This window comes from Streptomyces avidinii, assembly GCF_045161815.1.
Taxonomy (GTDB): Bacteria; Actinomycetota; Actinomycetes; order Streptomycetales; family Streptomycetaceae; genus Streptomyces; species Streptomyces avidinii.
Genome location: NZ_CP108863.1, coordinates 1,437,031 through 1,492,124, shown reverse-complemented (window position 1 = coordinate 1,492,124; position 55,094 = coordinate 1,437,031). Strand labels below are relative to the sequence as shown.

The window sequence follows — 55,094 nt, the reverse complement described above, 5'->3', positions numbered from 1 at the left end:
ACCCGCCGCGGTCGCCGCGGCACAGGACAGGAGCAGGAACATGACCGACCGAAACGACCCCAACTACTGGTCCGAAGAAGCCATGGAAGCCCGGCAGCAAGCACGCCTGCGGCTCCTCGATCGCTCCATGCCGCTGCCGCTGCGGCCGCGGCGGGATCCGGAACCGCCCACGAGGCGACAGGAGCTGCTGGCCGCCGGCCTCGTCTTCACCGTTCAGGGCGAGGACCAGGAGCGGGCCCGCCTTGAGCACCGGGCCCGTCGGCGCCGCGCCGAGCGGGAACTCGCCGCCCAGCAGCGCCTGCATGACCACAGTCGCGCCAGCATGCGCGACGCGCTCACCCCGCCGGACGATGCGGCATGACGGGCGGAGTCTCCCGCGTGCTGGCCGAGCACGAGGCCGCGCACGCCGTCGTGGCACGGCACTTCGGCCTCACCGTCACCGAGGTCGTCATCGGCGCCCGGAGCGGTCGGACCCTGTACCGCGGCCTCGCTGAGCCTTGGCAGGAGGCGGCCGTGATCGCGGCCGGCGACCTCTTCAACCGCGAGCAGGGCACCGTGCCCTACCTCGACTACGGGTGCAGCGACCTCCGGGACCTCGAACGGGAGCATGGTCTCGACCGGCTGTGGGACGCCAACCGTGCCGCGCGGAGCATCCTCACCCAGCGCCGCCGGGCGATCCTCCTCCTCGCCGACCGCATCCAGCGCGAGCGTCACATCCAGTTCGTATAGACCCGACCGCACGCGCAGGCCCGTGCCGGGCACACGACTACACAGTGTGCCCGGCACAGCCATGCCCGGGCAGCGCGACGCTGGCCAGGATCACCCGGGGCCCGCGCCACACCTCACCCACGACCGTGCGAGCTGCTGCGCACGCGAATCACGCTCGCGATCACGCCAGCCGTCACGCTGAACGAGCAGGTCAGGCCCAAGGGGGTGGCACCATGCCACGCGAGGAATCCGGACCGCCGGGCGACCCAAACGCCCTTCTCGCCCTGTTTTTTGCGCGGCCGATTTGAAAGCCGCTAATCACCGGGAACCTCGAACTCGGTAAATAGCGACGCTCCGTGACGGTCACTCTGTGTCAGGCAAACCCGAGATCGGGTCCGCCGTAGGCCCTCTTGACCTTGAGGAGGAGCCGCTGGATCTGCTGGGCCGTGGCCACCGGATCGATGGCGCCCTCGATGGTGATGTTCACGACCTGCTGCGCGGGCACAGCCGCCCTCACCGCGGCCCGAGCAGCGGCCGCCGCGGACCCGCCACCCGCCTCCGCCGCCGGGAGCGCCCTGCCCTCGTTGAGCGCGTCGAGGGTCCCCTGCCCGAGCCGGGCCACCGCAGCGGCCCGCAGCACGTACTCGCCGTTGGAGAGCATGGCGGGGATGCTGTCCGAGGTGGACGTGCCGGGGCCGCGGATGATGCCGCCTGCGGCCTTGGTGAGCCCCTCATGGCGCATCGTGGTGTTGTTCATAGACCCGCGAGTGACGTAGGTGAGCGAGACCGTGACCGCCCTGTCGCGGATGGCTGCGAGCTCGGCTCGGGCCTGCGCTGCCTTCCGCTCCAGGTCGGCGATGTGCGCGGTGAGCCTGGACTTCCCTTCCGGGGGCACCGACTCCAGCTGCCCCTTGGCCACCTTGATCTGCGATTCCCATGCGGAGATGTTCATCTGCAGCTTGTTCTGACTCAGGCGGGGGAGGGTCGCGTTCGCGAAGTCCTGTGTTTTGCCCTTTGCCGTTTCGAGGCCGTTGATGAAGCCGTCTCGGAATTTGTCGAATTCGGTGTTCGCCTGGCGGAACTTGTCGCCGAATCCGGGAATCTTTCCGATGGTCATGGCGAGGCCGGAGACGATGACATCGAGGGAACTCAACGCGCCCATCGCCAGCAGTCGGAAGGCGCCGACCGCATCCGGCAGGTATCGGATGACACCCTCAGCCAGGGTGATCATAAAGTTCCCGCCGATACGGGCGAACTCCATCAACCCCAGCTTGTTCTCCTGGATGGTGGCGTGCAGCCGCTGCAGCGGCCCGCGGACCTTCTCGACACTGTCACCGGCGGGTGACAGGGCCCCCACGATGGCCTTGCCTGCCTCCTTGAACGCGGTGGCGAAGGGCTGCGCCAGGAGCCACACCGCCTTGAGGCCGTACGTCAGGTCGTCCAGGACGGGCTTCAGCAGGCGCACCCCGTACCCGATCATGTCGAGCGCCCGGCTGACGATGTGCCCCGTCAAGGTCAGCTGCTCGCCGAGCGCGGGGCCGAAGGTGCGGGCCACCTCGCCCGCGAAACGGCCGAGCGCCGGCAAGGCTTCGTTGATCGATCCGAACAGGCCGTCGAAGAACTTCGAGCTCCCCTCGACGCCGCGCTCCAGCCCGTCGAACATCCCGGGCAGACCCTGGCCGAGTAGGTTGCCGATTCCGCTGGAGAGAGAGCGGAGTGTCGGCTCGCTTGCCGCACCGAATTCGAGGAACCCGCGAGTCAGGCCGCCGAGCCCATGCGTCAAGTCGTCAACGAACACCCGCCCCAGGCGAAGGGTGGTGGAGAAATCCTTCTGGAATCCGGAGTCCTTCATGAGGCGGCCGACACCGGCCGCGGCATTCCCGAACCCGCGGCCCATCTCGGTTGCCGAGTCCCCGACAATCTTGATGATCGGGCTGGACTCCTTCAAGGCCTGGGTAAATCCGGGCAGCATGGCCGCCTGGATTTTGTCCGAGAGGCCGGAGAATTCCTTTTTCGTGGAGACGAGTTCCTTGGTGAACGTTTGCGCTTCCGGTGTCAGCTCCTTGAGGGCAGCGGCGTACTCCTTCTTGCCCTTGCCCGCGGCCTCCATGGCGGCGCCGATGCCGGAGAAGCCGAGCTTCATGGTGAGCGCGGCGACGCCCATGCCGGCGAGCATGGGGACCAGGGCGCCGATCGCCGGGAGCACGGACAGCCCGGCGATCGCAGCCACCGCTGTCAGGCCGCCGCTCAGGCCGCCGCCCTTCGTGCCGAGTTCGGCCGAGGCTTCGCCGGAGGCGCTGGCCAGGCGGGAGATGCTGGGGACTAGGGAGCCCACGCTGATCCCGAACCGGTCGGACGCCTCGCGCGCGGAGACGAACCGGCCGCCCAGCCCGCGGAGACGGCCGCCCGAGTCGCGCGTGAGGCGTTCGAGCTGGGTGTTGGTGTCGCGTGCCGAGGTGCCGAGGGAACGGATCCCGTCCGTTGCCGAGTCGGTGTCGTCGCCCAGCCCGGTCGCCGACCGGCCGGCTTGGTCCATGGTGCGGCCGAGCTCCTGCAGCTGGCCGCCGGCGCCGCGGGTGAACGCCCGCAGCTCGCCGCCGGACTCGTCGACCGACTCATTGATCCGCCGGTGGAAATCCTCCGCGTTCTCGCCGATGCGGCGGAACACAGTGCTGAGGTTGTCCCGGCCGTCGAGGATGAACGCCATACGCTCTGCCATCGCTGTCGCCCCTACTGCATAGAACTATTCGTGGCCCTTCCATAAGAATAGTTCGATTCAGTACGCTGGGATATGCCTCCAGGCAGCAGAAAGGGCCCTCGCAAGTCGCCTGCGAGGGCCCTTCTGTATGACGCTGGATCGGCCTAGCTTGCTCGGTGAGCCCGTACGGCGTCCGTGTACAGCTCCCGGGTCAAGTCGCCCTTGTCGATGCCCAGCTCGGCGAGGACGGCCCGCACATCGTCCAGCGCGGCCGCCAGGTCCTTCTCCTCGGCGATCGTCTCCAGCTCCAGGAACGTCCCGTCGACCTCGGGCACCCGCACGAGCGTGGCGAGCATCTGCCGGCCCCGGGCCTCGAAGTCGTAGTTCCTGCACCGCTTCTCGAACGCGATGGCCGGGACGTAGCCGAGGCCGCGGAGCATGGCGTGCACGGCCTCGGCGTCCTCGACGCGGGTCTCGTGCTCCGGCTTCGATCCGGACTCCTCGTCCACCCTGGCGCCCTTGTACGTCAGCACGGTGCGGGTCTCCTCGGCGCCGTGCACGGTCCGTACCCGCAGCTCCTCGTCGCGGGCCTCCAACGCCCCGTCCGGGGTGTCGTAGTAGGTGTCCCGGTACACCTCGGCCCGGCCGCCGGCGCGTGCGTCCAGCTGCCGGAGCGTCTCCTCGGGCGCGTGAACGCGTGCCTTCAGCTCTGCCTCGATCATCTGCTCATCCCTTCTCAGACCGTGCGCTCAGCCCCGTCGATGACCGCCTCGAACATGCGCCGGAAACCCCGGTACAGCGGGCCGTGCGGCGTCTCCATCACCTTGTACGTAGCCGACTCGTGCCCCTCCCATCCCGCGTCGAACGCCCCGACGAACAGGGTGGAGTCGGTCCGGATCAGCCGCCACGTGGGCAGCATGCCGTAGCGGTACACCTCGATGTCGCAGATCCCCGACAGTTCCCGGAGCCGGGCCTCGGCCAGCCGCACGCCGCTGGCCAGGGACTCGGCCGACTCACCGATCTCCGCCGCCCGTTGCGCGAGGGCGGGCGACTCCGGGTCCAGGAGCAGCACGCGCACCCGGAGCCCGCCATCGGGCCGGCCGAGGTGGGCGCGGAGCATCGAGTCGTTGAGGCCGATCAGTCCGAGGCCGCGGACGGCGAGGATGTCCAGCTCCTTCGCCGCCCGGGCCTGCTGCTGGATCTCCTCCCGGGCGGATGCCTGCGCCGAGTAGACGCGCACCACCTCGGGGAACGCGGCCAGGTCGAACGCAGCCCCGCCGGAGCGCTTCTCACGGCTGGCCGCCAGGCCGAGTAAGTGCCGGGCGTCGTCCGGCATGTTCAGCCCGTCGGCGATCCGCTCGTACACGTCGAGGCGGGACACCTCTCGCCGCCGGTTGATGATCTCGTTGACGCGGGCCTGCGTCATGCCGACGGCGGCCGCGATGCGGGCCTGACTGGCGCCGCTGTACTGCTGCACGTGCCGGAACACGGCGCCCACGTCCCGGGCGCGGAGGGCCTGGCGTACGTCGGCACGCTCCCATGCCCAGTCCGGGAGGGTCGTTGGTACGAGCGGTGTGGTCACGGCCGGCCCCTGCTCATCCGTACGAGACGGGAAGTCATCCCACGGTGAGATTACCGTCCGGGTATCGAGCGTGTGCGCCGCGTCACAAGATCCTGACGGCATGACCGAGCAAGCCGCCGCAAGCCCCGTCAACTGGTGCCACTACCACGTGGGATCGTCCGAGACTGCCCGCCCCGTCCAGTTCGCTGGCCGTACGTGCGGGCCGCCCGTGGTGCTGTACGCGTGCGCCCCGTGCCGTGAGCAGCGTGGTCTGCTGCCGCGGTGGCGGTTCGCCGCCCTCCCGCCGCAGGCCCTCTCATGACAGCCCGGTCGTGCGTGGCAGCGCCGCTACCCGAGGTGTACGGGCTCGCGTGGGAGCAGACCGCAGGCCGGGCCTGCGTGGTCTGCGGCAAGCGGCTCACGACCGGCGCAGTGTCCCGCGGCTGGCTGTTCGGCCGACACGGCGCCCACCGCCTCGACGTCGAGGTGTGGTGCTGCCCCAAACCGGAGGTGGACTGATGCGTATCTGCGGGCTGTGCGACAGGGCGATTCGGAGCGAGGAGTACCGGACGTTCCCCGTCGACTCGGCGTCCGGGGCCCGCCCCGACCAACACGTCCACGAGGACGGCGACCCGAAGTGCCGGCCGATCACCGACAGGGATCCGGCCGACCTCCACTAGGCCCCCGGCCGCCCGTGGTTCGGCGGAACACGGTAGGCCGGGCAGCACTGGACCCCCGAGCGCTCCATGCTCGGGGGTCCTTTGTGCAACCAGTTGCAGAAGGGTGGGTCAGTGGCCGCAGAACGGCTTCGACCACCAGCCGCAGGCCTCGCAGTACTCCGCGCGGAGGTAGGTCAACAGGGTCCGAATCACTGTCCGTTCACCTCCGTCCGGACTGGGTAGATGATCGTCAACCCCTCCCCCGGGCCCCTCTCGATGCGGTCGACTTCGACGCTCTCATCTGCGTAAACGTCGCCGAGAGGGGCCGCCGGTAGCGGTGGGGGAGTGGCGGACGTATCGGACATCGCCCATGCGGTCCACAGCCACGCGACCGGCACCGCGTAGATCAGGTGCGGGGCCCGCTCCAGCACCCGTCCCGCGAACGCCAGGCCGCCCACGGGCACGGCCAGGCGGACGAGCAGGGCGCCTGCTGTGGGCACGTCGAACCATCGGGCGGGCGACTCCAGCAGCAGCCCCGTACCGTGCGCCAGGCGCCGGCCGAGCGCGGCCACCCGGGCGGTGGCGGTCACAGCAGGCCCACCACGGCGTCACCGGCGGCTGAGACGACCGGGGAGAGCACCCACCCGGCCAACCCGGCGATCCCGGAGGACAGGCCGAGGCTGATCCCGCACATCACCGCGCCGAACAGGTCCCAGCGGAAGCCTTTGCGGACCGTCCACACCGCGATCAGGACCACCGTGGCGATGACTACGACCGCATGCCCGCCGTCGGTGAGGACGAGGTTCGACGTGCGGGTGACGTCCGGGGTGCCGCCGCCGACGCCGTACGCGAGCGCGGCGTTCCCGATCGCGGACGAGCCCCACAGCGACCAGTCGGCGCCGCCGCCGAGCAGGCCGCCGGCGGACAGGATCAGCAGCATCCCGTACAGGGCGCAGAGGGTGAAGGGGAGCAGGGCCAGGGCGGCCTTCAGGTTCTTCTTCTTGTGGCTGACCCACCAGCGGGCGAGGGTCCAGCCGAGGAGGGACAGGCCGACGGTGACGCCGCCGAGGGAGACGACGGAGTAGGTAGGCAGGTTCACGGGGTCCTCTATCGGACGAGGGCCGCGCCGAGCGCGGCGAGCAGCAGAATGAAGGTGGCGGTGCCGAGGGCGGGCAGCGCGTACAGGGAGCGGGCGCGGGGCGGGCCCGCGAGGCAGAGCCCCGCGAACCCTCCGGCGGCCGCCGCGGCGAAGAGCACGGCGAGCAGCACGAGGTGCGCCGGTCAGCCGGTGGCGCAGGGGTAGTACTCGGCGAATGCGTCGGCCTGCGCCGCGAGCGCGTCGGCCGCAGCACGGAGTGCGCCACACCAGCGACGGGCTGTCGCATCGTCGGTGATCTGATGCGACGGCCGTGCGTCAATCACCGCCTGAGCTGCGGCGCTTGCCTGGCGCACCGCTTCCTCGGCGTGCGCCAGCTTCTCCGCCCGCAGTGCGGTACGCGCCGCGACGGCGGGGTCGGGCTGGGCGAGGTCGCGGAGCACGGTGTCCTTCGACACGCCGACCTGCTCGGCGATCTGCCGGGAGGATGCGCCACCCTGCGCCAGCTGGCGCACCCTGACGCGCCGCTCTGCGACAGCCGTAGGAGTCGTCACCACGCACCCCCTGCGCGGAGCACGGCCAGGCGCTGCGCCAGCCGGCGCAGCTCGGCCGCCTGCTCGACGAGAACCGCGGCCAGGGCATCGAGGCCGGGCGGGTCGAGGGTCACGTCCGGCACGTGCAGCTCGACGTGGACGCTCGCGGGTACCGGGGTGTCGCCGTACGGGAACGCGACGAGCTCGGCGCGCAGGGCGGTCCCGCCGCCGTACTGGACGAGGTGCTCGGGCCCGGTGTGGTGGACGTCGACGAGGACGTCCGGCGGCCCGTCGTGGCCGAGGCACCAGTCCGGTTCGGGGATCGTGACCGGGCCGTGATCGAGGGTCTGCACCGTGACGGTGCGGGCCCCGGTCATCGGCCGGCCTCGGCGTCGAGGGCGACGATGAGGGTGCGCAGCGCGTACTGGAGGTCGTTGGCCGCGAAGTACATGGCGATCTGGTCGCGGATGTTGGCGTTCTCGTGCTTGACGAGCGCCTCGCGGGCGAGCTGGAGAGCGATGTCGGGCGAGAGCGTGCCCGGGGGAAGTTCGTGTGCCGGGTCGCGGAGCGGGCTGGTGGTCATCGGGCACCGCCCGCGGCCTCGCGGAGGGCCTCGGCGTACCGGGCGCGGGTCCAGCCCTTCTCGACACCGGGCGCGCAGGCGAGGAGGAGCTCCTCGGCGCGCGCGGCCCGGTCGGTGCCGTACCCGTGGCGGCGGGTCGCGAACGTGAGGGCGAGCGCCTGGCGGAGGCTCTCCCGCATGGGGTGCTGCGGCCGCTCCGCGGTGAGACGAGCAGCGATCTGCTGCAGCAGCGCGCGGGTGTCCGCGTCGGGGCGGCTCACAGTGCGGCCTCGGTGCGGACGCGGCTGATGAGGGCGGCGACCTCGGCCAGGACGGCCTTGCTGTCGCCCGCGTGCCAGATCAGGTTGGCGAGGTAGGACAGGAACCTGTCGTAGTTCTCGTCCTGGTTCTCTGCCCGCATCACGGCGATCTCGGCGAGGACGGCGATCGCTCGCGTGGTGAGCGGCGGCAGCTCGGCGCGGCGGCAGGCCGCGATCGACTCGCGCATGATGGCGGCGGTCTGCGTCCGGTCGATCTTCGCTGCGAGCGTCGGGACCTCGACAGCGATGCGGTCGGCGATCCGCTCCTCGACCGGCGCGAGCGCCGCCTCGGTGAGGAAGTAGGGCAGGTGGCCGGTAGGCGCCGTAGCGGATGCCGGGATGGTGAGTACGGTGTGCTTCATGGTTCGACTCCCTGGAACGAGGGGTTCGGATCAAGGCCTCGGCGGGGTGTTGCTGCACCACGCCGGGGCCGCCGTCATCTCACGCATGTCTCACAGACCACACGTACAGTGACGGGATATGAGCCCCTGACCGGGATTCCTGCGGGTCCTGGTGGACCTCTTGGAACCCTTGGAAGGTGTCTATGTCGGAAGCGGTGGAGTACGACGTAGTGGTCCTCGGCGGGGGCCCGGCCGGCGAGAACATCGTCGACCGGACCCGTGCCGCCGGACTGAGCACGGCGCTCGTCGAGAGCGAACTGGTGGGCGGCGAGTGCTCGTACTGGGCCTGCGTCCCGAGCAAGGCGTTGCTGCGCCCCGCCCTGGCCCGGGCCGATGCCCGCCGGGTACCGGGGCTGGCCGGGGCCGTCCAGGGCCCCCTGGACACGGCGGCGGTGTTCGCGCACCGGGACTACTGGACCGGTGACTGGAAGGACCAGGGCCAGATCGACTGGATCGATTCGACCGGGGCCCACGTGTACCGGGGCCATGGCCGGCTCTACGGCGTCCGCAAGGTCGCCGTCACCAGTCCCGAGGGCGAGCACCACATCCTGTCCGCCCGGCACGCGGTGGTCGTGGCCACCGGCACCCGGGCCGTGATCCCCGACCTGCCCGGCATCGCCGGCGCCCGCCCCTGGACCAGCCGTGAGGCGACCTCGGCGAAGGAGGTCCCCGGGCGGCTGCTGATCGTGGGCGGCTCGGTGGTGGCCGTCGAGATGGCCACCGCCTGGCAGGCTCTCGGCTCGCAGGTCACCGTCCTGGCGCGCGGCTCCGGGCTGCTGCCGCGGATGGAGCCCTTCGCGGGGGAGCTGGTGGCCGACGCGCTGCGCGAGGCCGGGGCGGAGGTCCGTATCGGGGTGTCCGTCGAGGCGGTGGTACGGGACGGCTCGACCGGGCCCGTCAGCGTGGTCCTGGAGGGCGGCGAGACGCTGGAGGGTGACGAGCTGCTGATGGCGACGGGCCGCGCGCCGCGGACCGAGGACATCGGGTTGGACACCGTCGGGCTCCCGGCCGGGAAGTGGATCGACGTCGACGACACCTGCAGGGTGCCCGGGCACGACTGGCTGTACGCCGTCGGGGACGTCAACCACCGCGCGCTCCTGACCCACCAGGGCAAGTACCAGGCCCGCATCGTCGGCGGCGTGATCGCCGCCCGCGCGGCCGGCACCCCGCTGGACACCGAGCCCTGGGGCGAGCACACCCCGACCGCCGACGTCCGCGCCCTCCCGCAGTCGGTCTTCACCGATCCGGAGGCCGCAGCCGTGGGCCTGACCCTGGCCGAGGCGGAACGGGCCGGGCACCGGGTGCGGGCGGTCGACTACGACATGTCCAAGGTCTCCGGCGCCGGGCTGTACGCCGACGGCTACCGCGGCCGGGCGCGGATGATCGTCGACCTCGACCGCGAGGTCCTCCTCGGGGTCACCTTCGTCGGTCCGGGCGCCGCCGAGCTGATCCACGCGGCCACTGTCGCGGTCGCGGGCGAGGTCCCGATCCGGCGGCTGTGGCACGCGGTACCGGCCTTCCCGACCATCAGCGAGATCTGGCTGCGGCTGCTGGAGACCTACCGGGGGTGAGGACGGCACCCCCGGAGTGCGACAAGCTCTTCGGGGTGGGACAAGCCCTTCGGGGTGGGACAACGACACGGCCCGGCTGCGCCGCACGGCGCAGCCGGGCCGTGTCGTTGCCGGCCGCCGCCGGACCGGCTTGTGCGGGAGGTGAGTCGACCGGCTGTCACGGGGCGGGAGATGGCGCGAAGCAGCCGTGCAACCTTGATCGATATTAGGTTAGCCTTACCTCAGTTCTTGCGACTTCCTGTGCCTGAAAGGTGTTCCAGTGATGCGTGCTGCCTCCCTGCCCCGTACCGCCGCCCGCGCGGCCGTCGCCGCCTCCGCCGCCGTGGCAATCGCCGTCGGCGCGGCCGGCTCCGCGTCGGCCGCGACCTCGACGCGTACGGTCACCGACGGCGCCACCACCTTCAACCTCGGCCTCACCGCGCCCTCCACCGCCGCCGCGGCCGGCCAGAACGTCACGGTCACCGGCAGCGGCTACAACACCGCCAAGGGCATATACGTGAGCCTCTGCGCCGTGAGCGGCGCACCGGGCGCGAACAAGCCCACCCCCTGCCTGGGCGGTTCGGACCAGTCGGGCACCACCGGCGCCTCGCACTGGGTCAACAACGTCTTCGGCGGGACCTTGGCCAACACCTCCAAGTTCGGCTCCGGCGGCACCTTCAGCGTCACCATCCACGTCAAGGCCGACCTGGGCGGCGGCCAGATCTGCGGAGAGACGGTGGAGTGCGCCATCGTCACGCGCGCCGACCACTTCAACTCCTCGAACCGCAAGTACGACGTCCACGTCCCGGTGACCTTCAACTAGGCCGTCCCTTCCGGATCGCCCCCGACCCGCCGACGAGGAAGCCATGACACCCCGACACCCCCTCACCCCCGGTCGCGCGGGCGCCGCATCCGCCGCGCTCGCGCTCGTACTGGCCTCGGCCGCCACCGGAAGTCCCGTATCGGCAGCCGGGGGTGAGGGGGCCGACATACCCCGGGGCGCCGTCGCGTACCGGTCGGTGGCGCAGTTCGGCACGGCGGGCAGGCCCCGTGACCTGCTGCTGCACCCGGACTCGAAAAAGCTGTACGTCGGTTCGGACGATCTGCCCGAGACCGCCGACGTCAACGAGAGCGGGTTGCACGTACTGGACCCCGCCGACGGCAAGGTGCGCAGCACCGTCGGGCAGGCCCCCGGACCCACCGGGACCCTCGGCCGGCGGGCGGTGCGGCAGCTCCTCGCGCCGCTGCCCGGCGACGGGGCGGTCTTCTTCTATCCGCTGCGCGGCATCGGCACCGCCAAGGACGGTGACGCCGCCGCGGCGGGGGCGTGGGTGCCGGGTGCGGCCGTCACCCACGCGACCGCGGGGCTCACGCCCTTGACGGTGCTGGTCGCGCAGGGCTCCGTCCTCTCGGAGGTGGAGATCGCGACAGCGGCCGTGAAGCGCTCCGTCACGCTGGAGGGCGGCGACGGCTTCGCGGTGGACGCGGCGCGCGGCGCGGTGTGGTTCACGGACGTCGGCAACCGCCGTATGCACCGGATCGACGCGGCCACCTTCACGGTGACCGCGACCGTCGAACTCCCGGCCGGTGACGGGTTCGCCGGATTCACGGAGGTGGACCCCGGGACCGGCGCCGTGTGGGTGGGACTGGACACCTCCGTCGTCGTCCACGACGCGACGGGCAAGCGGCTGGGCATCATCAAGGGCGGCGCAGACATGCCCCGTGCGGCGAGTTTCGACGCGACCACGCACGAGGCGTTCGTGGTGTGGCAGGACGCGGGGGACACCTCGCAGCCGGGCAGCGACAACAACGGAGCGCTCACCGTCCACCGTACCCGCGACCTCCAGGAGGTCATGAAACCGGTCGTACTTCCGGGAATACACACCCAGTCGGGGAGCGCGGCCGTGGCCGTCGAACCCGGTGGCGCGGTCGTCCTCGTGTCGGATCCGGTCGCAGGGAAGATCACCCGGCTGGAACGGGCGACGTCCCCGCGGGTCACCGGGAACCCGTCGGACCAGGCGGTCACGGCCGGTACGCGGGTCTCGCTGACGGCGGAGGCCGAGGGCACCCCGCGGCCCACCGTCGCCTGGCAGGTCAGTACGGACGCGGGCCGGACCTGGCGGGCGGTGGAGGGGGCGACCTCGCCGGTCCACACCTTCACGGCGGCCCTCTCCGACAACGGCCGCCGCTACCGCGCCGAGTTCGTCAACGACGCCGGTACGGTCCACAGCACCGCGGCCACGCTCACCGTCACCATCGCGGACACCACGACGGGCGGCACCGGGGGCCCGGGCGGCCTCGGCGGGGCGGGGTCGACCGGCTCCAACGGCTCCACCGGCTCGACGGGGAGTACGACAGGAGGGGCGGACGGCGGCCCCGACGGCGGCTCCGCCGGTACGGGCGCCGCCGCGGGCACCCCCGGCACCGTCGGCGGCGGTTCGGCCGGCGCCACGGTCGGTGGCGGTACGAACGCCACCGCCACCGGTGGTGCACTCGCCTCCACCGGAATCGCCGCGGCCTCCCTCGCCGGCAGCGCCGTCGTGCTCACGGCGGCCGGGTGGGTGCTGATGCGCCGCGCGCGGCGGCGCGCTGACAGCTGATCGGGCACAACCCGCAGCAGGCGGGCGGTGGTTCGGCGTGTTGAATGGGTGTCCGCCCCCTCTCTCGACCGGAGACGAAGGAGACACCGCACGTGATCGTGATCGCCCACCTCAGCGACGTCCATCTCGACGGTGACCGGCGCGCCGCCGACCGCACCCGCGCCGTCATGGAATACCTCGACGCACTGCCCCACGACCTGGACGCCGTGCTCGTCAGCGGGGACATAGCCGACCACGGCGAGGACGCCGAGTACGAGCAGGCCGCCGGGCTGCTGCGCTCGCGCCATCCGCTGGTGGTCTGCCCCGGCAACCACGACGAGCGCGCCGCGTTCCGCCGCGGCCTGCTGGGGGAGGAGACCCCCGAGGAGCCGGCCGCAGGGTCTCCCGAGCGGTCCCCCGCGGGAGACCGCTCCACTGCGCCGGTCGACCAGGTGCTGCGCGGCGAGGGCTTCGTCCTCGCCGTGTGCGACTCGTCCGTCCCCGGCGCGCACCACGGCTTCCTGGAGGACTCCACCCTGGCCCGGCTGGACGGCCTGCTGACCGAAACCCCGCGGGAGACTCCGGTCCTGGTCGCCTTCCACCACCCGCCGGTCCCGCTGCACACCCCGTACGTGGACGAGATCCGCCAGTTCGGTGAGGAGCGGCTCGCCGCCCTCGTCGAGCGCCATCCGCACCTGACCGCGTTCCTGTGCGGGCACGCGCACACCGCCGCGGCCACCACCTTCGCCGGGCGGCCGGTGCTGGTCGCGCCCGGGGTGGTCTCCACCCTTCGGCTGCCGTGGGAGGCGCCGACCGGGTCCTCGGACCACGTCCACCTCGACGAACCGCCCGCCGTCGCCTTCCACGTGATCGGTGACGACGGCCGGCTGGCGACCCACTACCGGGTGGTCGTCGACCGCCGGTAGGTGCGGCCGTCACGGGTCCGCGTGAGCAGGCCCGAGGTGATCAGATAGCGCCGCAGCGCCGAGCAGTCCTCGTGCACCGTGCGCAGGGCTTCGTTCACCTCGTCCGTGTAGCCCCGGTCCACCGCGAAGAGGGTCTCGGCGAGGTGGACGAGCAACTGTTCGCGCCGGGCGACCCTGCGCGGGATCGCGACGAGGCGGCCGCCGGAGAAGAGGTCGGACACGTCCCGCTGCGGCGGGCGCGGGTCGGAGGGTTGCGAAGGCTGATGGGGGTCCGTGCTGTCAGACATGTCCGCGAGCCTCCCCCGTCCGCTCCGGGGAGGCAACGCATTTTCTCCCCGGCCTTCTCGGCCCTTCTCGGAAGAAGTGACGGTCGTTCATCTTACTGATCGGTAGTCGCGCCAGTACCCTCCCCGTGACCGGTTCCTGCCCCCCCACGGAGGAGCACGTATGCGACGTCCCACCGCACGCATGAGAACCGCCGTCGCCGCCGGGCTGATCGCCCTCGGCGCCGCCCTGCTCTCCCCCCTCGCCCCCGCGGCCGCCGCGGCCGCCGCGGGCTCCGGCGCCGCCGACCCGGTACCCCTCCCCGTCGCCGACTACTGCGGCGGCCAGTGCTCGGACATCCTGCCGCCGGGCCAGAACGGCAACGCGACGCTCGCCCAGATCCTCCTGCACAAGGCCTTCGGCACCATGCCCGCCCACGCCTCCGACCAACTCGCCCGCTACGACTCCCTGGTGGCCGGATATCCCGGCCTCACCGACGCCAAGGTCAACGACTTCTTCAACAACGCCTCCTTCGGAGTCCCCGCCGACCAGGTCGAGTCCACCACCAGCCCACGCCCCGACGTCACCATCACCCGCGACAAGAAGACCGGCGTCCCCCACATCAAGGGCGCCACGCGCTACGGCACTTCCTTCGGCGCGGGCTACGCCGCCGCCCAGGACCGCCTCTGGCAGATGGACCTCTTCCGGCACGTCGGCCGCGGGGACCTGACCCCCTTCGCGGGCGGCGCACTCGCCAACCAGGGCCTGGAGCAGCAGTTCTGGCCGCAGGCCCCGTACACCGAGGCCGACCTGCAGGCCCAGGTGGACCGGATCCGCACCACCGAGGGCGAGCGCGGGCGCCTCGCGATGGAGGACGCCCAGGCGTACGTCGACGGCATCAACCTCTACCGCACCCAGTCCAAGAACGGACGCTACTTCCCCGGCAAGTACGTCCTGACCGGACACATCGACTCGATCACCAACGCCGGTGAGATCCAGCCCTTCAAGATCACCGACCTGATCGCCCTGGCCTCCGTCGTCGGCGGACTCTTCGGCGGGGGAGGCGGCGGCGAGGTCCAGGCCGCGCTGTCCCTGCTGGCCGCCCAGCAGAAGTACGGCCTGGAGGAGGGCACCCGCGTCTGGGAGTCCTTCCGCCAGCGCAACGACCCCGAGGCCGTCCTCACCGTCCACGACGGCACGGGCTTCCCGTACGCCCAGAAGCCCGCGAACCCGCAGGGCACGGCGCTCCCGGACACCGGTTCCGTCGTCGCCGAGCCGCTCGTGCACGACCGTACGGGCGCGGCCACCGCCAAGGAGGCCGCCGACCCGCCCCGGCTCCTCGGGCCGAGCATGTCCAACGCCCTGCTCGTCTCCGGCGCGCACACCGCGAGCGGCCACCCGGTGGCCGTGTTCGGCCCGCAGACGGGCTACCTCGCGCCCCAACTGCTCATGCTCCAGGAGCTCCAGGGCCCCGGCATCAGCGCCCGCGGCGCCTCCTTCGCGGGCGTCAGCATGTACGTCCAGCTCGGCCGCGGCCAGGACTACGCCTGGAGCGCCACCTCCGCCGGACAGGACATCACCGACACCTTCGCCGTGGAGCTGTGCGAACCGGGCGGCCAGAGCCCCACCAGGGCCAGTGCGCACTACCTCTACCGCGGCACCTGCACGCCCATGGAGAAGATGGAGCGCACCAACGCCTGGAAGAAGTCCGTCGCAGACCCGACCCCCGACGGTTCCTACCGCATGCAGGTGTGGCGCACGCACTACGGCATCGTCACCCACCGGGCCACCGTCGCGGGCAAACCCGTCGCCTACACCGCGCTGCGCTCCACCTACCGCCACGAGGCCGACTCGATCATCGGCTTCCAGATGCTGAACGACCCCTCGTACGTCAAGGACGCCCGCTCCTTCCAGCAGGCCGCGCAGCACATCGGCTACGCCTTCAACTGGTTCTACGCCGACTCGCGCGAAGCGGCGTACTACAACAGCGGGTCGAACCCCGTCCGGGCTCCCGGAGTCGACGCCGCCCTGCCCGTGCACGCCCGCCAACCGTACGAATGGCAGGGCTTCGACCCGGCCGCGAACACCGCCGACTACACCCCGCCCGCCGAGCACCCTCAGTCCATCGGGCAGGACTACTACATCAGTTGGAACAACAAGCAGGCCAAGGACTACGGGGCGGCCGGCTTCGGAATGGGCGCCGTCCACCGCGGCGACCTCCTCGACCGCCGTGTCAAACAGCTGGTGTCGGCGGGCGGGGTGACGCGAGCCAGCCTGACCCAGGCCATGGCCGAGGCCGCGGTCACCGACCTGCGCGCCGAGAACCTGCTGCCCGAGCTGCTCGCCGTACTGCGCAGCGCACCGGTCACCGATCCGGCGCTGACCGCGGCGATCGACAAACTGGCCGCCTGGCAGGTGAGCGGTGCCAAGCGCAAGGAGACCGCACAGGGATCGAGGACGTACGCACACGCGGACGCCATCCGGATCATGGACGCCTGGTGGCCGCTGCTGATCGAGGCCGAGTTCAAGCCCGGTCTCGGGGCGCCGCTGTACGACGCCCTGCGCGCCTCTCTGACCGTCGACGAGGCGCCCAACGCGGGCCACGGGCCCACCGGTTCACACGCCGGATCGGCCTTCCAGCACGGCTGGTGGAGCTACGCGGACGAGGACCTGCGCATGGTGCTCGGGCGGCCGGTCGCCGACCCGCCGTCCCGGGTCTACTGCGGGGGCGGCTCGCTCTCCGCGTGCCGGGACGCCGTGGCCGCCGGCCTCAAGCAGGCGGCCGCCGCCACCCCGGCTGCCGTGTACCCGGCCGACGGGACCTGCGCGGCCGGCAACCAGTGGTGCGCCGACTCGATCGTCCAGCGCCCGGTCGGCGGGCTCGGCCACCCGCAGATCAACTGGCAGAACCGGCCCACCTACCAGCAGGTGACGGAGTTCGCCGCGCACCGCTGACGGTGCGGGACGCACAGCGGCCCGCCCGGCACCGGAGGAATCCGGGGCCGGGCGGGTTCGTTCAGGTCCGTTCGGGTTCGCTCGGTTCCGTTCGGCAGGCAGCGGGTCAGGGACCGACGGTGATCTGCTGCGCCGGGTCGGTGGTGTCGGTCACTTTGTAGACCGCGTTGAAGGTGGACGTGGTCGCGCTCGTCGGGCAGCCGAACCCGCCGGTGACAGTGACCGGTACGGAGACGTTCGTGAAGGTCAGGGTCGACGGAGCACCGTTGACCCACGTGCCGCCGACGTTCGCCGGGGCGGTGGGGGCGGCGGTGACCGTACAGGAGGCGAGCCCGCTCGTCTGGACCACCAGACCGCCGACCGGCAGGCCCATGGTGGCCGTGACCGGGGCGCCGTTCTGCATCGACACCGACCAGGCGCCACTGGTGGTGACCGTCGGCGTCACTCCCCACATGCTCGAGGTGCACGAGCTGTACGTGGGAGCCGAGATCGGCGAGGACACGGGCCCGGCCGGGTTGCTGTTGCCGGGGGCTCCCGGCACGCTGCCGGTGGCGACCGAGACCGTGCAGGTCACGGTGACCGAACCGGCCTTGAGGGTGGCCTTCCCGCTGAGGGTGGCCTGGAACGCGTGCCCGGCCGGGGTGACGGTGGTCGACCCGGCCAGCGGTAAGGGTGCGGCGGAGGCGGTGACCGAGGCGAGCGCGATGGCTCCGGCGACGGCCGTCCCGAGGGCGAGCGCGGTGCGCGTACGGCTCATGGCTGTGCTCCTTGGGGATCGTGGTGCGGGGTGGGGGGAGGGGGTGCGGCCTCGGCGGACTCCGCTTTCCCGGCGGCGGACTCCGCCGTCCCGGCACGCCGTCCGGCGTACGGCTGCCAGGCGAACATCAGGCCGCCGCCGAGGATGCCGAGCAGGGTGCCGATCAGGAACCCGCCGAGGTTCGACAGGACCAGAGCGGCGGTGGCGATCAGGGTGGTGAGGACACCCGCGAGAGAACGCTGAGGGGGAGAGAACCACGCGGTGAGCCCGAGCACGATCATCACGATGCCCATCAGGACGGACGGGATCCCCGCCACGCCCTGCTGGAGCATGATCTTCAGCGGTGCCAGCGGCAGGACGCAGATCCACGATCCGGCCAGGATCGCGAACAGCCCGCCCCAGAAGGGCCTGCTGCGCCGCCACCGCTGCCAGCGCCGCCGCACCTTCAGAAGCATTCCTTCTTGCCCTTGCTGACGTTCATGCTGAGCCCGGAGAGCTTGAAGGTGCCGGCGTTCGTCGCCCACGCCGTCTGCTGGAGATCGGTGATCCTGACGGTGTCGGCCTGCTGGGCGAAGAGGTCCTGCATCCCCTGGGCCTCCGCCGGACCCTTGTCGAGGGTGGAGGCGTCGCGCCCGATCTCGATGTTGCTGAAGACGGCGTCGCCCGAGAGCTGGGTCGCGTCGACGAAGAGGTTGCTCGCCTCGACCGGGGCCCTGCGTCCGGCGGTGAGGTTGAGCGAGATGTCCCCGATCACCGGGAGCGAGGTGACCACGGACTGGCAGAGGCTGTGGAGCTTGGCCTCCCTGATGGCGGTGACGGCCACCGGGATGAGCTCCTCGCGGGCGTTGACGTCCACGCTGCCGTACTGCGCGAAGCCCTCGCCCTCCAGGCTGCTCGCCGACACCTTGAACTGCTGTCCCGACACGGCGAACGAGGCGGCCAGCACGCCCTGCGCGAGGGCGATACCGAGGCCGGCGGTCACGGCGACGGCGGGGACGGTCAGGACGGCGAACCGGCGCCAGCGGACGCGCCCGGAGTCATCGTCGGAGGGGTCGGATAAATGGGGGGAACCGGTCATGAGAGCGTCCCTTATTTCGGCTGTGCACCGTTGTTACCGACGAGTTGAATGTAAGAGTGCCAATGGGGGTTGGCAAGGTTGTGCGAGTGCACCCTTTGAGCCGACTCCTACTGCTCCGTACGCAGCAGTTCGGCGACCTCGGCATCCACCCGCCGGGCCATCGCCCGCGCGAACTCCGAGGTCACCACCTCGCCGGCCACCGGCCGCAGGGCGGCCACCGCCGCCGTGATGTGCTGAAGCTGCGTGGCCGAAAGCCGTTCCAGGCCCTCCAGGCCTTCCGGGCCCGCCGCGTCGATCACATAGCGCCGGAACAGCCCCACGAACCGGTCCGCGACCGCCGCGGCCTGCGCCTGTACGAACTCCCCGGCGTCCAGGATCTCGGCGAGCGGCACCCCCTGCCGCACCAGCGTCAGCGTCGCCTCCAGCAGCCGGCGGTTCGGGTACGTGACCAGGTCCCCGTCGATCGTCACGTAGCCGAGCTCGGCCGCCCGCCGGGTGTCCTCGGCGGTCGCTGTCGGGCCGAACAGCTCCCGCAGTTCGGCCCGGGACAGCGTGACCGGCTCCTCCTGGACCCAGTCCCGGGTCATCTCCCGTTCCAGGCCCAGCAGTTGGGACAGGCCGCCGCCCTCCTCCCACGCGTGCAGCAGCTCGGCGATGCCGTTGACCGTGTAGCCGCGGCCCAGCAGGTCGCTGATCAGGCGCAGCCGGGTCAGGTGGTCGTCGGAGTACCAGGCGATCCGGCCCTCCCGGCGCGGCGGCGGCAGCAGCCCGCGCTCCTGGTAGTAGCGCAGGTTGCGCACCTTGACGCCGGCCGCCCGGGCCACGTCCTCCCGGCGGTAGCGCCCGCCACCGCTTCCGTCCTCCACCTGGCTGCTCACGGGCCAGAGTGTAGGAGCTACCGGCAGGTCACATGGGCCGTGGACGATCCTGCTTGACGGCCCGCAGGACCACGAACTTCGGCTCGCTCGCGACGACTTCGCTGTTGCCGAAGAGCCGCCGCAGATGGGTGTGGTAACCCATGTGCCGGTTGGCGACGATCCACAGCTCGCCGCCCGGGCGCAGCACCTTGCGCGACTGCGCGAACATCCGCAGGGCCGTCGCGTCCGTCGTGGCCTGGTGGGAGTGGAAGGGCGGGTTGCTCAGCACCAGGTCCACCGAGCCGGGGGAGAGCATGGCGACCCCGTCGCCGACGTGGAACTCGGCGGTGCGCCGGCCCTCGCGGACGTTCGCCCGGTAGGTCTCCCGCGCCGAGGCCACCGCCTGGTAGGACTCGTCGGTGAACACGACCTCGGCGTCCGGGTCGTGGACCTGGACGGCCGTGCCGACGACGCCGTTCCCGCAGCCCAGGTCCACGACCCGGGCGCCGTCGGTGTTGGTCGGCAGGTTCTGCAGGAAGAAGCGGGTGCCGACGTCGAGCCGGTCGGCGCAGAAGATCCCGGCGTGGTTGACGACGGACAGGCCGGAGGCCGAGCCGGCCTCCTCGTCCACCGTGTACGTCAGCGGCCACGGCCCGGCGGAGGTGGGGCGGGTCGCCCCGGGGGTGCCCGGCGTGCAGAAGATCAGCCGGGCCTTCTTCTCCGCGAGCGAGGTCTTCGTAGGGCCGAGGATCTTCTCGAAGAGGCGCAGCGTGGAGGTGTGGATCTCCTTGACCATGCCGGTGCCGACCACGACCGTACCCGCGTGCACGTGCGGGGCCAGGCGGTACAGCTGGTCCTCCAGCAGCGCCAGGCTCTTGGGCACGCGCACCAGCAGGACGTCGATCCGCACCGGCGGCGGGTCCTGCGTGGTCAGCAGGGTCACCGTCGACTTCGAGGTCCCGATACCGGCCCGGTCCAGGTTCGCCGCGGTGGCGGCGCGGGTCAGGGCGGAGTCGGTGATCTGCGTGGGGCGGTGCGCGGCGAGTGCCGTCGTCAGCGTCCCCCAGCGGTCCCCGAGCACGGTGATCCGGCCGGCGGCGGCGGCGAGGTCCACCGGTCCCCGCTCCCCGGTGCCGGAGTCGAGGTGGCGCAGCAGGTACTCGTCGGCGGCGTCCCAGGCACGGAGCCGGTCGCGCGGGTCCTCGGGGAAGCGGGTGAGCTCGTAGGAGCCGAAGGGTGTGGTCAGGCGGTTCATATGGGACCCAGGCTATCGGAGCCGGAGGCCCGACCCCGCATGCACGGGGCCGGGCGGCGCACTACTCGGAGAACTCGCCCGCCATGGCGGCCGCCATCCGCAGGTGGGGACGGGCCTCGGCGGCCCGGCCCAGGCGCTCCAGGGTGCGACCGAGCATCAGCTGTGCGTAGTCCTCCACCGGCCAGCGCTCCAGGATGGCGCGCAGCTCGTGCTCGGCGCGGGAGAGCTGGGCGGAGTGGTAGTAGGCGCGGGCCAGCAGCAGCCGCGGGGCCAACTGCTCGGGGGCCTCGCCCGCCAGCCCGTCCAGGATGCGGGCGGCCGTCGCGTACTCCTTCGCGTCGAAGAAGAGCTGGGCGCGCGCCCAGCGCTCGGCTGCCGTCCCGTGCTCGAAGTACGTCGTCGGCGCGTTCATCGCGTCCCTTCCGCCGTTCAGGTGGTCTGTCCGCAGCCTCCAACACACCCTGGCCGCCGAACATTCCGCTCTCCGGCGCCGCCGCCTCGGGGCTAGGTTGTCCACATGAGCAATCTCGATCGCCAGCCCGCTCTCTCCGCCTGCGGCGGCCGCGGCTTCGTCGTGGCCGAACCGGTGCGCGAGCTCCTCAGCCCGCGCACGGTCAAGCTCGGTGAGTCCACCGAGGTCCGCCGACTCCTGCCGAACCTGGGCCGCCGCATGGTGGGCGCCTGGTGCTTCGTGGACCACTACGGCCCGGACGACATCGCCGACGAGCCCGGCATGCAGGTCGCACCGCACCCGCACTCCGGCCTCCAGACGGTGAGCTGGCTCCACGAGGGCGAGGTGCTGCACCGCGACAGCGTCGGCAGCCTCGAGACGATCCGGCCCCGCGAACTGGGCCTGATGACCTCCGGCCGCGGCATCAGCCACTCGGAGGAGAGCCCGCGCCCGCACGCCCGCTTCCTGCACGGCGCCCAGCTGTGGGTGGCCCTGCCGGACGCTCACCGGAACGTGGAACCCCACTTCCAGCACCACGCCGACCTCCCGCGGGTCACTGCCCCGGGCCTGACGGCGACGGTCATCCTGGGCACCCTGGACACGGCGACCTCGCCGGGCACGGCGTACACCCCGATCGTGGGCGCGGACCTCACCCTCGCGTCGGGCACCGAGACCCGCCTCCCGCTGGACCCGGACTTCGAGTACGCGGTCCTGTCGATGTCGGGCGAGGCCCACGTGGACGGCGTCCCGGTCCTCCCGGGCTCGATGCTCTACCTCGGCTGCGGCCGCACGGAACTCCCCCTGCGAGCCGCCTCGGACGCGGGCCTGATGCTCCTGGGCGGCGAGCCGTTCGAGGAGGAGATCGTGATGTTCTGGAACTGGATCGGCCGGAGTAACGAGGAGATCGTACAAGCCCGCAAGGACTGGATGGAAGGCTCCCGGTACGGCGAAGTGAAGGGTTACGACGGCCCTCCGATCCCGGCGCCGCAGCTCCCGCCGGGGCCGCTTAAGGCACGAGGACGGGTGCGTTGACCTGCTGTTTTTCAAAGTAGCCCGACAAGTCGAGATCAGCCTGAGAGGGGCCGTATCCCGCGCGGAGATCGTTCCGCCGGGGTGGGCGACGCGGGCTGCGAGAGGCCCTCTCCGGGCTCTCGACGTTTCCCAGGTGTGACCAGCTGGGGTCAGCTTTGCCAGGACCAATGCTGACCCAATGCTGACTTTGATGACGGTTCGTCAGGTCGAGGGATGTCTTCCGATGGTCCCGAATGAACCGTGGACGGGCTCCTCGGGCACGGCGCCGCAGGTTCTACAGAGCGTAGCCGTCAAAGCTCTTCTCGCCCGGCCTGGACGCAGAGGGCGCTTGCGGGCGTTCCAGTGATCGAGTGGGTAGGCAAGCGGATTGCACGACCCTGGGTGGGGGAAGTCCTGAGCGGACCGGCGTGCAGGGACCTGGGGGTGGCGGTGGCGGGTGGGGGCGACGAGTACGCGCGCGAGCGGGCGCGGCAGGCCAAGGAACGTGAGCGGCGCCAGAAGGCTGCTGAGACGGAGGCCAAGCGCAAGGCGCGCGACGAGAAGGTTGCCTACGAGGCCGCACGTGCCCAGGAGGCCGTCGACAAGACGAGCGTGACCGAGCACGACGTCGAGCAGCTGGCGGGACTGTTACGTGCGGCGGTGCTGGAGGGCCGGCCCCTGAGCTTCGACAGTCTCAGGCAGCACTTCGTCCCTGCGGTCTTCGCGCCGTCCAAGAGCCGCACGAAGCCCGTTCCCCTCCCGCGGTGGGGAGAGTACGAGCCCGAGCCGCCGCGTGGATGGTTGGGCGCGCTCGGCTTCGGGCGCCGTTCGTACGACGCGGAGGTGGAGGCTGCACGCAAGCGGTTCGACGAGGCGCTGCGTGACCATGCTCGCGAGGAGCACAAGCGGGTCGGGAAGCTGGATGCGGCGCAGGCCCGCCATGACGAGCGCAACCAGCAGGAGGCCGCCCGCATCGAGGAGTGGAATGCCGGGATCGAGGCACGCCGCGTCGCCTACCAGGAGCGCGACGTCGAAGCGGTCGAGTGGTTCATCGACCAGGTCCTGGCCGCCTCCACGTATCCCCACGGCTTCCCGAAGGCGCACCAGGTCTCCTACCAGGCAGATACGGGAGACCTGCTGGTCGAGATCGACCTGCCGCTGGAAGATGTGGTCCCGGCGGCCCGCGCCTACCGGTACGTGAAGACGCGCGACGAGATCACGCTTGTCCCGAGGCCCGAGAAGGAGCGCCACGAGCTGTACGCGTCCGTACTGGCGCAGACGGCGCTGAGGACCGTCCACGAGTTGTTCGCGGCGGACACCGACGGGGTGGTGAGGTCCGTGGCGCTGAACGGGCACGTGGCGACCATCGACCGTGCCACGGGCCGCGAGGTGCACCCCTGTCTGATCACTCTCCAGGCGGGGAGGCAGGAGTTCAGCGAACTGGTGCTGACCCAAGTCGATCCGCAGGCCTGCCTGAAGCGGCTGCGATCGCTGATCTCACCGAATCCGTACCAGCTGGAGCCGGTGCGCCCGCTGGTCACCTTCGACTTGAGCAAGTACCGGCTGATGGACAGCATGGACGTCGTGGCGGGCCTGGACAGCCGTCCCGTGCTGATGGACCTCTCGCCCACGGAATTCGAGCATTTGGTCCGGCAGTTGTTCGAAGCCATCGGCCTCGACAGTGTCAACACGCGACCGTCGCAGGACGAGGGTGTGGATGCTGTGGCGATGAACACCGACCCGGTCATGCGAGGCCTGTGCATCATTCAGGCCAAACGCACTGCCAAGGTGGTGCCCTTCGAATCGGTCTCCGCCCTCGCCGGCGTCGTGGAGCACAAGCGGGCAGCCAAGGGCATCCTGGTGACGACCTCGTGGTTCGGCCGGGCGAGCGAGGCGTTCGCGAACGACCACGGACGCCTTGAACTCCTGGACGGCGCCAACCTGGTTCACCTGTTCAAGGAACATCTCGACCTCGATGTCATCCCGGGTCCGGTCCCTCCGAAGCGCCGACCGCGCTGAGGGGGGCCGGTGATGGGGACTGCATCAGTGGGCCTGGGTGAATCTCTGGAATTCACCGAAAAGACGACGTTGGCGGCCGTATTATCTGCTTCAAGCCGCGTACGGGTGGGGAACTTGGGGCGGTAGCCGACGCCTGCATCCTCAGGGGTGCACTCTTGCCGCCCGGGGGAACGTGTGTATCTGGCTCATCTGCGCGCCGAGAACTTTCGCATCTTCGGCCCGGCTGGGCAGGAGGGCGGCGACGCGGACCGCTCGCTTCGCGTTGACTTCGCTCCGGGCACCACCGTACTAGTGGGAGAGAACGACAGCGGTAAGACGGCCATCGTGGATGCCATCCGGGTCTGCCTCCTCACAACTGCAGCGGACTACTACCGCGTCACCAAGGACGACTTCCATGTCGGGGCCGGGGGCCGCTCGGACACCTTCACGATTACCTGTGGGTTCAGAGGGCTTTCCGCGGAGGAGAAGGGTACCTTCCTCGAGCTGCTCACTACAGACGCGAGTGGCAGCGCCTTGTATGTCACATTCAGAGCGCAACTCATGGATCCGCAGCGCTCGAATCGTGTCTCTGTCACCACGCGGACCGGACCGGACGGCAAGGGACCCGCTTTGGACGGTGCCGCCCGTGAGCTCCTGAAAGCGACCTACCTGAGGCCGCTACGGGATGCGGAGGCAGAGCTTCGCTCGGGACGTGGATCCAGGCTTTCCCAGATCCTGGCCAGCTATCCGGCGATCCTCAAGGAAGAGCAGGACGACTTCAACGCTGAGACCGACACAGCCGACACCCTTGTGGGCATCCTGCGGCGAGCTGAACACCACATCACAAGCAATGCTGCCGTCGCTGCGGCTCGCGACGACATCAACACCAACTACCTCGAAAAGTTCTCGATTGGCTCAGATGTCCTCCGGGGCGAGATCGGGGTGGCCGGCGATGCCACGCTCGCTCGGGCGTTGGAACGGCTGGAGCTCACGCTCTTCGCTGGTACTGGCGAATGGACCCGTCGGGGGCTGGGCTACAACAACGCTCTGTTCATGGCTGCCGAGCTGCTACTGCTGGGGAACAGCGAGACCGCGCCTTTGCTGCTCATCGAGGAACCCGAGGCCCACCTGCATCCTCAGTTGCAGACTCGTGTGATGGACCTTCTGTACGAGCGGGCGGCCGGGACGGCCGGAGCGGCCGCAGGCGTCCAAGTCATTCTCACTACCCACAGCCCCAACCTGGCCTCCGCGGTCCCTGTCGAATGGCTCACCCTCGTAGCGCGTGGCAGCACGTTCAGCCTGGCTCCGGGACACACCCGGCTCGATGCGGGCGACTATGCTTTCCTTTCTCGCTTCCTTGACGTGACCAAGGCCAATCTGTTCTTTGCCCGCTCCGTCGCTGTGGTGGAAGGCGATGCGGAGGCGTTGCTGCTTCCTGCCCTCGCGCAGGCTGTCGGCCGCTCCTTCAACGAGAGTGGGGTCAGCGTCGTCAATGTCGGTCACACGGGCCTGTTCCGGTATAGCCGGATCTTCCAGCGGGAGGGTCGGCAGATCCCCGTCACTGTGGCCTGCATCCGCGACAGAGATCTGCTGCCGGATGGTACTCCCACGGACATGAGAGGCGAGCTGCCGTGTGTATCAGACATGACTGCGGAGCAGATTGCCGCACACGTTGATGCCCTTACGCGTGGAGACGACGGGAATGTGAAGACATTCGTTTCCGACCACTGGACCCTCGAGTACGATCTGGCAGCTGCGTCATGGACCATGGCTAGGGTGATGCACCAGGCCGTACGTGCTGCCCGAGCTTCGGAGCGGTCGTGGCCTGATGCTGAAAGGCTTGCAGAGCTCGATGGTGAGGCGGCACAGGAGGTCGAAGAATGGCGGGCCGCGGGCGTCAATCGTCCTGAGGCGGCCCTGCGAATCTACCGACCACTGAAGAAAGGCAATGCGAGCAAGGCCATCGCAGCCCAGCATGCGGCCAGGCTGCTCAAGTCCACGCCACTCACAGAGGCACACATCCCGGCGTACCTCCGTCGCGCCTTTGCCCACCTTTGCGGTGAGCCGTGACGATCCCCTACGAGCAGGCCGCCTTCGCCAAGGATAGGATTGAGGCGCTGGCTTCCGCGATGGGCCTCACCCTTCCCCACGAGGAACAGTGGGACTTTCTGCAGAGCATGATCTCTCTTGATCTACAAGCGGCACCTGGGTCGGGGAAAACCAGCCTCATAGGCCTGAAGCTTGCACTGCTTGCCGCAGGTTGGAGCTCACGGACGAGAGGCATATGCGTTCTCTCGCACACCAACACAGCCAAGACTGAAATCACTGCACGACTTGCCGCAACCCCCGCCGGCCGAAGACTTCTGGCTTATCCACACTTCATTGGGACGATCCAATCGTTCGCCAACACCTTCCTTGCTCTACCCGCTGTGCGGGCCCTGGGTGTTGAGATCCAGGCAGTCGATGACGAGGCGTATGCAGCAGCCGCGCTCCGTCTCCTTGAGCGGGACCCCCGCTTCCGAACTCTGCTCGGAACCCTCGATCGCCAGAGGGACGGCAGGCAGCTCGCAGCCACCGCCCGTTTCGTCTGTGAAGCCCGCGACCTCGCCGTGGTAGCCACGCGTAGTCTGCCGTTCTCGAAGGAGACCTCCAGCGGGAAGCAGTTCATCCTCCTCAAACGGGACCTGTCTCGCAGAGGAATCTTCCGCTACGAGGACATGTTCGCGATCGCCGAGCAGCACCTGGTGCGGAACCCTGACTTGGCGGATGCCACGTCGCGGCGCTTTCCGTTCGTTCTCCTGGACGAGATGCAGGACACCAGCCTGGTGCAGGAGCGACTACTGGACAAGGTATTCGGGTCGACGGGAACCGTCGTGCAGCGCGTCGGTGACGTGAATCAGCGCATCTTCAACGACGGACAGCCCGGGCGCACCGAAGCCGGTACGTTCCCGCTGCCCATGGCCGCTGAACTACCGGTCAGCCGACGGTTCGGCAGTCGGATAGCAGGTCTGGCGAGCGAGTTGACGGTGCATCGTCGGCAGCGCATCCACGGGGCAGGGCCTGAGGGGGCCATCGTGCTCCTCACCTATGACGAAAGTACGGTTGCCCAAGTCGTGCCGGCCTTCGAAAGGCTGGCGGCGACTCTCGTCCCACCACCTCTCCTTCAACAGAGCCCTCCGCGCGTGCTTGGCGCGCGTCGACACCGAGGAAGTTCTCCGAACTTTCCCCAGTCCCTTGCTTGCTACGTACCTGAACTTCTTGCCCAAGCGGATGCTGTTCGGGGCAGTCTCATCCGAACTACCCGCTCGGCTCAGACGCAGTGGCAATCGGATGACAGCCACGGTGCCGTAAGTCACGTCTGGAATGCCGTTCGAGGGTTGGTTCGACCTATGACGGAGGGCTATCTCCCAGCAATCGGGCGGCTGGAGCGAGAGGCAGTCACCGCTGGCGGGAAGGCGCGTGCCGTACTACTGAGCATGCTCACCGCGCAGTTGGACGATGAGGGTCTGTGGGAGTCGCTGACGGATCAGCTCATGCGTGTCTTGTCCGAGTTGACGAGCGTAACCGAGGCAGACCTCAACCGTATGGGAGAGGTGTTTCTGTACGTGCCCAGAGGTCAGTCGCCCCGCACTTTGCTGCCAACCTCCGATGAGACCGATCTGGTGCCATCTATTGCGAGCACGATTCAAAGCGCTAAGGGTGAGACGCACAGTGCCACTCTGCTTCTTGACTGCTTGGACAAGACGGGCAAGAAGTTTGATGTGAACGAGGTGCTGAATCTTCTTGCAAGTGGAAGAGACCTGGATCGAGCGACAAGCACCGTTAAGAGAGCCGCTCAGCTGATCTTCGTTGGAGCTACACGTCCAACGCATCTGCTGGCCTTCGCTACCCCTCGGCAGCGCGCCGAGCCATATGCCGAGGCGCTGGTGGCGCGAGGTTGGTCAGTGCACGATGCAAGTGCGACCCTTTGAATTGAGTCAGAGCCGCTGGCAGGTGGCCGCGTCATGCGGGCATGCTGGCGTCACCCCGTACCTCTGGCCCCCCTGCTGGGCCGCGCGGACAGAGTAGTCGTAGACCTCGGTGGAGACGGGTCAACCCTCTATGCCCCCGGCGAGGCCTGGATCATGCCCAGTTGTAGGTATGTGCCATTTCTCAATGATCGAGTGAACGCGAAGGAGCGTATAAACCTTCATAACAGGTAGCGATTCTATCCATGTTGGCCGATCATCATCAATATGGCGACGTATCCGCGGGTAGTGTGCCCGAGCGTGCTGGGCACCGGGGACAGGCCGGGGCCGTGCGGCCGGACGGTGGCGGCGATACCCATCGGGGGAGCGGTGGGTTGGGGCCGGGTGGCCGACCACAAGAGGGCGCACGGGGACCTCGTGCTTTGCCCTGGGTCCGCGCAGCGTGTTGATGTGTCGCAGGCAGGTCCGCTTCAGCTGGAGGTGCCTGGTCCCCCGGACGAGATATTGAGGCCGGAGTTCGAGGAGCAAGGGCTGTTCTGACCCGGGCGCGAGATGCTGACCCCTGGCGAGCGGTTGGCCACACCTGCGGGAGTGCAGGCCGCGATGCCCCCACTCCTGGCGGGGGAGACGAGGCATCGTCGACGGGTCAGGTGAGGGACGGCAGGATGCCGCGGGGCCACTGCCCGAGCCAAAACGCGGCTGCCGAGGGCCGGTCTTGGGCCTCGGTGGAGCCGTCGTGCAGCAAGTATTCGGTGGGAGCCACGTAGCCCTCGCCGGGGGCCAGGCGTGTGCGGATGATGCGGATGGGGCGGCCGCTGGCGACGTAGTCGCGGTAGTCCTGGGTGTGCGGGAAGCGATGGGCGTGGTCGTTGGGATGGACGGCTCGGCAGACCGCTTGGGCGTCGATGGTGCCGAAGATGATGTACCGGGTTCCGGGGCCGAGGTTGAGGCAGAGTCTGCGGCGTCCGGTGTGCTTGTCGGTGTACTGGAGCTTGTCCCAGTTGTCGAGGTGCAGCCCGATCAGCCGGCCGTCCTCGTAGTTGTCGGTGGTCGTGGTCATGCCGGGCTTGGCCAGGGCTTGACCGAGGTACACCGCGTCCGGATCGCCCAGCGGGCCGGTGAGGTCTTCGAGGAGGAGTCCTACTTGATACGTGGGTCGGACGATCTCCACGAGTGTGCTGTCCAGGGGCCGGCGAGGGGCTGAGACGGCCTTGACGTCCACCTTGGTCATGGGGCGCCACTGCCCGGCGGGGATGATCGCGCCGGGCTCGTAGGCGGTCTCCTCGGGGCGAGTGGTCCGGACGGTGGCGATTTCGCAGCGGGCGCGGAGGGCGGATGGGTCGCCGTAGGCGATGTGCAGGGGCACGGGGCCTCCCTTCAGGGTCAGTCGTCCCCGATGGTGATGTTGAGTTCGTTCACGAGGGCTTCGGCGAGGTCGGACTGCTGGCCGGGGTCGATGCGGACCTTGGCGAGGTTCGCGACCCCTCGGATGGCCGACAGATCGTTCTCGCGCAGGTCGGTGTTGCGATAGCGGCCCGTGCCGAATTCGGCGCGCCGGAGCGTGCAGTCGGTGAACACGGTGTCGGACAGGTCGCAGTCCGCGAATGTGGCCTCTGTGAGGACGCAGCCGATGAAGGCCACGGGGCCGGTGGCGCGGACCTTGTCGAACGTGGCGAAGTCGAGCTTGCAGCTTTCGAACAGCACGTCGTCGAGCACCAGGCCGTCCAGAGCGGCGCCCATCAGCTTGCAGTCTCGGAAGTGGACTCGGGTCAGCTTGCTCTCGGTCCAGCGCGCGGTGCCGAGGTCGCTGTCGCTGATCTCGACGCCGTGGAGGTTGACCGCCTCGAACTCGAGACGCTTCGCGCGGATGCCCGAGAGCCGGCCGGTGACGAGTTGGGTGTCCGTGAGGTCGAGCGATCGGAGATCGGCATCCCCGTACACGAAGTCCTGGACTGTGCCACGGGAGCTGTCGAGGCTGTCGACGTTGCTCAGGTAGAGGCCGGGCTCGTCCAGCTCAGGCAGGGTGATCGTGGCGTGGCCGAAGGTTCGGATGGCCATGGTGCTCCTTGTCGTTGGGGCGGGGCGGCCCCGCGCGGCGGGACCGTCCCGATGTCGGCGGCTGCTACTTGTTCTTCCAGTTGTCCCAGGTGGGCCGGTTGTCGAAGGTGGCCGTGGGGTTGTCCCAGGTCGGGCGGTTGTCGAACGCGGCGAGGGGCTTGGCGTGCGCGGCTTCGGAGGTGGGCTGGTTGCTCCAGGTGGCGTTGGTCCAGGAGTTCTCCCAGCGGGCGACGGCTCCGGTGCCAGCGGCCTCCAGGAGGGACTCGAATCCCTCCGCCGAGTCCATCACGAGGGTGGCGGCGTCAGTGGGCGTGTGAATGGACATGTCGCGTGACTCCTTCGAGTAGGGCGATTTTGGCGGTGGTGCAGTACCGGGTCCTGGTCCCGTCGAACCGGCCGGCGTGCTCGAAGTACCGGTTCGCGGCGTGGGCACCCCCGCAGAAGGCGAAGGCGGGGCAGGTGTCGCGGCACGCGTCGACGCCCTGCCAGAACTCGGTGATCCAGGGGGTGCGTTCCTCGGCCTCGGCCACGAGGACGTCCAGGCCGTCCTTGAGTACGTTGCCGGTGGTGAAGTCGCCGAACCGGGCGTCGGTGAACCCCGCCAGCTCTGGGGAGAGCATGATCACCCCGCCGTCGTAGGCGACGGTGGGCATCGGATCCCAAGGTGCAGAGGTGGGCGTGGGGGCGGTGTCGTGGCTGCCGAGAACGGCACCGGCGAAGTTGAGCACCCGCTGGATCTCCCTCAGCCGGATCACCGGATTGGCCCGCCAGGCGTCCGCGAGGGCGGCCCAGAACTCGGTCGTGCGCACGGGGTCGGACTCCTTGGCTCCGCGGTTGACCCCTTCTTCCTCTTCGACGTTGACGCCGAGGGTGGTGACGCCCAGCTCGGCGAAGAAGTCGTAGAAGCGGGCCGCGTTCTCGGGGGCCGGGTCGGAGACGACCGCGATGGCGGAGAACGGGATGCCGTGGCGGCGCAGGCGCTCGATGCCTCGCATGGTGACGCGGAATCCGGGGTGGCCGGCGAGGGTGACGCGGTGGGTGTTCATGTCCTCGGGGCCGTCGATGCTGACGCCGACGTGGACCTCGTGCTCCAGCAGGAACTCGCACCAGGCGTCATCCACCAGAGCCGCGTTCGTCTGGATGCTGTGCTTCACGCCCTCGAAAGGGGACATGAGCGCGGCCAGGTGCTCACGGCCCGTGGCCAGCGGCTCTCCACCGTGCCACACGACTTCGAACGCCGGATCGTGAGCTGCCCACGGGTTGACGGACGCGGCCACAGCCTCGGCAACCGTCACCGGCATCAAGTGGTTCATCTTGCGGAACGGCAAGTAGCAGTAGGTGCAGTCCATGGGCAGGCACTTCGTGGTGGGCTGCATGATCACAGACCGAGGCCTGGCCGCGAGCCGTAATGCACTCTGCATCGTGCTCCTCTCGATTGGGTCCGGGCGGGGTGTCCCGCCTCGGCTAGTGGTGCTGTTGGAGGCACCGGGCGGAGCGTGGGTGGGGTCAGCGGGGGTCGGCCTGGCGCAGGGCCTGGTGGTCGGCGACGACCCATTCGACGCCGCCGCCCTCGGGGCGCAGGAAGACGGCTTCGGGGATGAAGCGGCGGGTCTTGGGGTCTTCCCAGTCGCCGATGAACTGGACGATCCCCTCGCGGTCTTCGGCGGGGTCCAGTACGCGGGCGCCCTCGTAGAGCCAGGAGGGCCGCCCGCTCATGCCGCACCGTCCGTGCCCGCCGACTTCCTGAATCGCTCCATGCCGCGCTCGGCGCGGACCCTCAGGGAGGGACTGGGGTCCGGACTGCCGAACGGGTCGTCCCACGGGGCGTATTCGGGCTCGTGCTGCATCCTGCCGCCGGGGGCCCTGCGGGGGAGCGGAACGGGGGCGTCCTCCGCGGGCACGAGGGTGTTGAGCGAGGCGTTCCAGCCGTCCTCGCCGCCGCCCTCGGGACACAGGCGGTAGACCGTGGTGCCGGTGTCCCCGGGGACGTCTATGACCACACCCGTGCGGGAGGTTGCGGTGTCGTGCGCAAGGTCGCCGCGCAGCGGCCAGCGGGGATCAGGGTCGTCCGCCTGCTGTCGTACGCGGTCATGGTCAGTGCGACGCGTCGAGGTCATGTAGCGGAACGTATGCGCTCCGCTACGGGGCAATATGAATCCGGGGAATGTCCCCAGGTCAGTCCAGCGAAAAACGTCCGGTCATGCCGCGCAGCCGCTGGCGCGTAGCAGCCCGCTCCGCGTAGATGATCTTCCGCAGAGTAGCGCGAGCGACAGGGTGATTGCGCACCAGTTGGGGAGCGATACGTTCGGCGGTCTCCAGTTCGGTCAGGGCCTGGTCGCGGTTACCGTCCCACAGCCACGCGCGGGCAAGGTCCATGTGGTGGTGACCGAGCCGGGAGTTCGGCAGAACCGCGATGTGCGCGGGGTCCGCCTCGCGGTTGAGCCGGAGCGCCTTCGTCTGGTCACTCATCTCCAAGGCGGCGCTGACGCCGTGGATGACGACGTTGCCGAGGCTGAACGTGACCGAGTGCCGGTCGTGGATCTCGGGCCCGACGTATGAGTTGACCCGCTCGCCCGCCGTACGGGCAAGCGCGAGCCGCTCATCCGACCCAGCAGCGTTCCCGCCGCGCGCGGACGAGATCGCGGCCCGCAGGTGCAGGGCGCCCCACATACGCAGGGCGAGAGGGTCGCCGGCCTCGTACTCGGCTTCGATGCTGGCGAGGGCCTTGTCCCCGAGGGCGAGGGCGTCATCCCAGTCGGCCGACGCCCACGTGTCCCACATGCGCATCCACAGCGCCATCGCCGGCATCACCGGGTCACCTGAGAGCTGCGCGGACCAGGTGGCCCGTTCGCAGGCCATGGCGACCAGCTCGGGATGTCCGAGGGCATGGGCCGCTGTGTGGGCGAACTTGCAGGCCACCGCATAGATCGCGAACGCCTCTTCACGTTCGTGGCCAGTGGACGCCTCAGCGAGGGCCCGGGCCTCGCGCAGCATGTCCGGCAGCTCCTTCAGTACGGCGGCGTTCGCCGCGGCGTCGCGCAGGCGGAGCAGGCGCTTCATGTCGTGCCACAGCACCTCGGACGGCCGAGGGGTGCCGTCAAAGACGGGAGCCAGGTCGTACCGGCGCAGTTCCCGGATGATGGAGGCCGCTGAGACCTGCCACTTGGTTTCGGCGCCGCCGCCCGAGTACGGGCGCTCGATCAAGGTGTTCGGATGGCAGTGGAGCGCGGCGGCCACGGCGTTGATCAGACCGGCCCGGTCCAGCTCGATCCGCCCCTTCTCCAGCTTCGATACCCACCCCTGCGTCCGCCCCAGTGCGGCGGCAAGGTCGGCCTGAGTCATCCCAACCGAGAGCCGCTGACGCCGGACCCGTTGTCCGATCCGCTCTTGCTCCTCGATGTACCCGCTCACACCCATCACCCCGATCTGCGACCGCTTCTTCTGACGCGAAGGTACCGCTGGGGCGCTCCAGAAGGTGGGCCTTGGCCAAGGGATCTCAACATATGCCCATGCCCTCCTCGCCGCCTTTGAGCGAGACGGCAGCCCCGGGATCGCGGCGAACGCCGACCTCACCGATCCCGGCGCCGTCCAGACCATGGTCGACCTCGTCCGCGCCGAGATCGGGCCCATCGACATCCTGGTGAACAACGCCGGCTCCTACCCCCGCGTCCCCTGGCAGGACACCGACGAGGCCGCCTGGAAATACTCCCTCGACGTGAACCTCACCGCCCACTACCGCACCTGCCACGCCGTGACCCCCGGCATGATCGAACGCCGCTGGGGCCGGATCGTGAACATCGGCAGCGTCAACGCCCGCGCCGGCCGGACGAACCTCGTCGCGTACAGCACCGCGAAGGCCGGGCTACTGGGCCTGACCCGTTCCCTCGCCCGCGAACTGGGCCCGTACGGGGTCTGCGTCAACACGGTCATGCCCGGCGCCATCCAGGTTGAGGCCGAGAATGCCATCCCCGCCCAGCACCTCGCGCGCCCGGAGGACCAGATCAAGCGCCAGTGCGTCCCTCGCCGTGGTCGGCCCGAAGATGTCGCGGCCCTGGTGGCGTTCCTCGTGGGCCCCTCCGCGTCGTTCATCATTGGGCGATCCGTCCACGTCGATGGCGGCTGGCTGCTGCACTGAGACCGTCAACAAGCAAGGAGACAGACCGAAATGATCGAACGAGTCCGAGCCGTCCTCGTCACTGCGGACGACACGATGCTGGTCATCCGTCGCACCAAGCCCGGCATCCCCGCGTACTGGGTCCTGCCCGGCGGCGGCGTCGAACCCGGCGATGAGTCGCGGGAGGCCGCTCTTCACCGGGAGATCCACGAGGAGATTGCGGGGAAGGCCGACATCGTCCGGCTCCTTCACACGATGGAGTCTGAGGACGAGCGTCAGCTCTTCTACCTTGCCCGCATCGCCACCTGGTCCTTCGAGGACCGCTCCGGGCCCGAGTTCAGCGCCGAGGGCCGCGGCGAATACGCGCTGGAGGAAATCCCGCTGACCGTCGAGGGGCTCGACGGAATCGACCTCAAGCCCGAGGAGATCGCCCACGTCCTCCGGGGCGCCATCGGCGCCGGCACCGTTCGGGCGGAGGCTGCGAAGTAGCCGTCCGGCTTTGTGGACTTGCCGTCGGGACCAACGCCGAAGTGCGTCGGCCCCGACGGCGCCTACGGCGTGCGGCGGCTGCTGATTGCTGTGAGCTGCTCGGGTTGGGACGGACGCATTGGGTTAGCACGGGCCGGACGGCGGGCGTTGGCCAAGGGATCTCAACATGCAGAAGCCCTTTATGACGAGCCGGCGGCTCGCCCCGAGGCGGTGTCAGCGGGGGCCTTTATGCTGGTTGGACGGGGTGCAGGGAAGGTGTCTGGGGGACGCCATGCCTGAATGGCTGCTCGCTGTGCTTATTCCGGTCGGTCTGCTGGGAGTGGGCGCGTGCGCCTTTTTGATTTGGGCGGCGCTGGGCACGGAGAGGCCGGTGGAGCATCACTCGTCGATTCCCAGCTGCTGGGAGGGGCCTGAGGGATGAGGTCGAGGACGGGTGGGGGCCAGCTTCCGTGACGCGGAAGCCCCAGAAGCCCCGAAATGAGGGACCCGTAATCTCCCGGGCCAGCGGTCGGTCTCAGCCGGCCCCTGCTGGTTCAGGACCGTGGGCACCGAGGTGACTGCTGCCACTGCCAGTCAGTACCTCCGCGCCCCCACCTACAGTGGCTGGTCGGCAGACGCCCCAGCAGCGCGCCTTGGCCGGACTGGAGAATGTGCGGGGCCTCCAGCGGGATCCAGAACACTCGAAGTAGGTCGGCGCCTGCTTGCCGTCGTGGTCCTCCTGGCTCATCCAGCGCTCCGGTGTCGGCTCGGTCAGCTCCAGGTGGAAGACGTGCCGGTGCTGGATCTCGAACCGGTACGGGCTGATGTCGTACTCGGTCTCGCCGAGCTTGCGGACGATCTTGAAATCCGACAGTCCGGTCTCCTCGCGGGCCTCGCGCAGGGCGGCGGATTCCGGGGCCTCACCGGGGCGGATGCTGCCTGCGGGCACCCCGGAGGCGGGATTCGTTGGACGGACCTACTCGTGGGCTGGCTGGTGGGCTGGGCCGTCTCTTTCGGATCTTGTCGGGCGTCGCGGGCCCGGCAAGATCCGGAAGAGACGGCCCAGGTCCGGGTCCGCCACCGTAAGCATTCGGACTGTGGGATGCCGTGGGCCAACGACATGCCGCGCTTGGCGTAATGATCCACTCAGGCGGGCCTCCGGGTCCACGTTGTGCAAAGGGGTGACCGGGGTGGTGGCAGGAAGGGTTGGCGAAGCGGCTTATGGGTGAGGAGATCGCGGAGGACCGGTCGGAGGGTTTTGGCGAGCGGCTGCTCGGCCTGCTGCTGGATCGGGCGCGGCTGCTGCCGCCACAGCTGATCGCGCCGCTGATCGCGGAGGAGGTGGGCAGGGTCGGAGGCCGTGATGTCTCGATCCTGCTCCAGGACTACGCGCAGGAGCTGCTGGTGCCGCTGCCGGGCAGGAATCTGCACGTCAGCCAGCCCGAATCAGTGATCGACTCCCACGCCGGCCGGGCCTTTCTGCGTGGGGAGGTCGTCGAGGTGACTCAGGCCCGTGGCGGCGTGCGGATGTATCTGCCGCTGCTGGACGGCGGCGACACGGTGGGCGTGATGGCTCTCACCCTGGACGCCGTCGGTGGCGACGACCGGCGGCTGCTGAGCCGGCTCTCGTGCCTGGTGGCGGACCTGCTGGTCACCAAGAACGCCTACACCGACCAGTTCTTCCAGGCCCGGCGCCGGGAGCCGATGAGCGTGTCCGCGGAGATCCAGTGGACTCTGCTGCCGCCGCTGTCGATGGCCGTGCCGCAGGTTGAGGTGGCCGGCATCCTGGAGCCCGCCTACCGCGTCGCCGGCGACAGCTTCGACTACGCGCTCAACGACAACATCCTGCACGCCGCGGTGATCGACGCGATGGGCCACGGCGTGGAAGCCGCCACCATGGCGACCGTGGCCATCGGCGCCTACCGGCACGCGCGGCGCGTGTTGATCAGTCTGGCCGAGAAGTACGCGTTCATGGACGATGCCATCTCCCGGCAGTTCGGCCCCGACCGCTTCGTCACGGCGCAGTTGATGCACATCAACGTCGCCACCGGTGCGATGGAGCTGGTCAACGCCGGCCATCCCGCGCCGCTGCTGATCCGTGACGGGCAGGTCGTGACGCAGCTGGAGAGCGCAACGACGCTGCCCGTCGGTTTCGGCGGCGAGGAGCCCCGGATCAGAGAGCACGCGCTCCAGCAGGGCGACCGCGTGCTGTGCTACACCGACGGCATCATCGAGGAACGCGGCACCGGCGGGGAGCTGTTCGGCGAGGAACGCCTCATTCGCTGCGTCAACCGCGTCGGGGAGGAACCCTCACAAGGGGTGCGGGCGGACCTGCGCCGGCTGTCCCACATGCTGAAGAGCGAACGGGGCGGGCACACGAGCGACGACGCCACCCTTTTCATGATCGAGTGGCGCGGGGGCGCCGCCGACCACCTCGCAATCTTTGACTGAACGCCCCGCGATGGACCGGCACCCCGGAGACGGGATCCGCTGCACGGACCTCCTCCGGGGCGCGTATCCCGGGGGCCGTCGTCGTTCGCGGCCGGTGAGTGTTCTTGATCGTGGGTCTTCTGCGGGAGAAGTGTGACCTCCGGCTGCGGCGTCCGTTGAACGGGTGGATGCCATCAGAGCTGACAGGTCCGGCACGGCCGAGCGGTCGGGACGACCAGGGTTGGGCCTCGTCCCGGCCGTCGGCCGTTGCCAGCAGACGACCGTTTCGCCTCCGCAGTGGACTCGGTTCTCCCGGCCGGCGCGGGAGTTGTGGCACGCATCCCAGACGCCGGTCTTCGACGCCGTTGAGCGGGAGTGGTTGGCCGAGGCCGGGAAGTGCCCCGCCGTCCGATGCCGTCCGATGCCGTTCGGCGGCCGGCGCCCGATGACTGCCGACGATCCCTTTCGCCGTGGCTGAGCTTGTTCTTCATCTTCGGGCCCCGTTCGGAGATGAAGAACAAGCTCGGGCGTGATCGGGCTTGATTGCGCGCTCCCAGGTGTCGTGGGCGCGCGCCCATCGTGCCGCGACGGGAGAGGAGTGATTGTGCTGCTCGGCAGGGGCGAGATGCATGATGGCCTTGAGCCGCCTCTCGCACCACCGGTCGCATCCGTCGTGGTTGTCATAGCGGGCCGTGCCTGACGAGGTGTCCTTCAGCTCTTGTGCGGCCAGGGCTTCCTCGCGGATCTCTTCGGGCTCCGGAACGTCGGCCATGCTGCCGCGATCGGGTACGCGCTGGCTGACGCCGGCCTGCTGTGGAGGCACTCGGACCCCCCCGCACGCCGCAGACAGGTGGAGCACCAAGCCGGTCGCTCCCTGCCGCAGCGGTACGTCCATGCCCGCCACAGGGCCGAGTGGAACGTCGCGCGCCGTTGGAAGGGGTACCCCGTCATGTGCTGCAACGCTCGCGCACACGCTCGTGAACTCCTGCCTTGGGGTGCCGAATGTTGCCACACAGGCCTGTCGTACGCCCGAGGGCTACGGTGTGCCTTTCGCCGATCGAGTGACGGGAAGTCTGCACACGATGTCCGGCCCGCCTGCGCCGCAGGCCGCATCACGACTTCAGGCATCCTGCGAGAGTGGGAAGCGTCATCGTTGGGCTGGGCGGGCCTCCAGCTCGGCTTGGGGAACCGGTCCGGAAGTCCGGGGCGTGCGGGGCGTGCGGGGCGTGCAGGCGCACGGGTGACACGCTCCAGCGGCGTCTGCTGCCGTTTGTGACCCGTACCCGGCCGGGATGCCGAGATGAGTGCCGATCCGCGTTACTCCGCGCCCATATCGACGGGCCTGGGCGCCGCGACCGCCGTCACCTCAAGGCTGGTCGGCGCAGTCATCAGGCCGATCGCCAATGCGTCGACCGCCGCTGCGCGAACCAACAAGCGGCGCGCCGTAGCCTGCACGTTCAATGCTTTCCTTCGCGGCCCAGTGCTTCTACTTCTGCCGAAGCACCCCACCGAGCCGTGCGGTGGGGTGCGAGTCGCGGCTGCGACGTCATTCGCCTTGGGTCACCAGGAGGACTTGGTCACTGCCGGAAGAAATCCGGCTTGTGCCTGCTGGCGGGTGCGGACCCGGGAGACGCGAACTTGCGCAGGTAGCCGCGTGGGCGGCCGTCCACGCTGTCGCGGTTGCGTGCCCGGGTGGCACTCGCGTTGCGGGGCTGTTTCCGCAATTCCGCCAGGGCAGCGAGCCGTTCTGAGTTGGTGGACGACGGGCGCCTGATGATCGACTTCAGTTCGGCTCGCCGGGCGGCATACCGCTCGGCGGTCGTCTTGCGCTTGCCTTCCGCCACCGGCGTGTTGGGAACTGAAGTCGGTGCGGGACGGGCTCAGATTCCGTGTGTCGACAGGCAGAAGGGATGACCCGCCGGGTCCAGAAGTACCCGCCACACGTCGGGCCGCGGCTGGAAGGAAGGCAGGACGGCGCCCAGGGCGAGCATCCGCTCCTGCGCGGCGTCCAGGTCGTCGACGCCCAGTTCGAGGTGGGCCTGCTTGCTGTGGGCGGGGTCAGGCCAGGCCGGAGGCCGGAAGCCGGCCTGGCGGACGAAGCCGAGGCCCGGGGCTCCCGCCCGCCCCAGCAGGACGAAGTCGTCGCTCTGGTACAGCACGGGCAGGTCCAGGGCGTCGCCGTAGAAGCGGGCCAGTTCGGCCGGGTCAGGGCAGTCGAAGTCGAAGGAAAGCAGACGAATCTCTGGGTTGCTCATGGGCCCGGACCGTAGGCCATGACCCTGACAGGACGTGTCCTGGTCATACGGAACACTGGGGGATTGTGATCAGGACCTCCTCCCGCCTGCTGCGCTTGGTGTCGCTGCTGTCCTCGCGCCCCGAATGGACCTGCCGTGAACTGGCCGAGCGCATGGCGGTCACCGACCGCACAGTCCGCCGGGACATCGCCCGGCTGCGGGACCTGGGCTACGGAGTCGAATCCGCGCCCGGCCCCTGGGGCGGCTACCGGCTCAGCCCCGGCGCCCGGATGCCGCCGCTGGTGCTGGACGACGAGGAGGCCCTGGCCGTCGCCGTCGCCCTGCGCGAGGCCGCGCTCAGCGGAGTCCTCGGCGCCGGGCAAGCCGCCCTCTCCGCGCTGCTCAAGCTCCGCCAGAGCCTGCCCGCACACCTCGCGGCCCAGCTGAACACACTGGACCGCACACTCGAACACACCCCGCGCTCCGGCGAACCGCAGATCGACACACCTCTGCTGCTGGATTTGGCGCGAGCCTGCCACAGCACACTGCGCACCACCCTCTCCTACCGGGACCACACCGGCCGGGCGTCCGTGCGAGCCGTAGACCCCTACCGCCTGGTCCACACCGGCCTGCGCTGGTACCTGGTCGCCCGGGACGTCACCAAACAGGAATGGCGCACGTTCCGCGCCGACCGGGTGGTGAGCGTACGCCCGACCACCGAACCGGCCGACCTGACCGATCCGCCCGACGCCGCAGCACTGGTCTCCCGGGGGATCGCGAGCGTCGTCTATCCCGTGTACACGACGATCCGCCTTCCGCTCCCCCTGGACCGCGCCCTGCAAAAGATTCCACCCACCATCGGCACACACAACGCTGACGGCCCCGAAGCCACCGTGGTCGAGATCGGCGGCAACAGCACCGATCACCTCGCCGCCTACCTCCTCAGCCTGGCCACACCGTTCACAGTGCTGTCCCCGGACGAGGTGCGTCACGCAGTCATCCACCAGGCCCACGCCCTCCTGACAGCCAACCGCTGACAGCGACGAACACCAAGGCGAGGAGACCGAGAGACTTCACCGTTCCTCACCCTGAAACGCTGCAGTCAGTACCCGTAGCGGGAGTGCAGGACGCCCGAAGCCCCTTCGCCAGTAGCTCCGTCGTCTTCGACCGCCGTGGCCCTGGTCTGCGGTGGCGGAGCGGGGCGTGCTCGGGTCACTGCAGGTGGTACGGCCCGAACCGCGCGGGAGCTTCGACGTACCGGCCGGCGAACCGCGCCAGCGCATCCGGCGCGAGGAGGCTCGGCTCGCCGCGCAGCAGGACGTGGTCCGAGCAGCCGACGGCGAGCACGCGGGGCCGGTCGGGGTGGTCGGCCCACCACTGCCCGCGGCCGGTGCTCAGTACGTGCTCGGCGAGTGTGCCGGGCCCGGGCGAGCCTGCTGGGAACCAGCGGCTCACGGCTGGCAGCTGCTGCGGGGCGATTTCGAACATGGGGCCTCTCCAGGCTGTGCCCGGGACGTCCGGGCGGAGGGAAGCAGGGGACCGGAGCCTGCGAACGGGTGGGGCCCCGTGCCTGCCGGGACTGCGGTGGGCACGGGGCGGGAGCGGCCGCCCGCCGTACGGGCGGGGGCGGGCGGCCGCAGATCGGAGGGCGCCTCAGCGCACCGTCGAGTGAGCAGCGCGCGGGGCCGGGCGCACCGTATGAGGTGGCCGGTCGTCATGGCGCAGACCGAACTCCTCGCCCGGCTGGCGGCCGTGGTCCGCCGTACGCCTGACCACGGCGCGACCGACGCGGACGAAGCGGTGCTGGAGACCGAGGAGCTCACGGTCGACCTGCTGGCGAGGAAGGTCAGGCGGAGAGGGATGACCGTCAGGCTCACGCCGACCGAATGGCACCTGCTGGAGGTCCTGATCCGCAACCGAGGCCGGATGGTAAGCCAGCGCAGGCTTCTCCAGGAGGTGTGGGGTTCTTCGTACGGGACGCAGACCAACTACCTGCGGGTGTACATGGCGCACCTCCGGCGGAAGCTGGAAGCGGACCCGTCGCACCCGCGCCACCTGATCACCGCTCCGGGTACGGGGTACCGCTTCGAGGCCTGAGCGCTACCGGAGCACCTGAAGCGGGGCGGCCCTCACGGGGGAGGGCCGCCCCGCGCAGAGGCCGGAGGATCAGCGCTGACCGGGCTCGACGCCGCGGTTGGCTCCCTTGCGGCGGCGGGCCTTCTTCTTGCGGGAGCGCTTGGACATGACGGTGTGCTCCTTCAGGCGGTGTGGCCGACGAGGAGGTCGGCGAGCTTGTTGAGCCGCTTGACGGTGCGGTCCTCGGTGGCGGCCGGCGCCGGGGCGACGCGCTCGGAGCGGTCGTAGTAGGCGCCGTTGACGATTTCGATCGCCGGGTCGCAGAGCCGCACGACGTGCTGGGCACCCTCGGCAGCCGGCGCACCCTCGTGTCCGTACAGGGGCAGGAGACCTGTCGCGCACACACCGGGGTTCACGGAGACGGCGGTGACGCGGGGGTCGGCGGCGAAGACCGTCAGGGCCAGCTGCGACTGCGCGTAGGCGGCGAGCCGGGAGTAACGCCGCACCCGCTGGGGGTCGTTCCACTGGATGGCGCCGGTGCGGTGGAGCGAGGAGGACACGTTGACGACGCGGCCGCCCGGGTCGCTCGTGAGGGCGGGCTCCAGGAGGTTGGTGAGGAGGTAGTGGGCGAGGAAGTTGACCTGGAAGGCGACCTCGTTGCCGTCGGCCGTGAGCGTGTGGCGCTCGGGTGCGGCGATGGCCGCGTTGTTGACGAGAACGTCGAGACGCGGGTACTCGCGTACGACGGTGTGCGCCAGGTGCTCGACCTCCTCCAGGCGGACGAAGTCGGCGGCGAGCGGCCGCAGCAGGCCGCTGTCGATGCCGTCGGTGGCGATGAGGCGATCGGTCGCGGCCCGGGCCTCCTCGGGGGTACGGCCGTGGAGCAGGACGACGGCGCCGCGCCGGGCGAGCAGGCGAGCGGTCTCGTAGCCGATGCCGGCGGTGGCGCCGGTGACGAGGACCGTACGTCCGGACAGGGATGCAGACATGTGGGCTTCCTGGAACGGGCATGGCTGACGTGCCCTGCGCCTCGGCGTCGTGCAGGGGCGTGAGCGGTTCAGGCCATGCGGTGAAGGTGGGAACGCGTACGGAGCCCGGATGGCCGGAGTCCGTCGGGACGCCGGAGGCCGGTACGCGGAGGACGCGCGGCCGATGTCAGAGGGCCGGGCGGACGGCGTGCGCCGTCGGCCGCACCCGATGAGGTGGCCGATCGTCGTGGCGCGGACCGCTGTTCATGACTCGATCCCAGCGCATCGGAGGTGTGGCGGGCAAGCCCGCGGATGCTCCTTGACGACACTCTGATGCTCGCCCGTCAGGGCGGCGTCAAAGATCGATTTCTGTGCGGAAGGAACCCGTCAAGGGGTGCTGTCCTGGTCGTCCGCCCGGCGCAGACTGATCGTGCGACGGAGCCGGACGACGGGCCGGCGGCACGTGGCGTGGGCGGTGACCTGAACACCGCCCACGAAGAGCACGGTCCCACCGTGGGGGTACGGGCCGGTGCGACCGTGTGCCGGTCAGCCGTCGCACAACACAGGAGCCGTCCGGCTCTCCGGTGCGGGGATACCGGGGCCGGACGGCTCGCGTGCGTGGGTGCCCGTACGGAGGATCCGTACGGGGTCAGGTGACCGCCGAGGTCGGGAGTTCCGCGCTGACCGGGGGAGCGCTGCCTGCCATGGGGAGGGTGATGACCATGGTGAGGCCGCCGCCGGGGGTGTCCTCGGCGGTGAGGGTGCCGCCGATGGCCTCCGTGAAGCCCCGGGCGACCGCGAGGCCCAGGCCGACACCGGCGCCCCGAGGCGCATCGCCGTGGCGCTGGAAGGGCTCGAAGATCCGGTCCTTGGCCTCGTCCGGGACGCCGGGCCCGCGGTCGACGACCCGCAGTTCGACACGGTTGCCGAGGGCGCTGGCGGAGACGTGGACGGGCTGGCCGTCGGGGCTGTACTTGACGGCGTTCTCGACGATGTTGGCGACGGCCCGTTCCAGCAGACCGCGGTCGACGGCGATCATCGGGAGGGTCTCGGGGATGTCCAGGTAGACGCTGTCCTCCGGTACGCCGCCCAGGGCCATCGGGACCACCTCGTCGAGGTCGGTCTCGCGGATCAGGGGGACGACGGTGCCGGTGTTGAGACGGGACATGTCGAGGAGGTTCCCGATGAGGGCGGCGAGGCGGTCGGCGCCGTCCTCGATGCCTTCGAGGAGCTCGGCCCGGTCCTCCTCGGACCATTCGACGTCGGCGGAGCGCAGGGAGGTGACGGATGCCTTGATGCCGGCGAGCGGGGTCCGCAGGTCGTGGCTGACGGCGGCGAGGAGGGCGGTGCGGATGCGGTTGCCCTCGGCGAGCGCCCGTGACTTCTCGGCCTCGTCGACGAGGCGCTGGCGGTCGAGGACCACGGCCGCCTGCGCGGCGAAGGCACCGAGGACACGGCGGTCCTCGGCGGGCAGCACCCGGCCGGTGAGGGCGAGAGCCATGTTGTCGCCTATGGGCATGTCCACGTCCGCGTCCTCCGGACGTCCTACCGGGCTGGTGCCGACGGAAGCCGCAGTGGTCCAGGGGTCGACTTCGCTGGTGCGCTCCAGGAGGGCGACCGACTGCATGGCGAAGGTCTCGCGCAGGCGCTCCAGGAGGGCGTCGAGGGAGTTCTCGCCGCGCAGGACGCTACCGGCGAGGAAGGAGAGGATCTCGGACTCTGCGCGCAACCGGGCGGCCTGGTGGGTGCGCCGGGCGGCCAGGTCGACCACCGAGGCGACGGACACCGCCACACCCACGAAGATCGCGATGGCGACGATGTTCTTCGGGTCGGAAATGGTGAATTCGTGCAGGGGCGGGGTGAAGAAGTAGTTCAGCAGGAGCGAGCCGAACGCCGCCGAGGCCAGCGCGGGGAGCAGCCCGCCGAGCAGGGCCGCTGCCACCGTGCAGGTCAGGAAGAGCAGCATGTCGTTGGCAAGGCCCAGGTCGGGCACGGCCAGGTTGAGCAGCACGGTGAGCAGGGCGGGGCCGGCCATGCCGGCGAGCCAGCCCCAGATGATGCGGGACCGGCCGAGGCGCGCGCCACGCGCGACGGGCAGGCTTCGGCGGCCCTTGGCGGCCTCGTCGTGGGTGACGATGTGAACGTCGAGGTCCGGGCCGGATTCGCGGGCGACCGTGGCGCTGACGCCGGGGCTGAAGACGGACTGCCACGACCGTCGGCGGCTGACGCCGAGCACGATCTGGGTGGCGTTGCAGCCGCGGGCGAACTCCAGGAGCGCGTCGGGGATGCTGTCGCCTATGACGTGGTGGAAGGTGCCGCCGAGGTCCTCGACCAGAGTCCGCTGGACGGCGAGTTCCTTGGGGGAGGCGGAGGTGAGGCCGTCGCTGGCGGCGATGTAGACGGCGAGGACCTCGCCGCCCGCGCCCTTCTCGGCCAAGCGGGCCGCGCGGCGGATGAGGGTACGGCCCTCGGGTCCGCCGGTCAGCCCGACGACGATGCGCTCGCGGGCCTGCCAGGTGGAGCGGATGTTGTGCTCGCCCCGGTACTCCTGCAGGTACTCGTCCACGCGGTCGGCGACCCAGAGCAGCGCGAGCTCGCGTAGGGCGGTCAGGTTCCCGGGGCGGAAATAGTTGGAGAGGGCCGCGTCGACCTTGTCGGGCTTGTAGACGTTGCCGTGGGCCATGCGGCGGCGCAGCGCCTGCGGTGACATGTCGACCAGCTCGATCTGGTCGGCGCGGCGGGCCACCTCGTCCGGGACGGTCTCGCGCTGCCGCACCCCGGTGATCGTCTCGACCACGTCGCCCAGCGACTCCAGGTGCTGGATGTTGACGGTGGACACCACGTCGATGCCGGCCTGGAGGAGCTCCTCCACGTCCTGCCACCGCTTGGCGTTGCGGGAGCCGGGGACGTTGGTGTGCGCCAGCTCGTCCACCAGCGCCACTGCGGGGCGCCGGGACAGGATCGCGTCCACGTCCATCTCGGTGAAGGTGGAGCCCCGGTACCCGATCTCGCGCCGCTCGATGAGTTCCAGGCCGTGCAGCATCACCTCGGTGCGCGGCCTGGAGTGGTGCTCGACGAAGCCGACGACGCAGTCGGTGCCCCGCTCGATCCGGCGGTGCGCCTCGGACAGCATGGCGTACGTCTTGCCGACGCCCGGCGCCGCGCCGAGGTAGATGCGGAGCTTGCCGCGTCCCATGTTCCGTCTCTTCTTCTTGCTGGGGAGGGGGGCGATCAGGGTTCGAAGCGGTATCCCATACCGGGTTCGGTGATCAGATAACGGGGGTGGGAGGGGTCCGCTTCCAGTTTGCGCCGGAGCTGGGCCATGTAGACGCGCAGGTAGTTGGTGTTCTCCCCGTACGTCGGCCCCCACACCTCCAGCAGGAGTCGACTCTGTGTGATCAGACGGCCGGGGTGGGTGATAAGGATCTCCAGCAGGTGCCATTCGGTCGGGGTGAGCCGTACGCTGCGCTCGCCCCGCCACACCTTCTTCGCGACCAGGTCGATGGTGAACTCGTCGGTCGTGACGACGGAGACCTCGGTCGCCTGCGAGGCCGCCGGGGCCTCCTGTCTACGGGTGGCCGCCCGGAGGCGGGCCAGGAGCTCGTCCATGCTGAACGGTTTCGTCACGTAGTCGTCGGCGCCGGCGTCCAGGGCCCGGATCTTGTCCTCTGAGGTGTGGCGTGCGGAGAGGACCAGGATGGGGACCTTGCTCCAGCCGCGGACGCCCTTGATGACGTCGATGCCGTCCATGTCGGGCAGGCCGAGGTCCAGCACGATGACGTCCGGCTTGCGCGCCGCCGCGAGCCGCAGGGCCGCGCTGCCGTCGCCGGCCTCCTCGACCTCGAACTTGCGCGCCTGGAGGTTGATTCTCAGCGCGCGGACGAGCTGGGGATCGTCCTCCACCACCAGCACCCGGGTCATCGGTGTGCAGCCTTTCCTTCGGTACGGGCACGGTGGGAGCCGACGGGGCGTTACCGGCCCCGGCCGAGGCCGGGGGAGCGAGCGCCTCTCCCCGTCGGCTCCCGGAGACGTGCGTTGTGGAACATCAGCTCTTGGAGAGCGCCTTCAGGGCGATGTTGAGTTCGAGGACGTTGACGCGCGGTTCGCCCATGAAGCCGAGAGTGCGGCCGGTGGTGTGGTCGGCTACGAGCTTTTCGACCTGCTTGACGTCGAACTTGTTCTGCTCGGCGACCCGGTGGACCTGGAGCTTGGCGTACTCGGGGGAGATGTTCGGGTCGAGGCCGGAGCCGGAGGAGGTGACGGCGTCGGCGGGGACGTCTTCCGGCTCGACCTGGTGGCCGGCCGTGGAGTTGTCCGCGATGACGGCTTCCTTGGCGGCGAGGACCTGGGCGCAGAGGGTGCCCTCCTCCGCGTCCTTGGTGCAGACCCCGTTCACCGCGCCGTTGTCGGCGGACCGGTTGGTGGCGCCGGAGAGGATCAGCGAGTACTGGGTGTTCACGCTGTTGCTGCCCAGGCCGTTGGAGGGGCGGGGCTGGAACCACCTCAGGTCCGGCCGGGCCGCCTCCTCGGCGTCGTTCGGATCGTTCTTCGGGAGGTTGTACGTCTGGCCGATGAGGGAGGAGCCGACGACCTGGCCGCTCCTGTCCTTGATCTCGGAGCCGTTGGCCTTGTCGTTGAACAGGGCCTGGGCGATCCCGGTGACGGCGAGGGGATAGACGACGCCGCAGATCAGGGTCAGGACGAGGAGGGCGCGCAGGCCTGCCCCGAGCAACCGTGCTGCGTTTCCTACAGAGTTGTTCATCGCAGATCAGCCGATTCCGGGGATGAGGGAGATGAGCAGGTCGATGAGCTTGATGCCGATGAACGGGGCGACGAGGCCCCCGAGTCCGTAGATCCCGATATTGCGGCGGAGCATCTTGTCGGCGCTGGTGGGCCGGTACCGGACGCCCTTGAGGGCGAGCGGGACCAGGGCGATGATGATCAGCGCGTTGAAGATGACGGCCGAGAGGATCGCCGACTCGGGCGAGGCCAGGCCCATGACGTTGAGCTTGTCCAGGCCCGGGTAGACCACGGCGAACATGGCGGGAATGATCGCGAAGTACTTCGCGACGTCGTTGGCGATGGAGAAGGTGGTCAGGGCCCCGCGGGTGATGAGGAGCTGCTTGCCGATCTCCACGATCTCGATGAGCTTGGTGGGGTTGGAGTCCAGGTCCACCATGTTCCCGGCCTCCTTGGCGGCCGAGGTACCCGTGTTCATCGCCACGCCGACGTCCGCCTGGGCCAGTGCGGGGGCGTCGTTGGTGCCGTCGCCCGTCATGGCGACGAGCTTGCCGCCGGCCTGTTCGCGCTTGATGAGGGCCATCTTGTCCTCGGGGGTGGCTTCCGCGAGGAAGTCGTCCACGCCCGCTTCTTCGGCGATGGCCTTGGCGGTCAGCGGGTTGTCGCCCGTGATCATGATCGTCTTGATGCCCATGCGGCGCAGTTCGTCGAACCGCTCGCGCATGCCGTCCTTGACCACGTCCTTGAGGTGGATGACGCCCAGTACGCGGGCACCCTTGTCGTCCTTGACGGCGACGAGGAGGGGCGTGCCGCCGGCTTCCGAGATCCGGTTGGCGAGGGCGTCGGCTTCGTCGGATACCTGACCGCCATGCTCCCGCACCCAGGTGATGACCGAGCCGGCGGCGCCCTTGCGGGTCTGCTTGCCGTCGACGTCGACCCCCGACATACGGGTCTGCGCGGTGAAGGCGATCCACTCGGCCTGCGACAGTTCGCCCTGGTGGCGTTCGCGCAGTCCGTACTTCTCCTTCGCCAGGACCACGATCGAGCGGCCCTCGGGGGTCTCGTCCGCGAGGGACGACAGTTGCGCGGCGTCGGCCAGTTCCGCCTCCGTGGTGCCCTTGACGGGCACGAATTCAGAGGCCTGGCGGTTGCCGAGGGTGATGGTGCCGGTCTTGTCGAGCAGCAGGGTGGAGACGTCGCCGGCGGCTTCCACCGCACGCCCCGACATGGCGAGTACGTTGCGCTGGACCAGGCGATCCATGCCCGCGATGCCGATGGCCGACAGGAGTGCGCCGATGGTGGTCGGGATCAGGCAGACCAGCAGCGCGGTGAGCACGATCATCGACTGCTCCGCGCCCGCGTAGATCGCGAACGGCTGCAGGGTCACCACGGCCAGCAGGAAGACGATCGTCAGCGAGGCGAGCAGGATGTTCAGCGCGATCTCGTTGGGCGTCTTCTGCCGTGCAGCGCCCTCGACGAGGGCGATCATACGGTCGATGAAGGTCTCGCCGGGCTTGGTCGTGATCTTGATGACGATCCGGTCGGAGAGGACCTTAGTGCCGCCGGTGACGGCCGAGCGGTCGCCGCCGGATTCGCGGATGACGGGGGCGGACTCGCCGGTGATGGCGGACTCGTCGACGGATGCGACGCCTTCGACGACGTCTCCGTCGCCGGGGATGACGTCCCCGGCCTCGCAGACCACCAGATCGCCGATGCGCAGCTCCGCGCCCGGGACCTGCTCCTCGCTCCGGCCGTCCTTGCTCAGGCGGCGGGCGACGGAGTCGGTCTTGGCCTTGCGGAGGGTGTCGGCTTGCGCCTTGCCGCGGCCCTCGGCCACGGCTTCCGCGAGGTTGGCGAAGATCGTGGTCAGCCACAGCCAGGCGGTGATGGCCCAGCCGAACCAGTCCGTCGGGTCCTTGATCGCGAGGACGGTCGTGACGACGGAACCGACGAGGACGACGAACATGACCGGCGACTTGATCATGATGCGGGGGTCGAGCTTGCGGACCGCGTCCGGGAAGGACTTCAGCAGCTGCTTGGGGTCGAAGAGGCCGCCGCCGACCCGTCCGGCGCCCGGCTTGTGGCCGGTAGGTACGTCCTGGTGCGGGGCCCTGGTGGGTGTGGCGGTGCTCATGCTGCGAGCCCTTCGGCGAGCGGTCCCAGCGCCAGGGCCGGGAAGTAGGTCAGACCGGTGATGATGAGGATCGTGCCGACGAGCAGGCCCGCGTAGAGCGGCTTGTCGGTGCGCAGGGTGCCCGCGGTCTCGGGGACGGGCTTCTGCTCGGCGAGCGAACCGGCGAGCGCGAGGACGAACACCATGGGCAGGAAGCGGCCCAGCAGCATGGCGATGCCGATGGTGCTGTTGAACCACTGAGTGTCGGCGTTCAGGCCCGCGAAGGCCGAGCCGTTGTTGTTGGCACCAGAGGTGTAGGCGTAGAGGATCTCGGAGAAGCCGTGCGCGCCCGAGTTCGTCATTGAGTTCGCCGGGGTGTCCAACGCCATCGCGGCGGCCGTGAAGCCGAGGACGAGGGCGGGGGTGATGAGGATGTAGCAGGCGGCGAGCTTGATCTCGCGGGTGCCGATCTTCTTGCCGAGGTACTCGGGGGTCCGGCCGACCATGAGTCCGGCGATGAACACGGCGATGATCGCCATGATCAGCATGCCGTAGAGGCCGGAGCCGACACCGCCGGGCGCGATCTCGCCGAGCTGCATGCCCAGCATCGCGATGCCGCCGCCGAGCCCGGTGTAGGAGGAGTGGAAGGAGTTGACCGCGCCCGTGGAGGTGAGGGTGGTCGCGACGGCGAAGATCGACGAGCCGCCGACCCCGAAGCGCGTTTCCTTGCCCTCCATCGCCCCGCTGGCTACGTCGAACGCCGGGCCATTGTGGGCGAACTCGGTCCACATCATCAGCGCGGTGAAGGCGACCCAGATGATGCCCATGGTCGCGAGGATCGCGTAGCCCTGGCGCAGGTTGCCGACCATGCGGCCGAAGGTGCGGGTCAGCGCGAACGGGATCAGCAGAATCAGGAAGATCTCGAAGAGGTTCGAGAAGGGGGTGGGGTTCTCGAAGGGGTGGGCGGAGTTGGCGTTGAAGTAGCCGCCGCCGTTGGTGCCGAGTTCCTTGATGACCTCCTGGGAGGCGATCGCGCCGCCGTTCCACTCCTGGGTGCCGCCGAGGAACTGGCCGACCTCGTGGATGCCCGCGAAGTTCTGGATGGCGCCGCAGGCGACCAGGATGATCGCGCCGATCACGGAGATGGGAAGAAGAATTCGGACGGTGCCGCGGACCAGGTCGGCCCAGAAGTTGCCGAGTTCACCGGTGCGGGAGCGTGCGAAGCCCCGTACGAGCGCCACCGCGACGGCCATGCCGACGGCTGCGGAGACGAAGTTCTGCACCGCCAGGCCGCCGGTCTGCACGACGTGGCCCATGGCCTGCTCGCCGTAGTACGACTGCCAGTTCGTGTTGGCCACGAAGGACGCGGCGGTGTTGAAGGCCTGGTCCGGGTCGATCGAGGCGAAGCCGAGCGAGCCCGGCAGCACGCCCTGGGCGCGCTGCATCAGGTAGAGGAACAGGACGCTCACGGCCGAGAAGGCCAGGACGGCGCGCAGGTAGGCGGGCCAGCGCATCTCGGCGGCCGGGTTCGCGCCGATGGCCTTGTAGATCCACTTCTCCGGCTTGTAGTGCTTCTCGGAGGAGTAGACCTTGGCCATGTAGTCGCCCAGCGGGCGGTGGGCCAGCGCGAGTGCGGCGATCAGCGCGAGCAGCTGGAGCACTCCAGCGGTTACGGGGCTCATATCAGTGCTCAGAACCTCTCCGGGTACACGAGGGCGAGGACGAGGTAACCGAGCAGGGAGACGGCGACCAGCAGGCCGACGATGTTCTCGACCGTCACAGCTTGGTCACCCCCCGGGCGATGAAGGCCACCAGTGCGAAGACCGCGACCGTGGTGACGACGAAGGCCAGGTCGGCCATCGTGAGCTCCTGGATGAAGAGGGAAGTAATGAATCGGCCAGATGGCCGATGACGAGATAACCGTGTCTTCATCCCGGCGTTAAGACGCTTTGACGGGGTCCATACGGACGCCGGGGAACTCTTGATGCCGTCCTTACGCGAGGAGCCGTGAATCGCCGCTCAGCCCTGGTGGGACAGGCCGGCCGTGTCCAAGGCCGCGCCGGCCTGCGCGGCCAGCGCGACAGCCACCAGGCGGGCCTCTTCGGGCGGCAGGGGGCGTCCCGGGAGCGGGTCGAGGAGGAAGCGGCCGTAGTAGTGGCCTCCGCCGAAGACCCGCAGCTCCGTTTCCCCGTCCGGCCACTCGGCGTACTCGGTGATCCGGTTGCCGCGGCGCAGCCACAGGCCGCCGTCGTGCTCAAGGCGGGGGAGGTGCCCGATGAGACTGCCGTACTGGAAGCGACAGCCGCGAAGCCCCAGCAGTCCGACGAGCTCCCGACGCACGTGCTCGACCACCTCTTCCGGCGAGCCGCCGTCCTCGGCCAGCCGGGCACATGCCTGGAGGCTGGTCAGGTGCGCGGTATCGGCGACCACGACGGTCCGGAGCCGGCGTACGCGTACGGCCAGCTGCGAGACGATCAGCCCGACGACGAGCAGGAGGACGGCCGTCTGGATCTCCTCACCGTTGTCGATGGCGAACTTCCGGTACGGCCTGGTGAGGAAGAAGTCGAACCAGGCGGCCGCCGAGAGCGCGGCCAGGGTCCCGGCCGCCCGGGTACCGAGCGCGGCGACCGCGACCACCACGACGACCATGATCAGAGCCTCGTTCGTCGCGGAGAGCTCCGTGCGGAACGGCACGAGCGCGAGCGCCACGAGGAAGGGGGCCACGAGCCCCGCCAGCAGGGCGGCGGGGTCGTGGAGTCGGTACCCGGACATGTGATGCCTCCTGTCCGGAGGGCAGAGCCTCGGATCAGAACTTCTCGGGCCTGATCAAAGCGGCCACGAGGTAGCCGAGCAGGGCGAGGGCGACGATGAGGCCGACCACGTTTTCCGCGTCCATCCGCTGCTTCTCCTTCGATGTGTGCGCACGGGCTGCGTCGCCCACATCCAGCGTGCCCCCGGACGCTGGGGCGGCCACGCACCCTGGCGGGCTCTTGACGCACCTCATACGGCATTTCGGTCCCGGCGTCAGGAGCGCGTGAAGACTGCGGCAGTGGGCGTATGGATCGCGCCAAGCACCCTGGTCATCCGGCCACGGCATCCGGACGCTGTCCTCACTTTGTCCAAAGGAGGAACCAGCGAAGATGGCTATACACATGGGAAAGCCGGCCACGGCAGGACAGGCGCCGAGCACGGAGGAACCTCCTGATACCGGCGTCACGGCGCCCGCCGCGGGCGACCGGCACCGGCTGACCGCCCTCCAGGGTCTGGCCGCGCTGTCGCTCGACGCGATGGCCTCCGTCGCCTACGGGCCCGAGTCGGTCGTGCTGGTCCTGGCGGCGGCCGGGGCCTACGGCCTCGGGTTCACCCTCCCCGTCACCCTCGCGATCGCCGCTCTGCTGGCGGTGCTGGTGGCCTCGTACCGGCAGGTGATCGCGGCGTTCCCGGACGGCGGCGGCTCGTACGCCGTGGCCAAGAAGCACCTGGGCCGTCGTACGAGCCTGGTGGCTGCCGCCTCGCTGATCCTCGACTACGTCCTGAACGTGGCTGTCTCCGTCACCGCCGGCGTCGCCGCGCTGACCTCGGCCTTCCCCGAGCTGTACGGGGAGCGGGTCTGGATCTGCCTCGGGGTCCTGGTCCTGGTCACGGCGGTGAACCTGCGCGGTGTCGTCGACTCCGCCAGGGCCTTCCTCGTACCGACCGCCGTGTTCGTCGGGTCGATCCTGACCATGGTCGCGGTCGGCCTCTTCCGTGACGGTCCGGTGAGCACCGCCTCGGCCGCCGGGCATGCCTCAGCCCTGGGGGAGGGTGCCACCGCGGTCGGCGCGCTCCTGCTGCTGAAGGCCTTCGCCGCCGGCTGTTCCGCCCTGACGGGCGTCGAGGCGGTCGCCAACGCGGTGCCGTCCTTCCGGGCCCCGGCCGCCCGGCGCGCCCAGCGCACCGAGGTCGCCCTCGGCGCCCTCCTCGGCGTCATGCTGATCGGGTTGTCGGTCCTGATCGGACGTTTCCACCTCCAGCCGGTCGAGGGCGTCACCGTCCTCGCCCAGCTCGCGGACGCCTCGTTCGGGCACAACGCAGCCTTCTATGTTGTCCAGTTCGCCACCATGGTGCTGCTGGCGCTCGCCGCGAACACCTCCTTCGGAGGGCTTCCGGTGCTCATGAGCCTGCTCGCGCGCGACAACTACCTGCCGCACGTCTTCGCCCTCAAGGCGGACCGCCAGGTGCACCGCCACGGGGTCGTGTGGCTGGCGCTCGTGTCGGGTGTCCTGCTGGTGTTCTCCGGCGGCGACACCAACACCCTCGTCCCGCTCTTCGCGATCGGCGTCTTCGTCGGCTTCACCATCTGCCAGGTCGGCATGGTTCGGCACTGGCACGGCGAGCGCCCCAAGGGCTGGCAGGCGAAGGCCGTCCTCAACGGCTTCGGTGCGCTGCTCACCGGCATCGCGGCCGTCGTTGTGACCGCCACCAAGTTCACCGAGGGTGCGTGGCTGATCGTCCTCGCCCTGCCGCTGCTCGTCCTCGGCTTCGGACGCGTCCGCCGTGCCTACGTGCAGATCGGCGAACGCCTGGAACTCGGCCGCATCCCGCAGGCGCCCCACAGCTCCCGCTCCCTGGTCGTCGTACCCGTCTCCGGGCTCTCCCGGCTCACCTGCCAGGCGCTCACCGCTGCCCGCTCGCTCGGCGACGAGGTCGTCGCCGTGACCGTCACACACTCCGCTCCGGAGGACCGGCAGGCAGCCGAAGCGCTGCGCCGGGACTGGGAGTTGTGGAAGCCCGGAGTCGAGCTGACCGAGATCGCCTCGGAGAGCCGCTCGCTCGGACGGCCCGTGTCGGCCTACGTGCGCGAGTTGGCGCGAACACACCCGGACGCTCAGGTGACCGTCCTGATCCCGGAAACCGAACCCGCCCACCTGTGGCAGCGGATGCTCCAGAACCAGCGCGGCTCCGTCGTCGCCCACGCCGTACGCCGTGACACCGACGCCGTCATCTGCCGACTGCGCTTCCGCATCACCGACGACGCACGCTGACCTGCGTTGACGCGCCCTTGACGGCGACCTGACGCGCCTCGTGCGCCGCCGTCAAGAAGGTGCCAATTCCCCCGCCCGGATGGGGAATCACCCATGAACGGGCAGTAGTTTCCTGCCTGTTGCGCCGCCGGGGACCTCGATCACTCACATGACGGCCGAGGGGGTCCATGCGAGACAGCCCCCGGCGGCGACACCCCTCTCCCGCCCCCCGTTGATCTCGTCAGAAGGTCGCTCCATGCCTCCCGCCGCCGCGCAGCACGTTCCCCCGGGTCTCGGCACACCTCCGCGGACTCCGGTCAACCGTCCGTCCCGGAAACGCTCCGGCCAGGTGAACGTGCTGGAGCCCGAACTCCTCGCCACCTCGGCCCGGGAGGCCGTGGCCAAGCTCCACCCGCGTGAACTCGTCAAGAAGCCGGTGCTGTTCGTCGTCGCCGTCGGATCGGTCCTGACCACCCTCTCCGCCCTGATCCACCCCTCCGTCTTCACCTGGGTGATCAGCGTCTGGCTCTGGCTCACGGTCCTCTTTGCCAACCTCGCCGAGGCCGTCGCCGAAGGCCGCGGCCGCGCCCAGGCCGAGTCGCTGCGCAAGGCGCGCACGGACACGGTCGCGCTGCGCCTGAACCACTGGACGTACGGCGCGAACCTGCGCCGCGCCGAGACCGAGGTGGTCACCCCCGCCGAG

At 69.8% G+C, this 55,094-nt stretch carries 59 protein-coding genes and 2 pseudogenes (2 of these 61 only partly in view); 21 read left to right on the top strand and 40 right to left on the bottom strand.

The window, feature by feature from the left end:
- Together OG373_RS06785 and OG373_RS06780 are read left to right on the top strand one after the other, a co-directional pair.
- Positions 1–361: the 3' portion of a hypothetical protein gene (locus OG373_RS06785; protein ID WP_405436675.1), read on the top strand. Its footprint begins 125 nt before the window's first position; only the last 361 of its 486 coding nucleotides appear in the window; the start codon falls outside the window, past its left edge; it ends in the stop codon at positions 359–361.
- Positions 358–729 (top strand): hypothetical protein, encoded by a 372-nt coding sequence (locus tag OG373_RS06780; protein WP_405436674.1) that lies wholly within the window; start codon positions 358–360, stop codon positions 727–729. Before OG373_RS06785 ends, OG373_RS06780 begins: the two co-directional genes overlap by 4 nt.
- A 352-nt stretch (positions 730–1,081) precedes the next feature.
- Here the strand turns inward: OG373_RS06780 and OG373_RS06775 are convergent, their stop codons facing one another.
- The 3 genes from OG373_RS06775 to OG373_RS06765 form a co-directional block, all read right to left on the bottom strand.
- Positions 1,082–3,415 (bottom strand): hypothetical protein, encoded by a 2,334-nt coding sequence (locus OG373_RS06775; RefSeq protein WP_405436672.1) that lies wholly within the window; start codon positions 3,413–3,415, stop codon positions 1,082–1,084.
- Positions 3,416–3,570: 155 nt separating this feature from the next.
- Positions 3,571–4,128 carry a class IV adenylate cyclase gene (gene cyaB, locus OG373_RS06770; RefSeq protein ID WP_405436670.1) on the bottom strand — a complete coding sequence of 186 codons (558 nt, stop codon included), beginning with the start codon at positions 4,126–4,128 and terminating at the stop codon, positions 3,571–3,573.
- A 14-nt stretch (positions 4,129–4,142) separates the two neighbouring features.
- Positions 4,143–4,988: a helix-turn-helix domain-containing protein gene (locus OG373_RS06765; protein WP_405436669.1), complete on the bottom strand. Its 846-nt coding sequence runs from the start codon at positions 4,986–4,988 to the stop codon at positions 4,143–4,145.
- A gap of 100 nt (positions 4,989–5,088) precedes the next feature.
- Here OG373_RS06765 and OG373_RS06760 point away from each other — a divergent pair, with 100 nt between their 5' ends.
- Genes OG373_RS06760 through OG373_RS06750 form a run of 3 tightly spaced genes read left to right on the top strand, consistent with a single transcriptional unit; the run spans position 5,089 to position 5,647 of the window.
- On the top strand, positions 5,089–5,289 hold the full coding sequence (locus OG373_RS06760; protein WP_405436667.1) for a hypothetical protein: 201 nt from the start codon (positions 5,089–5,091) through the stop codon (positions 5,287–5,289).
- A 14-nt stretch (positions 5,290–5,303) separates the two neighbouring features.
- Entirely contained in the window at positions 5,304–5,486 is a 183-nt protein-coding gene (locus tag OG373_RS06755; protein ID WP_405436665.1) for a hypothetical protein, read from the top strand.
- Entirely contained in the window at positions 5,486–5,647 is a 162-nt protein-coding gene (locus tag OG373_RS06750) for a hypothetical protein (protein WP_405436664.1), read from the top strand. The genes OG373_RS06755 and OG373_RS06750 overlap by 1 nt, the downstream gene beginning before the upstream one ends.
- A 188-nt stretch (positions 5,648–5,835) precedes the next feature.
- Here the strand turns inward: OG373_RS06750 and OG373_RS06745 are convergent, their stop codons facing one another.
- The 8 genes from OG373_RS06745 to OG373_RS06710 are packed head-to-tail and all read right to left on the bottom strand — an operon-like array spanning position 5,836 to position 8,499.
- Positions 5,836–6,216 (bottom strand): hypothetical protein, encoded by a 381-nt coding sequence (locus OG373_RS06745; RefSeq protein WP_405436662.1) that lies wholly within the window; start codon positions 6,214–6,216, stop codon positions 5,836–5,838.
- Positions 6,213–6,725 (bottom strand): hypothetical protein, encoded by a 513-nt coding sequence (locus OG373_RS06740; protein ID WP_405436661.1) that lies wholly within the window; start codon positions 6,723–6,725, stop codon positions 6,213–6,215. The genes OG373_RS06745 and OG373_RS06740 overlap by 4 nt, the downstream gene beginning before the upstream one ends.
- A gap of 8 nt (positions 6,726–6,733) precedes the next feature.
- Complete coding sequence (locus tag OG373_RS06735; RefSeq protein WP_405436659.1) at positions 6,734–6,895, bottom strand: hypothetical protein; 162 nt, start codon at positions 6,893–6,895, stop codon at positions 6,734–6,736.
- Between the two features lie 12 nt (positions 6,896–6,907).
- Positions 6,908–7,237 carry a hypothetical protein gene (locus tag OG373_RS06730; RefSeq protein WP_405436657.1) on the bottom strand — a complete coding sequence of 110 codons (330 nt, stop codon included), beginning with the start codon at positions 7,235–7,237 and terminating at the stop codon, positions 6,908–6,910.
- A gap of 35 nt (positions 7,238–7,272) precedes the next feature.
- The gene (locus OG373_RS06725; protein ID WP_405436655.1) at positions 7,273–7,632 is read right to left on the bottom strand and encodes a DUF6907 domain-containing protein; all 360 of its coding nucleotides are present in this window, start codon (positions 7,630–7,632) and stop codon (positions 7,273–7,275) included.
- The gene (locus OG373_RS06720; protein WP_405436653.1) at positions 7,629–7,838 is read right to left on the bottom strand and encodes a hypothetical protein; all 210 of its coding nucleotides are present in this window, start codon (positions 7,836–7,838) and stop codon (positions 7,629–7,631) included. The genes OG373_RS06725 and OG373_RS06720 overlap by 4 nt, the downstream gene beginning before the upstream one ends.
- Positions 7,835–8,098, bottom strand: coding sequence for a hypothetical protein (locus OG373_RS06715; protein WP_405436652.1), 264 nt, complete (start codon positions 8,096–8,098; stop codon positions 7,835–7,837). The genes OG373_RS06720 and OG373_RS06715 overlap by 4 nt, the downstream gene beginning before the upstream one ends.
- A complete protein-coding gene (locus tag OG373_RS06710; RefSeq protein WP_405436650.1) occupies positions 8,095–8,499 on the bottom strand; it encodes a hypothetical protein in 405 nt (134 codons plus the stop codon). Before OG373_RS06710 ends, OG373_RS06715 begins: the two co-directional genes overlap by 4 nt.
- 182 nt (positions 8,500–8,681) lie before the next feature.
- On the opposite strand from OG373_RS06710, the gene OG373_RS06705 reads away from it, so the two are divergent.
- The 4 genes from OG373_RS06705 to OG373_RS06690 all read left to right on the top strand — a co-directional run bounded on the left by OG373_RS06705 (position 8,682) and on the right by OG373_RS06690 (position 13,593).
- On the top strand, positions 8,682–10,109 hold the full coding sequence (locus tag OG373_RS06705; protein WP_405443962.1) for a dihydrolipoyl dehydrogenase family protein: 1,428 nt from the start codon (positions 8,682–8,684) through the stop codon (positions 10,107–10,109).
- A gap of 262 nt (positions 10,110–10,371) precedes the next feature.
- Positions 10,372–10,911, top strand: coding sequence for a hypothetical protein (locus OG373_RS06700; protein WP_405436648.1), 540 nt, complete (start codon positions 10,372–10,374; stop codon positions 10,909–10,911).
- A 43-nt stretch (positions 10,912–10,954) separates the two neighbouring features.
- A complete protein-coding gene (locus OG373_RS06695) occupies positions 10,955–12,688 on the top strand; it encodes a hypothetical protein (protein ID WP_405436646.1) in 1,734 nt (577 codons plus the stop codon).
- A gap of 92 nt (positions 12,689–12,780) precedes the next feature.
- Positions 12,781–13,593 carry a metallophosphoesterase gene (locus OG373_RS06690; RefSeq protein WP_405436644.1) on the top strand — a complete coding sequence of 271 codons (813 nt, stop codon included), beginning with the start codon at positions 12,781–12,783 and terminating at the stop codon, positions 13,591–13,593.
- Here OG373_RS06690 and OG373_RS06685 read toward each other — a convergent pair.
- The gene (locus tag OG373_RS06685; RefSeq protein ID WP_405436642.1) at positions 13,566–13,880 is read right to left on the bottom strand and encodes a DUF2087 domain-containing protein; all 315 of its coding nucleotides are present in this window, start codon (positions 13,878–13,880) and stop codon (positions 13,566–13,568) included. The genes OG373_RS06690 and OG373_RS06685 overlap by 28 nt on opposite strands.
- A gap of 160 nt (positions 13,881–14,040) precedes the next feature.
- Here OG373_RS06685 and OG373_RS06680 point away from each other — a divergent pair, with 160 nt between their 5' ends.
- Positions 14,041–16,812: a penicillin acylase family protein gene (locus tag OG373_RS06680; protein ID WP_405436640.1), complete on the top strand. Its 2,772-nt coding sequence runs from the start codon at positions 14,041–14,043 to the stop codon at positions 16,810–16,812.
- Positions 16,813–16,918: 106 nt separating this feature from the next.
- Here OG373_RS06680 and OG373_RS06675 read toward each other — a convergent pair whose 3' ends face one another.
- The 6 genes from OG373_RS06675 to OG373_RS06650 all read right to left on the bottom strand — a co-directional run bounded on the left by OG373_RS06675 (position 16,919) and on the right by OG373_RS06650 (position 21,171).
- A complete protein-coding gene (locus tag OG373_RS06675) occupies positions 16,919–17,569 on the bottom strand; it encodes a hypothetical protein (protein WP_397737293.1) in 651 nt (216 codons plus the stop codon).
- On the bottom strand, positions 17,566–18,024 hold the full coding sequence (locus OG373_RS06670; RefSeq protein ID WP_405436639.1) for a DUF6114 domain-containing protein: 459 nt from the start codon (positions 18,022–18,024) through the stop codon (positions 17,566–17,568). The genes OG373_RS06675 and OG373_RS06670 overlap by 4 nt, the downstream gene beginning before the upstream one ends.
- Positions 18,015–18,647, bottom strand: coding sequence for a DUF6230 family protein (locus tag OG373_RS06665; RefSeq protein WP_405436637.1), 633 nt, complete (start codon positions 18,645–18,647; stop codon positions 18,015–18,017). Before OG373_RS06665 ends, OG373_RS06670 begins: the two co-directional genes overlap by 10 nt.
- 107 nt (positions 18,648–18,754) lie before the next feature.
- Positions 18,755–19,525, bottom strand: coding sequence for a MerR family transcriptional regulator (locus OG373_RS06660; protein WP_397737287.1), 771 nt, complete (start codon positions 19,523–19,525; stop codon positions 18,755–18,757).
- Between the two features lie 28 nt (positions 19,526–19,553).
- Positions 19,554–20,750, bottom strand: coding sequence for a methyltransferase (locus OG373_RS06655; RefSeq protein WP_405443960.1), 1,197 nt, complete (start codon positions 20,748–20,750; stop codon positions 19,554–19,556).
- Positions 20,751–20,820: 70 nt separating this feature from the next.
- Positions 20,821–21,171, bottom strand: a complete 351-nt coding sequence (locus tag OG373_RS06650) for a tetratricopeptide repeat protein (RefSeq protein WP_397737285.1) — start codon at positions 21,169–21,171, stop codon at positions 20,821–20,823.
- A 105-nt stretch (positions 21,172–21,276) separates the two neighbouring features.
- Here OG373_RS06650 and OG373_RS06645 point away from each other — a divergent pair, with 105 nt between their 5' ends.
- The 4 genes from OG373_RS06645 to OG373_RS06630 all read left to right on the top strand — a co-directional run bounded on the left by OG373_RS06645 (position 21,277) and on the right by OG373_RS06630 (position 28,190).
- A complete protein-coding gene (locus tag OG373_RS06645) occupies positions 21,277–22,242 on the top strand; it encodes a pirin family protein (RefSeq protein WP_405436633.1) in 966 nt (321 codons plus the stop codon).
- Between the two features lie 240 nt (positions 22,243–22,482).
- Complete coding sequence (locus tag OG373_RS06640; protein WP_405436631.1) at positions 22,483–24,240, top strand: restriction endonuclease; 1,758 nt, start codon at positions 22,483–22,485, stop codon at positions 24,238–24,240.
- Between the two features lie 174 nt (positions 24,241–24,414).
- The gene (locus tag OG373_RS06635; protein ID WP_257553139.1) at positions 24,415–26,289 is read left to right on the top strand and encodes an ATP-dependent endonuclease; all 1,875 of its coding nucleotides are present in this window, start codon (positions 24,415–24,417) and stop codon (positions 26,287–26,289) included.
- The gene (locus OG373_RS06630; RefSeq protein ID WP_405436629.1) at positions 26,286–28,190 is read left to right on the top strand and encodes a UvrD-helicase domain-containing protein; all 1,905 of its coding nucleotides are present in this window, start codon (positions 26,286–26,288) and stop codon (positions 28,188–28,190) included. Before OG373_RS06635 ends, OG373_RS06630 begins: the two co-directional genes overlap by 4 nt.
- 643 nt (positions 28,191–28,833) lie before the next feature.
- Here OG373_RS06630 and OG373_RS06625 read toward each other — a convergent pair.
- The 7 genes from OG373_RS06625 to OG373_RS06595 form a co-directional block, all read right to left on the bottom strand.
- Positions 28,834–29,553: a hypothetical protein gene (locus OG373_RS06625; protein ID WP_326586612.1), complete on the bottom strand. Its 720-nt coding sequence runs from the start codon at positions 29,551–29,553 to the stop codon at positions 28,834–28,836.
- A gap of 17 nt (positions 29,554–29,570) precedes the next feature.
- Positions 29,571–30,245, bottom strand: a complete 675-nt coding sequence (locus OG373_RS06620; protein WP_405436627.1) for a pentapeptide repeat-containing protein — start codon at positions 30,243–30,245, stop codon at positions 29,571–29,573.
- Between the two features lie 64 nt (positions 30,246–30,309).
- Positions 30,310–30,570, bottom strand: coding sequence for a multiple cyclophane-containing RiPP AmcA (gene amcA, locus OG373_RS06615; RefSeq protein ID WP_326586610.1), 261 nt, complete (start codon positions 30,568–30,570; stop codon positions 30,310–30,312).
- Positions 30,548–31,621 (bottom strand): cyclophane-forming radical SAM peptide maturase AmcB, encoded by a 1,074-nt coding sequence (gene amcB / locus OG373_RS06610; RefSeq protein ID WP_257553134.1) that lies wholly within the window; start codon positions 31,619–31,621, stop codon positions 30,548–30,550. Before amcB ends, amcA begins: the two co-directional genes overlap by 23 nt.
- 130 nt (positions 31,622–31,751) lie before the next feature.
- Complete coding sequence (locus tag OG373_RS06605; protein WP_053173540.1) at positions 31,752–31,961, bottom strand: hypothetical protein; 210 nt, start codon at positions 31,959–31,961, stop codon at positions 31,752–31,754.
- Positions 31,958–32,362 (bottom strand): hypothetical protein, encoded by a 405-nt coding sequence (locus OG373_RS06600; RefSeq protein WP_326586609.1) that lies wholly within the window; start codon positions 32,360–32,362, stop codon positions 31,958–31,960. Before OG373_RS06600 ends, OG373_RS06605 begins: the two co-directional genes overlap by 4 nt.
- A 58-nt stretch (positions 32,363–32,420) precedes the next feature.
- Positions 32,421–33,662, bottom strand: a complete 1,242-nt coding sequence (locus tag OG373_RS06595; RefSeq protein WP_257553132.1) for a helix-turn-helix domain-containing protein — start codon at positions 33,660–33,662, stop codon at positions 32,421–32,423.
- Positions 33,663–33,720: 58 nt separating this feature from the next.
- Here OG373_RS06595 and OG373_RS06590 point away from each other — a divergent pair, with 58 nt between their 5' ends.
- Positions 33,721–34,380 carry an SDR family NAD(P)-dependent oxidoreductase gene (locus OG373_RS06590; RefSeq protein ID WP_405436625.1) on the top strand — a complete coding sequence of 220 codons (660 nt, stop codon included), beginning with the start codon at positions 33,721–33,723 and terminating at the stop codon, positions 34,378–34,380.
- 30 nt (positions 34,381–34,410) lie between these two features.
- Positions 34,411–34,848, top strand: coding sequence for an NUDIX domain-containing protein (locus tag OG373_RS06585; protein ID WP_405436623.1), 438 nt, complete (start codon positions 34,411–34,413; stop codon positions 34,846–34,848).
- A gap of 514 nt (positions 34,849–35,362) precedes the next feature.
- Here OG373_RS06585 and OG373_RS06580 read toward each other — a convergent pair.
- On the bottom strand, positions 35,363–35,776 hold the full coding sequence (locus tag OG373_RS06580) for an NUDIX domain-containing protein (protein WP_405436621.1): 414 nt from the start codon (positions 35,774–35,776) through the stop codon (positions 35,363–35,365).
- 272 nt (positions 35,777–36,048) lie between these two features.
- On the opposite strand from OG373_RS06580, the gene OG373_RS06575 reads away from it, so the two are divergent.
- Positions 36,049–37,278 (top strand): PP2C family protein-serine/threonine phosphatase, encoded by a 1,230-nt coding sequence (locus OG373_RS06575; RefSeq protein ID WP_405436619.1) that lies wholly within the window; start codon positions 36,049–36,051, stop codon positions 37,276–37,278.
- 466 nt (positions 37,279–37,744) lie between these two features.
- Here OG373_RS06575 and OG373_RS06570 read toward each other — a convergent pair whose 3' ends face one another.
- The 3 genes and pseudogenes from OG373_RS06570 to OG373_RS06560 all read right to left on the bottom strand — a co-directional run bounded on the left by OG373_RS06570 (position 37,745) and on the right by OG373_RS06560 (position 39,512).
- Positions 37,745–38,029 (bottom strand): hypothetical protein, encoded by a 285-nt coding sequence (locus OG373_RS06570; protein ID WP_405436617.1) that lies wholly within the window; start codon positions 38,027–38,029, stop codon positions 37,745–37,747.
- Positions 38,030–38,817: 788 nt separating this feature from the next.
- Positions 38,818–39,101, bottom strand: a pseudogene (gene rpsN, locus OG373_RS06565) (30S ribosomal protein S14).
- Between the two features lie 36 nt (positions 39,102–39,137).
- A complete protein-coding gene (locus OG373_RS06560; protein WP_405436615.1) occupies positions 39,138–39,512 on the bottom strand; it encodes a VOC family protein in 375 nt (124 codons plus the stop codon).
- A gap of 65 nt (positions 39,513–39,577) precedes the next feature.
- On the opposite strand from OG373_RS06560, the gene OG373_RS06555 reads away from it, so the two are divergent.
- Entirely contained in the window at positions 39,578–40,528 is a 951-nt protein-coding gene (locus tag OG373_RS06555; RefSeq protein WP_405436613.1) for a helix-turn-helix transcriptional regulator, read from the top strand.
- 175 nt (positions 40,529–40,703) lie between these two features.
- Here OG373_RS06555 and OG373_RS06550 read toward each other — a convergent pair whose 3' ends face one another.
- Positions 40,704–40,979: a hypothetical protein gene (locus tag OG373_RS06550; protein WP_405436611.1), complete on the bottom strand. Its 276-nt coding sequence runs from the start codon at positions 40,977–40,979 to the stop codon at positions 40,704–40,706.
- A gap of 240 nt (positions 40,980–41,219) precedes the next feature.
- Between OG373_RS06550 and OG373_RS06545 the strand changes: the two are divergent.
- Positions 41,220–41,588 (top strand): annotated as a pseudogene (locus tag OG373_RS06545) (winged helix-turn-helix domain-containing protein); the annotation flags it as partial.
- Positions 41,589–41,749: 161 nt separating this feature from the next.
- On the opposite strand, the gene OG373_RS06540 reads toward OG373_RS06545, so the two are convergent.
- From OG373_RS06540 to kdpF (OG373_RS06495), 10 genes are all read right to left on the bottom strand, one after another.
- Positions 41,750–42,556 carry an SDR family NAD(P)-dependent oxidoreductase gene (locus tag OG373_RS06540; RefSeq protein WP_405436609.1) on the bottom strand — a complete coding sequence of 269 codons (807 nt, stop codon included), beginning with the start codon at positions 42,554–42,556 and terminating at the stop codon, positions 41,750–41,752.
- Positions 42,557–43,184: 628 nt separating this feature from the next.
- Complete coding sequence (locus OG373_RS06535) at positions 43,185–45,731, bottom strand: ATP-binding protein (protein WP_405436607.1); 2,547 nt, start codon at positions 45,729–45,731, stop codon at positions 43,185–43,187.
- 35 nt (positions 45,732–45,766) lie between these two features.
- The gene (locus tag OG373_RS06530; RefSeq protein ID WP_405436606.1) at positions 45,767–46,456 is read right to left on the bottom strand and encodes a response regulator; all 690 of its coding nucleotides are present in this window, start codon (positions 46,454–46,456) and stop codon (positions 45,767–45,769) included.
- Positions 46,457–46,580: 124 nt separating this feature from the next.
- Complete coding sequence (locus OG373_RS06525; RefSeq protein WP_405436604.1) at positions 46,581–47,297, bottom strand: potassium-transporting ATPase subunit C; 717 nt, start codon at positions 47,295–47,297, stop codon at positions 46,581–46,583.
- A 6-nt stretch (positions 47,298–47,303) separates the two neighbouring features.
- Positions 47,304–49,409 carry a potassium-transporting ATPase subunit KdpB gene (kdpB, locus tag OG373_RS06520; RefSeq protein ID WP_405436603.1) on the bottom strand — a complete coding sequence of 702 codons (2,106 nt, stop codon included), beginning with the start codon at positions 49,407–49,409 and terminating at the stop codon, positions 47,304–47,306.
- Positions 49,406–51,070 (bottom strand): potassium-transporting ATPase subunit KdpA, encoded by a 1,665-nt coding sequence (gene kdpA / locus OG373_RS06515; RefSeq protein ID WP_405436601.1) that lies wholly within the window; start codon positions 51,068–51,070, stop codon positions 49,406–49,408. The genes kdpB (OG373_RS06520) and kdpA overlap by 4 nt, the downstream gene beginning before the upstream one ends.
- A gap of 8 nt (positions 51,071–51,078) precedes the next feature.
- Positions 51,079–51,168, bottom strand: a complete 90-nt coding sequence (gene kdpF, locus OG373_RS06510; RefSeq protein WP_037633766.1) for a K(+)-transporting ATPase subunit F — start codon at positions 51,166–51,168, stop codon at positions 51,079–51,081.
- Positions 51,165–51,320 (bottom strand): hypothetical protein, encoded by a 156-nt coding sequence (locus OG373_RS06505; protein WP_167344742.1) that lies wholly within the window; start codon positions 51,318–51,320, stop codon positions 51,165–51,167. Before OG373_RS06505 ends, kdpF (OG373_RS06510) begins: the two co-directional genes overlap by 4 nt.
- Before the next feature lie 87 nt (positions 51,321–51,407).
- Positions 51,408–52,160, bottom strand: a complete 753-nt coding sequence (locus OG373_RS06500; RefSeq protein WP_405436599.1) for a DUF4118 domain-containing protein — start codon at positions 52,158–52,160, stop codon at positions 51,408–51,410.
- Between the two features lie 34 nt (positions 52,161–52,194).
- Entirely contained in the window at positions 52,195–52,284 is a 90-nt protein-coding gene (gene kdpF / locus OG373_RS06495; protein WP_267724319.1) for a K(+)-transporting ATPase subunit F, read from the bottom strand.
- 244 nt (positions 52,285–52,528) lie between these two features.
- Between kdpF (OG373_RS06495) and OG373_RS06490 the strand changes: the two genes are divergently transcribed.
- Positions 52,529–54,412 carry an APC family permease gene (locus tag OG373_RS06490; RefSeq protein WP_405436597.1) on the top strand — a complete coding sequence of 628 codons (1,884 nt, stop codon included), beginning with the start codon at positions 52,529–52,531 and terminating at the stop codon, positions 54,410–54,412.
- 235 nt (positions 54,413–54,647) lie between these two features.
- Positions 54,648–55,094, top strand: partial view of a potassium-transporting ATPase subunit KdpB gene (kdpB, locus tag OG373_RS06485; RefSeq protein ID WP_405436596.1) — the 5' portion only. It continues 1,704 nt past the right edge of the window; the window shows 447 of its 2,151 coding nt (coding positions 1–447); the start codon lies at positions 54,648–54,650; its stop codon lies beyond the right edge, outside the window.

Coding starts and splice junctions, on each gene's coding strand:
- OG373_RS06780 (WP_405436674.1), top strand. CDS start 358: ATGACGGGCGGAGTCTCCCGCGTGCTGGCCGAGCACGAGGCCGCGCAC.
- OG373_RS06775 (WP_405436672.1), bottom strand. CDS start 3,415: ATGGCGTTCATCCTCGACGGCCGGGACAACCTCAGCACTGTGTTCCGC.
- cyaB (WP_405436670.1), bottom strand. CDS start 4,128: ATGATCGAGGCAGAGCTGAAGGCACGCGTTCACGCGCCCGAGGAGACG.
- OG373_RS06760 (WP_405436667.1), top strand. CDS start 5,089: ATGACCGAGCAAGCCGCCGCAAGCCCCGTCAACTGGTGCCACTACCAC.
- OG373_RS06750 (WP_405436664.1), top strand. CDS start 5,486: ATGCGTATCTGCGGGCTGTGCGACAGGGCGATTCGGAGCGAGGAGTAC.
- OG373_RS06725 (WP_405436655.1), bottom strand. CDS start 7,632: ATGACCGGGGCCCGCACCGTCACGGTGCAGACCCTCGATCACGGCCCG.
- OG373_RS06720 (WP_405436653.1), bottom strand. CDS start 7,838: ATGACCACCAGCCCGCTCCGCGACCCGGCACACGAACTTCCCCCGGGC.
- OG373_RS06710 (WP_405436650.1), bottom strand. CDS start 8,499: ATGAAGCACACCGTACTCACCATCCCGGCATCCGCTACGGCGCCTACC.
- OG373_RS06705 (WP_405443962.1), top strand. CDS start 8,682: ATGTCGGAAGCGGTGGAGTACGACGTAGTGGTCCTCGGCGGGGGCCCG.
- OG373_RS06700 (WP_405436648.1), top strand. CDS start 10,372: ATGCGTGCTGCCTCCCTGCCCCGTACCGCCGCCCGCGCGGCCGTCGCC.
- OG373_RS06695 (WP_405436646.1), top strand. CDS start 10,955: ATGACACCCCGACACCCCCTCACCCCCGGTCGCGCGGGCGCCGCATCC.
- OG373_RS06685 (WP_405436642.1), bottom strand. CDS start 13,880: ATGTCTGACAGCACGGACCCCCATCAGCCTTCGCAACCCTCCGACCCG.
- OG373_RS06680 (WP_405436640.1), top strand. CDS start 14,041: ATGCGACGTCCCACCGCACGCATGAGAACCGCCGTCGCCGCCGGGCTG.
- OG373_RS06675 (WP_397737293.1), bottom strand. CDS start 17,569: ATGAGCCGTACGCGCACCGCGCTCGCCCTCGGGACGGCCGTCGCCGGA.
- OG373_RS06670 (WP_405436639.1), bottom strand. CDS start 18,024: ATGCTTCTGAAGGTGCGGCGGCGCTGGCAGCGGTGGCGGCGCAGCAGG.
- OG373_RS06665 (WP_405436637.1), bottom strand. CDS start 18,647: ATGACCGGTTCCCCCCATTTATCCGACCCCTCCGACGATGACTCCGGG.
- OG373_RS06650 (WP_397737285.1), bottom strand. CDS start 21,171: ATGAACGCGCCGACGACGTACTTCGAGCACGGGACGGCAGCCGAGCGC.
- OG373_RS06645 (WP_405436633.1), top strand. CDS start 21,277: ATGAGCAATCTCGATCGCCAGCCCGCTCTCTCCGCCTGCGGCGGCCGC.
- OG373_RS06620 (WP_405436627.1), bottom strand. CDS start 30,245: ATGGCCATCCGAACCTTCGGCCACGCCACGATCACCCTGCCTGAGCTG.
- amcA (WP_326586610.1), bottom strand. CDS start 30,570: ATGTCCATTCACACGCCCACTGACGCCGCCACCCTCGTGATGGACTCG.
- amcB (WP_257553134.1), bottom strand. CDS start 31,621: ATGCAGCCCACCACGAAGTGCCTGCCCATGGACTGCACCTACTGCTAC.
- OG373_RS06605 (WP_053173540.1), bottom strand. CDS start 31,961: ATGAGCGGGCGGCCCTCCTGGCTCTACGAGGGCGCCCGCGTACTGGAC.
- OG373_RS06600 (WP_326586609.1), bottom strand. CDS start 32,362: ATGACCTCGACGCGTCGCACTGACCATGACCGCGTACGACAGCAGGCG.
- OG373_RS06595 (WP_257553132.1), bottom strand. CDS start 33,662: ATGGGTGTGAGCGGGTACATCGAGGAGCAAGAGCGGATCGGACAACGG.
- OG373_RS06585 (WP_405436623.1), top strand. CDS start 34,411: ATGATCGAACGAGTCCGAGCCGTCCTCGTCACTGCGGACGACACGATG.
- OG373_RS06575 (WP_405436619.1), top strand. CDS start 36,049: ATGGGTGAGGAGATCGCGGAGGACCGGTCGGAGGGTTTTGGCGAGCGG.
- OG373_RS06570 (WP_405436617.1), bottom strand. CDS start 38,029: ATGGCCGACGTTCCGGAGCCCGAAGAGATCCGCGAGGAAGCCCTGGCC.
- OG373_RS06560 (WP_405436615.1), bottom strand. CDS start 39,512: ATGAGCAACCCAGAGATTCGTCTGCTTTCCTTCGACTTCGACTGCCCT.
- OG373_RS06550 (WP_405436611.1), bottom strand. CDS start 40,979: ATGTTCGAAATCGCCCCGCAGCAGCTGCCAGCCGTGAGCCGCTGGTTC.
- OG373_RS06540 (WP_405436609.1), bottom strand. CDS start 42,556: ATGTCTGCATCCCTGTCCGGACGTACGGTCCTCGTCACCGGCGCCACC.
- OG373_RS06535 (WP_405436607.1), bottom strand. CDS start 45,731: ATGGGACGCGGCAAGCTCCGCATCTACCTCGGCGCGGCGCCGGGCGTC.
- OG373_RS06530 (WP_405436606.1), bottom strand. CDS start 46,456: ATGACCCGGGTGCTGGTGGTGGAGGACGATCCCCAGCTCGTCCGCGCG.
- OG373_RS06525 (WP_405436604.1), bottom strand. CDS start 47,297: ATGAACAACTCTGTAGGAAACGCAGCACGGTTGCTCGGGGCAGGCCTG.
- kdpB (WP_405436603.1), bottom strand. CDS start 49,409: ATGAGCACCGCCACACCCACCAGGGCCCCGCACCAGGACGTACCTACC.
- kdpA (WP_405436601.1), bottom strand. CDS start 51,070: ATGAGCCCCGTAACCGCTGGAGTGCTCCAGCTGCTCGCGCTGATCGCC.
- OG373_RS06505 (WP_167344742.1), bottom strand. CDS start 51,320: ATGAAGACACGGTTATCTCGTCATCGGCCATCTGGCCGATTCATTACT.
- OG373_RS06500 (WP_405436599.1), bottom strand. CDS start 52,160: ATGTCCGGGTACCGACTCCACGACCCCGCCGCCCTGCTGGCGGGGCTC.
- kdpF (WP_267724319.1), bottom strand. CDS start 52,284: ATGGACGCGGAAAACGTGGTCGGCCTCATCGTCGCCCTCGCCCTGCTC.
- OG373_RS06490 (WP_405436597.1), top strand. CDS start 52,529: ATGGCTATACACATGGGAAAGCCGGCCACGGCAGGACAGGCGCCGAGC.